The sequence below is a fragment of the Novispirillum itersonii subsp. itersonii ATCC 12639 genome (assembly GCF_000381985.1).
Lineage (GTDB): Bacteria > Pseudomonadota > Alphaproteobacteria > Rhodospirillales > Rhodospirillaceae > Novispirillum > Novispirillum itersonii.
Genome location: NZ_KB907338.1, coordinates 1 through 55,663, shown reverse-complemented (window position 1 = coordinate 55,663; position 55,663 = coordinate 1). Strand labels below are relative to the sequence as shown.

Sequence of the window (55,663 nt, the reverse complement as noted above, 5' to 3'; positions counted from 1 at the left end):
CCTGTGCGACATCGTCATACAGGCGGCGGGCGGTGGCGTTATCCTGCGCCGTCACCCAGCTCAGCAGCGGCCAGCCCTGCGCCCGGCCAATGTCTGCCAGCGCGGCGATCAGCCGCCGCCCGACCCCCTGCCCCCGTACCGACGGGTCGACAAACAGGTCATCCAGAAACCCGGCATCCCGCCCCAGCAGGGGCCTCGGCTGCGGCCAGTAATGGGCAAAGCCGACCACCCGCCCGCCGCTGACCGCCACCAGACCCGACAGCGGGTGCGCGGTATCGTGCAGCCAGCCCCAGGTGCGGCCCAGAATGTCATCGGTCATCGGCACGGCATAAAAGGCGGCATAGGCGCGGTACAGATCCCGCCAGACCGCCGCATCCGCCGGGGCCAGAGCGCGGATCTCAACCGCACCGGATTCGGGCATAACAGGATCAGCAGAGACAGGATCAGTAGAAACAGGATCAGGCGAAATCAGGGCAGCCATCGGGCGGTCTCCTCTGTCAGCGCGGCGGACAGCCCGCCGCAGCGCGCCGACAGTAGCCGGATTGGCCGGATTGAGCCCCGCCAATTCCCGACACCGGACCAGACCATTTGCCCCGCGCTACAGCGGCAGGGTCCGCCGGTACAGGCGGTCGATCCGCTCGGCAAAGGCCCCGAAGCGGTCAGACAAAATCCCCTGCATCGCCAGATTGGCCCCGTGGGTGCCATAGGCGGTGACGGTGTCCGGCCCGGCCAGATCAGCCTGACGGCGGGACACGTCAATCATGGCCATCACCAGCCAGCCCTGCCGGGCCAGATCCGGCCGGACCCAGCCGGTATGATAATACACCACCGTCGGCGGCTGCCCGTCCGGCGCGGGCTCCCACCGGGCCTTGACCCAGCCGCAGACATCCGGCCCCCGGTACAGCAGCACCGACAGGGCCGGGTCGTCCTGCTCCGCTGTGGTAAAGGGGTCAAACACCGCACCGTCCGGGGCAAGGGCCTGCGGCATCAGGGCGCGGGCCTGCGCCAGATCCCCCTCTGCCGCCGCATCCCAGCCGGTGACCGCATAGCCCCGGCGCACCAGCCGGGCATGGTGGCGGGCATAGGTCTGTGCCGCGTCATAGGCCCAGCGCGCCGGGGCCTGTTCGCGCACCAGCATCAGCTCCACCGGGGGCCAGCCGCAGGCATCCAGACAGGCGCTATAGGCAGCCAGCGTTTTCAGGCGGCTGTTGTGCTGGGCGGTCAGGGTGGCGGCCCCGGCGGCGCGGGCCTGATCCGCCGCCGCCGTCAGCAGCGCCCGGCCAAGGCCCTGCCGCCGCAGGCGGGCGGGCACCATCACCGACAGCAGCCGGGCCTGACCGTCCTGCCACACCACCAGCGCCAGCCCGGCGGGCTGACCATCCTGCCACGCGCAGACGGCGCAGCCGGTCACGTCAGGATCAGACTGCGTCAGCAGCGCCTGAAAGCGAGGATAGGTCAGCCCCTGAAAAGCCAGAAGCCGCCCCACCCCATCCGGGGGGAGCGGCAGCGGCACAACGGTCAGCGCGGGCAGGATCAAGTAAAGGGCTTCCGGCTGCCCGACTTGATGGTCGGCGGAATCATCATGCCCGCCGCCACCATCTCCAGCTCGTCATCAGACAGCACATCGTCATTGTCGGCGGTGGAAACCGGGGCCTGCGGCAGCACCAGCGTCAGAGACTGCGCGGTTTCCTCAACCACCGAGACCGAAACCCCGGCGGGCAGATCAATCTCAAAGGCATCCTTCAGGGCGGCCCTGGGGTCGGCCAGCAGCGCCGCCCGGAACACCGGATCGGTCTGGGCCTTCAGCACAATGGCACGGTACTGGGCAAAACGCTCATCAAGGGCGGCGTCAAGAACGGCGGTCATCGGACTCTCCTGCGGGATAGGGTGACAAGGATGCCACGCTTTTCTGACGCCGACTATACCAGCCCCCGCCCCCCGCCGGGGTGCGATGACCATCACACCTCAACGGGGGTTGAGGTCAGCCCCGGGCCACCGCCGCAACGGCCCGCACCAGCGCCTCACACTCCTCTTCCGTCGTCAGCACGCTGACCGAGGCGCGCACCACCTCCGGCAGGCCCCGGGCCGCCATGTCCAGCGGGGCATAGGCGGCGGCAATCGCCCCGACGGTGATGCGGTCCGCCGCCAGCGCATCACGCACCGCCCCGGCACTGTGCCCGGCGACGGTAAAGGCGACCAGACCGGAGCGCTCGGTCCCCGCGTCATGCACCCGCACCCCCGGCAGGGCCGCCAGATCCGCCCGGATCTGCTCCGCCAGCGCAGTGATCCGCGCCCGGATCGCCGGAAGCCCCAGCGACAGCGCCAGCCGGATCCCTTCCCCCAGCCCCAGTTGCAGGGCCACCGCCGCCTCTGACATCTCAAACCGGCGGGCATCGGCGCGCAGGCGCGGCAGGCCGTTCTGCCACGGTGCGGCCTGCACATCGACATAGGGCGGGTCAAGCTGATCCAGAAAGCCGCGCCGCACATACATCACCGCCGTCCCGCGCGGGCCGCGCAGGGCCTTGCGCCCCGCCCCCTTCAGCATGTCACAGTGCAGGGCCCGCACATCCACCGGCATCTGGCCCAGCGCCTGCCCGGCATCAATAAAATACGGCACCCCGGCGGCACGGGTGATCCGCCCGATCGCCGCCGCCGGGTTGACCACCCCGTTGGTGGCCGGGCACCACGTCAGCGACACCAGCTTCACCCGGTCATCCAGCATTGCCGCCAGCGCATCGGGCGACACCGCGCCGCTGCTGTCACAGGGGATCACCTCGATCACCGCCCCGGTGCGGGCCGCCACCCGGTGCAGCACCGACAGGTTGCCGCCCCATTCGTGCCGCCCGACCAGCACCCGGTCCCCGGCCCGCAGCGGCGGCAGAGAGGCAAAGGCCATGCCCCACAGCTGCGACCCGCCGGTGCCCAGGGCGATTTCGTCAACATCGGCATTCAGCAGGGTGGCTGCCGCGCGGCGGGTGTCCTGCACCGCCTCCGCCGCCGCCACACCGGCCTCTGACGGGCCATCCAGCGCCTCGCGGTCGTGGTGGGCCCGCACCGCCGCCAGCACCTGCCGGGGCGGCAGGGTGCAGCTGGCATTGTTAAAATGGATCAGCCCGGCGGTGCCGGGGGTTTCCGCCCGCAGCGCCGCCACATCCAGCGGGCGGAACGGCACTGTCACCGTCATTGCCCGGCCTCCAGCTCAAACACCGCATCGACCTCAACCGCCACCCCGCGCGGCAGGGCCGCCACCCCGACAGCCGCCCGCGTATGCCGCCCGGCATCCCCGAACACCGCCACCATCAGGTCAGACGCCCCGTTGGCCACCTGCGGCTGGCCGGTAAAGTCCGGCGTGCAGGCGACAAACACCCCCAGCTTCACCACCTGCCGCACCGACGCCACCCGGCCATCGGTGGCCGCCGCCACCTGCGCCAGCACCCCCAGCGCCGCCGCCTGTGCCGCCCGCAGCCCGTCCGCCGCGCTCAGGCCATCGCCGATCCGGCCCAGACAGGCCGGTTGCCCGTCCGCCATCGGGATCTGGCCGGACACATACAGCAGGGCACCGCTGCGCACCGTCGATACATAGGTCGCCACCGGGGCCGAAGCCGGGGGCAGGGTCAGGCCAAGGGCGGCCACCGCATCCGCAATCAGGGTCATCACAACGCCATCCGTGTGCAGGAAAAGAGGCCCCGATCCTGCCCCCGGCCCCCCGGCTGCCGCCAATTCAAATCCGGCGGGCAGTGATCTATCTGGCTCATGTCCGTGCCCCCATGTTAGCCTGCCCTGTGCCCTGATCCCCTCCCCCCCCCTCTTGGCCGGAGGCCCGCCGATGCGCCACAGCCCGACCCTGCCGCCGCTGCCCGCCCTGCGCGCGTTCGAGGCGGTGGGCCGCACCCTCAGCTTCCGCCGGGCTGGAGAGGATCTGCTGATAAGCCAGAGCGCGGTCAGCCACCACATCGCCCGGCTGGAAGCCGACCTCGGGCTGCCGCTGTTTCTCCGCCATGCCCGGGGGGTCAGCTTTACCCCCGACGGCGAACGCTATTACCATGCGGTGCGCGCTGCCTTTGCCGGGCTGGCCGCCGCCACCGCCGCCCTGCGCCCGGCGGCGGTCCGCCCGCTGCGCCTGAGCGTCCTGCCGTCCTTCGCCCAGATCTGGCTGGTGCCCCGGCTGCCGGACTGGACCCGCCGCGCCCCCGGGGTACAGCTTGAGGTCAATTCCACGCTGGCGGTCGCCGATGTGGCGGCGGGGGATGCCGATATCGCCATCCGCTACGGCGACGGGCCGTGGCCGGGCAGCACGGCGCGGCTGCTGCTGCGGGAGCGGCTGGCCCCGGTGATCAGCCCGGCGCTGGCCGCCCGTGGCCCGGCCCTGCACACCCCGCAGGACCTGTTGCGCCACACCCTGCTGACCAACATGCGCCCAAGCGACTGGCAGGCATGGGCCGGGGCCTGCGGGCTGGATCTGTCCGGCGCCCGCTGGCTGCAACTGACCGATTACACGCTGGTGATGCAGGCGGCGCAGGACGGGCTGGGGGTGGCGATGGGGCGGCAGGCGCTGCTATCGGCCCTGCTGGCCGCCGGGGCGCTGCGCCCGGCCCTGCCGGAGACCCCGGCGGTGGCCGGGGCCGGGTACTGGCTGGTCACCGCCCGCAGCGGCAGCCCGCATCCGGCGCGGTCCCGGTTTCTGCGCTGGATCAGCAGCCAGCCGCCGGTTCTGCGGGAAGAGGGCGGCTGGCCGCCCCGGCCGCCTCACGGGGGCCGGGGGCCCCGTGGCACTGCACCTGATCCCGCCCGTTCTCCTTGGCGCAGTACAGCGCCTCATCGGCAAAGCCGAACAGATCGCGGATGACGCCACCGGCAATCCGGTCAGAGCCACAGACCCCGAAACTGGCCGTGACCCGTAGCGTATGCCCCCCGGCCAGCATCGGGGTGCCCCCCACCGCCTGCCGCAGGCGCTCGGCAACCGCCGCCACCGCCACCGTGCCCTGCCCCGGCAGCAGCAGCACAAATTCCTCCCCGCCGATGCGGAACAGCTGCCCGCTTTCCTCAGCCCGCAGGGCAGACCGCACCCGGCCCGCCACGGTCTTCAGCACCTCATCGCCCACCGCATGGCCATAGGTATCGTTAACCGCCTTAAAGTGGTCGATATCAAACACGATCATGCCCGCCGGGGCCCCCGGCCCGCACGGGGCGGCACAGGCCGCGTCAAAGACCTTGCGGTTGAGCAGCCCCAGCAGCGGATCATGGGTGGCTTCATAGGCCAGCGATTCCTCGCGGCCTTTTTCGGTACTGATATCATGCAGCACCCCGATCATCCGCACCGGGGTGCCGTCGGCCCGGCGCTCGGCGATGCGGCCATCGACCCGGTACCAGATCCAGCGCCCGTCAGCGGCCCGCAGCCGGATATCATCATGACAGCGGGAAGTCTCGCCGTCGCGCATCTGCCGCCAGCTCCGGCGCAGGATCTGCCGGTCATCACGGTGAATCCGCCGCAGCACCGCGCGGACCGTATCGCGCCACTGACCCCGGCGATACCCCAGGGCGGCCACCGCGCGGTCAATCACCTCCAGACGGCCGGTATCGCACCACAGTTCCCACAGGCCCAGACCACCGGCAAACAGGGCAAACTGAAGCCGGTCTTCGGCGTCATGCAGTTTCTGTTCGGCCCGGCGCTGCCAGACGCGGTCCCGCACGATCAGGGTCAGAATCAGCGCGGTCAGCACCGTCATGACGCCGACCACCGCCAGAGCGGTCTGTTCCGCCCGGACCACATCCTGCAGAAAGACCTCATTCCGGGATCTGTACCGAGATGATCAGCGGCAGGCCCGGCACCCGCTGCGAGGCGAGAAACAGCCCGAACTGCCGCCCGGCAACCACCGCTGCCGGACTGTCGGGCGCCATCAGGTCAAGAAAAGCCTTCTGACGCGGGCCGGAGACCCAGACATCCCGGGCATCCCCCTCACCGCTGCGGCTTTCAAACAGCAAAGCCCCCTCCAGCGTCTGAAGACGGATCAGCGCATTGTCGAACAGCCGCCCGACCACCGCCTCCCGCAGCGCTGATTCCAGCGACAGAAAGGCCACCCCGGCACCGTTAAAGGCCCCCTCTTCCGTCCAGGTCCCGCGCTCCACCGCCAGAAACCACGCCTGCCGTCCGATCGGTCTGGCAATCCGCACCACCGGGCCGGACCAGTGATCCCGCGTGCGGGCCACCACCGCCGGACCGGAAAAGGCCCGCATGTCGGTCCGCCCTTTCAGGAACTGATCCAGAATCTCCCCGGACGGGGACACCGCGACATAGCCATCAAGCGCCCCACTCCAGCGCGCATCCCGCTGTAAGGTCTCGCGCAGCAGGGCATAGCCTTCCCCCGGCCCGGAAACCTCGCCCAGCCGCGCCGCCGATATCGCCAGCTGGTCGGCCCGGCCCAGCAGCGAGGCGACCCGCTCGGCATAGCCTGCCGCCGCCAGCCCCGTCCGCTCGGTGCCCAAAGCCACCGCCCGGCGGTGTTCCAGCACCGTCGGCACAAACAGGGCGGCAATCACCCCCAGCATCAGCAGCGTCGACAGCGCCACGCTTAACACCACGATGCGGTTGCCGTTGCCTTTCCTGCGGAGCGGTCCCATCCCTTACTCTCCCCCCGGCACGGCGGCCTGCACATCGGCCGAAATCCCCACCGCGGCGATAAGGGCGGGCTGCTGCACCACCAGCATCGCCCGCGTGGCGGCCAGATCCCCGGCAGAGGGGCTCTGCAGGCTCATCCCGGCCCCCTGCAACCGCTGCTGCGCCTGATCCTGACTGGCGCGGGCCTCTTCGCGCCCGGCCTCAACCGCATCATCCCACCCGGCACGGACCGCCGCCTGCTGGGCCGGGGTCAGGCGGGTCCAGACACTGCGCGAGGCCATCGGGATGAAAAACGAATAGCTGACCCCGGCCAGAAAACCGTGCCGCAGCCCTGATTGCCACAGGCGCCCGCTGACCACCGTGGTCGGCGTCGTCAGGATGCCATCCACCCGGCCTGAGCGCAGGGCCTCCGGCACATCCGGCCACGGCACCAGCACCGGCACCGCCCCCAGCGCCTTCAGCAGCATCTCATTCATCGCCCCGCCAGCGTAGCGGATGCGCAGGCCCTGCAGATCGGCAAAGCGGCTGACCGGCCTGCTGACCGTAAAGACGTGAACCGGCCCCAGATCCAGCCACCGCCCGATCACCACCACATCCAGCGACTGCATCAGCTTTCTGCTCAGCAGTGCCCCCAGCGGCCCGTCAACCAGCCCGGCCAGCGTATGGGGGTCACGCCCCATCAGGGACGGCAGCAGCAGCGCATTCAGATCCGGCTGATGGGCATCAAGGTTCCAGAGTCCGGGGGCCGCGAACGCAATGCGGGCGGTTGTCAGCGCTTCCGCCTCATCACGGCCCCGCACGGCCTCGGCAGAATGCTTCAGGGTCAGACTGTGGGGCATCAGGGCCGGGCCGACGGTCTGGACAAAGCGGTCCAGAAACTGCGTCTGCGGATGATCCGGCGTGTTTTCGGTTGAGACCATCAGCTCCGCCGCGCGGACAGGCAGCGAGAGGACGCACAGAACCGTAAGTATAGAAATAAAAAAACCCATCCCCGGCACCCTGTCACCCGCTCATATCGGGGATACCACGCTTACTGCCCCCCTGACAACATAGCCATCGTAATCATGATGGCTCATATAGTTTTATTATAATACTTATATAATATAAAGTTATCTTATTGATTTTACTAATTTTTTATTAGACGAAGCCTAACCCGCTCCCCTGTCGCCTACGCCCGGTCCCCTTGACCCCCTGCACCCCAGAAAAAATCGCGAAACGGATGAAAATTATTTCGCGAATGCCCTTGCGCCCGGAGACGCGCCTCTTACATCCATGGCATAGACACACCTTATCGGGATCACATTCTCGCCATGGACCACAACGACAAAGCCGCCATTGACGGACTCTTCGACCGCCTGCGTCAGGCCGAAGCCGGAAGCCCGCCGCGCGACACCGCCGCCGAGGCCCATATCCGTGATACCCTGACCCGCCAGCCCGCAGCCCCGTATTACATGGCGCAGGCCCTGCTGGTGCAGGAAAACGCCCTTCAGTCCCTGTCCGCCCGGGTTGAGGAGCTGGAACGCGAACTGGCCAGCCGCCCCGCTGCCGGTGGCGGCTTCCTCGGCAGCCTGTTCGGCGGCCCGCGCCCGCAGACCCCGGCCTACGGCCCCGGCGCGCAGCGCCCCGGCGCGGCGCTGTCGCAGGGGATGCAGCCGTTCCAGCAGGCCCCGCGCGGCAGCTTTATGGCCGGTGCCCTGCAGACCGCCATGGGCGTCGCCGGGGGTCTGATCCTTGGCAATATGCTGGCTGATATGATCACCGGCGGCAACGATGCGCAGGCGGCGGAAGAGCCCGCCCCTGCCCCTGAACCGGCCCCGGAAGAAGACGCCTTTGCCGATTTCGGCGGGGATGAAGAGTTCTTTTAAGATCTCTTCCCCGGCACCACCGCCCCCACCGGCCCCGCCGGAGGGGGAGGGGGGAGACCCCGATCCGGCACCGCCTTCCCTGTCATTCCGGCGGTGCTGACTCCCTCCTTCAGGCCCGGTGCCGGGTTTCTTCCGTGACCCGGTCCGGCTCCCCCGCCCCACGCGGGAGCCGGTTCCTTCCCACACCCTGCCCCTTCCCGTTCCGGCAGGGTGGGCCCTTGCTTTTTCCTGCTCCTTACTCCGCCTTGGCCCTGCCCCCTCACCGGGGCGGGGCTTTTTTTGCTGTCAGGGGGCTGCCGCCCGCACCAGCGCCGCGACATCGGGCCGCCCGTCCTGCCGCAGGCCCGCCGCCACCCCGGCGCGGTCGGGGGCCGGGCGGTTCTGGCTCATCTTGCGTTTGCCTTCAATCCGGGTCAGCGGCATCCGGACGCCGATGATTCCCTTCAGCATCGCCGCCAGAAACGGGGCCGGGGCATCATCAACCGACCACGGGGCGGCGCGGCCCTGCTCATGGCGGTCGGTCAGGCCGCTGACCACCGCCCGCAGCCGGTCCGGGTCGTCAAAAAACTCCGGGGTGCCCCACGCCTGCACGGTGACATAGTTCCAGGTCGGCACCGCCTGCCCGTGCTCAGCCTTTGACGGATACCACGACGGCGTGACATAGGCATCCGGCCCCATAAACACCGCCAGCGCCCCGGTGCCCGGCGCGATCCGCGCCTGCCGGTTGTTGCGGGCGACGTGGCCGTACAGGGTGCCGAACGGCCCTTCCTCCGCCGCCAGCAGCAGCGGCAGCGGGGTCGCCAGCAGGCCATCGTCCCCATGGGTGATAAAGGTGGCCAGACCGGTTGCCGCCATCAGGGCGTGCTGGTCGGCCAGAGCATCAAAACGGAAGGCGGCAGGACATTCCATGGCCGGGTGTTCCCCCAAAGCGGTCGCGGTCAGCAGGCCGGATCCGCCGGGACAGAACAGACATGCCCGGCAGCCGGATCCTGACGGGTCTATACCCCGGAACCGGACTGCCGGACATGGCCGGTTTCACAGTTTCTGACCAGTCCACTAAACCCGCCGGAAGGCTTTTGGGGGGACATTCCACCGGGTGTTCTGTGGGGCGCGGACGGTCAGCGTGATCCGGCCCGGCCCATGGGCTGCCTGTCGGGGGGCAGACCACAGACCGGATGCGGAAGGGCATCGGGGCGGTCTCCGGCGCGGGCAGGGCAACCGGAGAGAGACGCCTTCCGAAGTCTGATACGCGGCAGCGGACAAAACCCGGCGAAAAAAACAGCCTGCCCCTGAAGTCTTCTCAGAGGGTCATTCTCAGAGGGTCATTTTGGCAGGACTATTCTGGCAGGGGGCCGGATGATCCGTGATTGCTGCTGTCCTGCCACGCCAGAAACTCGGCGGTTTCCAGCCCCCGGGTCAGCACAAAGCTGTAGTCCAGCCGCTGACGCTCCGCCTCCGCCACCGAGGCGGGCCAGGTGTGCAGCAGCCGTTCCAGCCGGGGCAGGTCAATCAGGCGGCTGGCAGCGGGCGATGCCTTCAGCCGTTCCAGCGCGGCCAGCATCGCCGGTCTCTCGGCACTGAGAATGGTGTACCAGTCGCCAAGCTGGCGCCCGGTCCTGCGGTCCCGCTGCATATCTTCCGGCAGATGCGGGGCCAGAATCGACCGGGCAATCGCCCGCGTCACTCCGTTGTGAACAAAAGCTTCCTGCGGTAGGGCCGCAAAAAACTCCGTGCTCCAGCGGCTGCCCAGCGGGTCGCGCCAGTCCATGCCATGCAGGGCCCGGTACTCAACCATCCACTGGCCGATCGCCTCATCGCCATGAAACCAACACCGCGAGGCGTGGGCGGAGGGGACCTGTACCCCGGTCCGGATCCGGTAACGGTCCAGATCCAGACGGTCCCGCATCTTCACCTCAGCCGCAAAAGACGGATTAAGGGCGGAGAAGAACCCCCACGGCAGGCCCGGCCAGCCCCGGCGCCAGCTGCGCAGCCTCCACGGCTCGCAGGGGGCGAAAAACCGGTTGCGGATCAGCGGAAGAAGCCCGAGCGGTGCGTGTTTCTCGCGCTGATACAGGTGCCGCAGCAGCGCCCAGATCCGCCCCTGCCGCAGCAGCGACAGCTCCACCGCGCCGCCATGATAGCTGTACAGAAAATTGCCGCCGCCACCGCCCAGAATCACCCGCCCGCCCCGCTCCGCCATAAAGCGGAACAGCGGCAGGAACCAGGCCCCGTTGACGCGGTTGTCGGCGGGCATCCCCGAAGACAGATGCCACCGCGCCCGGTTCCTCTCGCCCCAGTCCTGCCCGTCGTCGCCGACCGTGTGCCACAGCAGGCCCGGCTGCCGGGCGGCAAAGGCAGCGGCCCGCCCGGATTCGTCATAATAATGCCCGTCCTCATCCGGCGGCACCGGGCCACCGGGCACCCGGGTCAGGGCAAACAGCCGGTCAGGATCGACATAGCGGCGGGCGAACAGGGTCACCGTGCTGCTGTCCAGCCCGCCGGTCAGGCAGGTGCCGACCGGCCCCACCGCCCGCACCGAGGCCGCAACCGCGCGGTCAACCACCTCGGTCGCCGCCTCGACCGTTTCCGCATGGCTGGCAAAGCGCAGGGTGCCCGGCCGGGGCATCGACCGTTTCCGCATGGCTGGCAAAGCGCAGGGTGCCCGGCCGGGGCATCGACCACCAGCACCGCTGCACCGCCCGCTCCGGCGTTATCGTCAGGATATGCCCCTGCGGCACCCGGCGGATTGCCGTATACAGGGTCTGCCCGCTGTCGGCGGTGTTCAGGATCAGGCGGTCAGCGACCGCCATCCCGTCGATCTCGCGCGGCACATCGGGCAGGGCAAGCAGGGGCCGCAGCCGGGTGGCAAAGGCGATGACCTTCGGGCCGTGGTGGATAAACAGGGACCGGCCCTGAAGAGGATCGCGCGCCAGCGTCAGCGTGCGGGATCCCGGCTGCCACAGGGCAAAGGCAAAATCGCCGTACAGGCGGGTGACGGCATCACCGCCCCAGCGTTCCAGCGCCTTCAGCACCAATGCCCCGTCGGGCACAGCCGCCGCCGCGCCGGAAAGGCCCAGCCTGTCGGCCAGCTCCCCCCGGTTATCCAGCCTGACATCGGCAGCCAGAATGCCGCCGGACGGCCCTTCCAGCGGCATTTTTTCCTGCGCATCTTCAGGCGTGAAAACGTGCTGGCGGTGGACCAGCGCAAACGCACCCTGTCGCCAGACCCGGGCCGGGGCGATGCCCCGGGCGTCCATCCCCTGCGTCAGCCTGTCAATATCGTATCTGTCAACCGGCTGACCATCCAGCCGCCAGAGACCGGCAAAGTCACTCATCGGGGCTTAAGACACTGCGTCATAGCCGGGTCCGTCACCCCCCGGGGTTCCCCCCGCGGCGGTCTGGTCCACCGGCAGCACCGTCAGCTCCGGCCGGTGCCACGGGCGTCGTCCCTCATCCTCGGCCCCGGCATCCTCACCGGACATCACACAGCTCTGTTCATCGGCCATAAACGGACCCTCCTGTAACAAAATCAACGCGCTCAGAGGACAGAAGGCCCCGGCAGTGCAGCGGAGCCCCTCTGTACGACACACGGTTTAAGGCGTATGTCCAGGATATGCTATATGTTTCTTATCTAATTATTAAGCGGCGCGGGTCTGCATGGCACCACCCCGGCCCTGTCCAGCGGACCTGTCTGCTCAGGACGAGGTGGGCACCCCGCTACCGTCCGATCCCGGGGATTGCGAGGCAGCGGTCTGGTCCACCGGCAGCACCCCCAGTTCTGGCCGGTGCCACGGGCGCAGCCCCTCATGCCGGGCCCCGGCACCGTCGCCGGACATCACACAGCTCTGTTCATCGGCCATAAACGGACCCTCCTGTAACAAAATCAACGCGCTCAGAGGACAGGAGGTCCCGGCAGTGCAGCGGGGCCCGTCTGACGGCCTTTCTAGTCCGCACCACCAAGATATTCTATAAGTTTTTTATCACACTCTAATAATCTACTATAAGGCGATATCCGTCTCCATTACGCGTGGAACCAGCCATGCACGGTCCACCGTCCCTTCAGCGGGTCGGCATCCGCCCCCGCAACCGGCAGGACCTGATGCCAGCAGTCGGCGGGAAAGATCACCAGACTGTTGTGCTCTACGACCAACCGGGTAGCCTGCAACAGGCGCGGCTCCCCGTCCGCCGCCGTATCATGCAGCAGCAGATCGCCCCCGCTGAAACACTGCGGAAGCTGGAAAAAATAGAACACGAAGGTCAGCGCCCGGTCAGGGGCCCCGTCGCCCCGGTCGCGGTGCACCCGCAGGAAGTGACCGTCGCTGTGGCTGGCGATTTCCACCTCCACCCTGTCTGATGTCAGGGGCGACAGGCCAAAACGGCGCAGCAGGTCATGGCGGGCAATCACATCGCGCACAATCGGCAACAGCAAGGCCCGTGCCCCCTGACCCGACATGCGCAGCGACTGCCGGTAGGCGGTGTCCAGCAGCCGGGGCTCGCCGTTTCTCGCCATGCGTGACGGCTCCAGCTCATCCTGCCGGGCCGTGACGATGCCCCACAGCGCCGCCATCTGCGCTGCCGACAGCACCGACCGGCTGAGGAAGAACGGGGCAGGCCGGTCATCCGCCGGATCCGGGTGATCCGCCAGCCCGTGCCCTTGCAGCACGGCAAGGCGGCGCCGGGCGGGCAGACGGTCCGGCGCCAGGGCCAGACAGGCGCGGTACGCTTCTGCCGCGCCGTCAAGATCCCCGGCGGCGCGGGCGGTCTCCGCCCGACGCCATGCCCTGTCGGCGCTGTCCGGCTGCTCCCCCGCCCGTCGGGCCAGATCCTGCTGAAACCGCAGAAGAACCGCGCGGGGGATCCCCTCAGTCTGTAGGGTCCGCTTCATTCCGCCCTCCGTTATCTTACCCCGGCAGCACGTCTGCTGTGGTGCCGTCTGCTGTGGCATAGCCATGACGCGCCATCACCGCACCGTGGTCGGCAACAAGCCGTGCGGCCTGTTCCGCGCTCAGCTCATCGCGCCATCCCTGCGCCCGCCCCTGCCGGAAGAACCGCTTCTGCATCGCTGTTTTCTCAGCAAAGCCGGTCTCGCGTTCCTGACGGCGCAGGCGGCTGAAGGTGCAGGCGGCCACCGCCTTCTCCACCAGAGGCAGATCATCCGGCAGGCCGAGGAAACCGGCGATCCGGGCAACCACCGGGACCGGATCGGCCAGAAGATCCTCATACCGCACCAGCAGCAGGCGCCCCTTAAACGCTTCGGTCCAGGACCGGACATGATCTGACCAGTCGCCGATCTGTTCCGGCATGGCGGGCCTGCCCGGCAGACCGGCCCCGCCCGCCGCCGTGGCAGAGCGCCGCATCCGGGCAATAACCCGGTCAATGGTCACGCCGGAATGATCCGCCCAGGACGGGGCCACCGCCCGGGGATCCCGCACCAGATAGACCGCCCCCGCCGTCACCGCATCGGGGAAGCGGGCCGGATCATAGCAGTCATGCACCTTCAGGCAGCGGGCCTGCCAGCCCGGTGTCACCCAGCCCGGTGCCACCCCGCCTGAAGCCACTCCAACAGGGTCGGTCAGCAGGCGGAAGGCTGACTGGCGCAGGGCCAGCAGCTCCGGCGCGGTCAGGTCGGCGGTCGGCACATCGGTCACCGCTTCCAGCCAGTGGCGGTCAAAAACCGCCGGACAGGACCGGTCAAGCCGGTCAAGCGCCGGGGGCTCCCCCCCATGGGTCAGGCTGTCGATCAGGCAGCGGGTCCAGGTGTTGCCGGATTTGGGGTAAGAGGCGATCCAGAACAGTCCTGTCACCGCTCAGTCCCCCGCCGCCGGGCCGGGCAGCGTCCCGTCCGCCACCGCCTCGACAAGGCGCACCACCTCCTCCATGCGGGAGAAGTCAAAGGGCCGCACCAGCCGGACCATCGGCACCTGCTGCGCAAGGCGGACCGCTGCAGAAAACATCTCGCCCTGCCGCCCCAGCCGCCTGCCGACCGAAGGCCGGGACACATGGCTTAACAGCAGCGGCACCGCCGCCGCCGGGGATACCGCCTCGCAGGTGACACTGTCCCCGGTCTTCAGCAGCACCAGCCTGTCGAGCGGGCGCGGTGCGGTGTCGAAGGTCTGCGGTTGCAGGTCGAACTTATCCAGACCGTCGCGGACGCGCGGCAGCCCGGTCAGCGGCTGCCCCATCGCATCCAGCGAATCGCGCCACAGCTTCAGGCGGGGATAGGCGGGCCGCAGCGTCACCCCTGACGTCAGCACCGACAGATCATCAGACAGCAGGGTATGGCCCCGCCGGGCCAGCGCGAAGGCCAGCGTTGATTTTCCCGCGCCGCTGGCCCCCAGCAGGGCCAGTGTCCTGCCGTTGATGGTCAGCGATGCGGCATGCAGGGGCAAAACCCCGCGCTGGTGGCAGAAGGCGGCCAGACCCACCCCCAGCAGAAAAAGCCGCCATCCGGCGGCCTGCTCCGTGCCCAGCGGCTCAACGGTGATCCGCCGCCCGCCTTCGATCACCATCCGCACCACGTCGGGCACGCAGACCCGCACCGCCCCGTCTGCCGTGACGGTCAGCCACGGCTCCCCGTCCTGCGGCGGGGGCACCGGCCCGGCGACAATCTCAAGATCAACGGCGGTATCGCCCTGTCCATCCCAGACCGGCAGCTCAGGAAGGGGCAGCGCACTGCGCACACGCCAGCCGCAAAAAAGATAGTCGCCTTCCATACACCGATCCCCTATGTTCACAAACCCTTACGCCTGTTTCAATCAGACGTAGATAGCCCATCAGAACGACAGAGCCCTGAGAATGCTGACCCTGCAATCCCATGTCCGCCGCTCCCCGGCACCTCTCGCCGCGCCGATGGACAGCGACCTAGTACTTATGGATGCCGACAATGGCAACTATTACTTCCTTGATGCTATTGGCCGGGACCTGTGGGACCACCTTGCCGGGCCGGTCGAGATCGAGCAGCTGTGCCGCACTTTTGACAGTCGCTATGATGCCCCCGCCGACGTCATCCGCCGGGATGTGATCGACCTGCTGACCACCATGCAGGCGAAAGGCCTGATCGAGGTGACAGATCCGGCAGCCACCGGCCAGACCTGAACAGGCCCTCAGGCCCCCGGCACATCGCCCTTCGACCCGCCCCAGCTGTCCAGCAGCATGGTCTTGAACCGCGCCGCCGCCGGAGACAGCCGGCCATTGCGGCGCTCGACGATGCCGATGGTGCGTTCCACCACCGGGCCGGTGATCGGGCGGGTGACAATCAGCGGGTGATCGGTCTGCGGCGTCGCCAGACGCGGCAGCACCGAGATCCCGATTCCCGCCTCGACCAGCCCCAGCGAGGTGGACAGGTGGTTCACCTCGTAAAACCAGTCCAGCCGCACATCGGCATGGGCCAGCGCATTATCCAGAATCGTCCGGTTGCCGGAATGGCGGCTGACGCCGATCAGCGGATAGCCCGCCAGATCCGGCCACGTCAGGGTTTTGCGCTTTGCCAGCGGGTGATCGCGGTGGCAGGCCAGCACAAACGGGTCTTCCATCAGCGGCGTAAAATGCACATCCGGGTCCGATGATCCCAGCATCGAGATCCCGAATTCGGTCTCGCCGCTGGCGACACTCTGCAATCCTTCCCGCGCCGACAGATCGAGAATCCGGAACCGGATCTGCGGATGCTGGTCGCGGAACTGACGGATCACGCGCGGCAGAAAGTAAAAGGCCGCCGTCGGCACACAGGCAATACTGACCAGCCCCTGCTGCCGGTTGCCGGTCTCATTCATGGCCAGAACCGTACTTTCCAGCTCATCAATCAGGCGGACCAGCAACGGCTGAAGCTGCCGCCCCACCGCCGACGGCGACACCCGCCGCGTGGTGCGTTCCAGCAGCGGTGCCCCCAGACTTTCTTCCAGACTCTTGATCCGGCGGCTCAGTGCGGGCTGCGACAGGTGCAGCACCTCTGCCGCCTTATGGAAACTGCCGGTTTCCAGCACAGCGAGAAAAGCCCGGAGGTCGAGAATCTCGAAATTGATGCGCATTGGTTATCAATCCTGCTTATTTTTGCATTTCACAACGCAATGATTGATGCGTATACAGCAATTAAAGCAGCCACTAAGAACAAAATCAAATCAATCATCAGGAAGTCAGCATGAATGACCTGATCAGAATCCCCTGCGTTCTGATGCGCGGCGGCACGTCCCGGGGGCCGTTTTTTCTGGCCTCTGACCTGCCACAGACCCCGGCGGCCCGCGATGCGGTGCTGCTGTCGGTGATGGGGTCCGGCCATCATCTGGAAATTGACGGCATCGGCGGCGGCAACGCCCTGACCAGCAAGGTTGCCATTGTCGGCCCGTCACGCCGCCCGGGGGCTGATGTCGATTATCTGTTCGCACAGGTCAAAGTGCTGGAGCAGGCGGTCGATACATCCCCCAACTGCGGCAACATGCTGGCCGCCGTCGGCCCCTTTGCCATCGAGGCCGGTCTGGTGCCGGTGCAGGATGGCATCACCACCCTGCGCATCCACAACGTCAACACCGGCAAAGTGATCGAATCCCGCATTCAGACCCCCGGCGGGCGGGTGCTGTATGATGGCAGCGTGGCCATTTCCGGCGTGCCGGGCACCGCGGCCCCGATCACCCTGACCTTCCTTGACAGCGCCGGATCAAAGACCGGGGCGCTGCTGCCGACCGGGGCCGCGCGCAACACCTTTGACGGGGTTGAGGTGACCTGCCTTGACGCCGCCATGCCGGTGGTGATCCTGCGGGCCGCCGATCTGGGCAAGACCGGGCACGAAACCCCGGCGGAGCTGAACGCCGACTCCGGGTTCCTGCGCCGTCTGGAAAGCATCCGCATTCAGGCCGGGGAAGCGATGGGCATCCCCAATGTCCGCGACCGGGTGATCCCCAAACCGGTGCTGATCGCCCCGGCAGCCCCGGGGCAGGATGGCGACAGCCTGACCACCCGCTATTTTATGCCGCACGAATGCCATTCGGCGCTGGCGATCACCGGGGGCGTCGCGCTGGCCAATGCCTGCGCCACCCCCGGCACGCTGGCCGCCGAAATGACCGCCGTCTCTGCCTTTCCGGCAGACCTGACCTTTGCCCACGCCACCGGCCGCCTGCAGGTGACCATCGACCACCCGCCCGGGGCCCCGGCCCCGGTGGTGTCGGTGATCCGCACCGCGCGGCGGCTGTTTGAGGGGGCGGTGTTCGCCAAGCCCGCCGTCTGGGCCCACAGCCCGGAACGGGCCGCCCCCGGCCAGACCGCTGAAAACACCGCCCCGCTTTTGCGTACAATGCCCTAATCTGCACCACGCCCTGATTTTAATAAGTCAAAAGTACAAACAGGAGGAAACAATGAAGCTCTGGGCTCTTGCGGCCACGGTTGCCGCTTTTCTGACCGCCGCCCCGATGACACAGGCCGCCGAGCCGGTGCGGATCGGCGTCGGATCGTTTAATCTGAACAATCTGCCGTTCCCGCTGGCGGTCGGCCTTGGCTATTACGCCGAGGAAGGCCTGGACGTGACGATGGAAAACTTTGCCGCCGGGGGATCAAAGGCCCTGCAGGCGCTGGTTTCCGGCTCGGTCGATGTCGGCGTCGGCTTCTATGACCACACCATTCAGATGCAGTCGGTCCGCAAGGAAGTGGTGTCGGTGGCCCTGCTGGCCCATAATTCCGGGCTGGTGCTGGCCGGGCCGGAAAACACCCGCTTTGACCCCGCCAAACCGGAAACCATCAAAGGGCTGAACGTCGGCATCACCGCCCCGGGGTCGTCGTCTGACTTCTTCATCCGCTATTACCTGAAGCGCCACGGGCTGAACCCGTCAGACATCGGCATCATCGGTGTCGGGTCGGGCCCCACCGCCGTGGTGGCGCTGGAACAGGGCAAGATTGACCTGCTGGTCAATTATGACCCGGCGGCGACGATCCTGACCGAACGCAAGATCGGCAAGATCCTGATCGACGGGCGGTCAGCCGCCGGGGCCACCGAGATTTACGGCGGTCTGTACCCGACCTCGACCCTGTACGTCACCGGGGCAACCCTGAAGGCCAAGCCGGAGATGATCCAGAAGGCGGTCAACGCCACCGTGCGCGCCATGCTGTGGGCCCAGAGCCATTCCGCCGAGGAAATCATGGCCAAGCTGCCGCCCAGCTTTGTGCCGGAAGATAAGGAAGGCTATGCGCAGGCCATCCGCAATGCCATGCCGATCCTGTCGCCCGACGGGCTGTTTGACCCCGCCACCCTGCAGGTGCCGCTGGATGTGCTGTCGGCCTTCAACCCGCAGGTCGCCGGGGCCGCCATTGACCTGAACAAAACCTACACCAATGCCTTCGTCGAAAAGGCCCTGGCCCAGTACCGCAAGTAAAAGCAACGTTCCACAGGGAGAACAGCCGTGAGCGCATACCCCCGCCCCGTGGCGGCCGACGCCACCACGCCCCGCCCGCTCAGCAGCCAGCCGAAAGTCAGGATTGAGAACGTCACCATGTCGTTCGGCGCCTTCACCGCCGTGCGGGATGTCAATCTGACCGTCGCCGACGGGGAGTTTCTTGCCATTGTCGGCCCGACCGGCTGCGGCAAATCCACCATTCTCAACGCCATCGCCGGTCTGCTGAAACCGACGAAGGGGTCGATCACGCTGGCAGGCAAGCCGGTGGACGGGGTCAGCCATGACGTCGGCTACCTGTTCCAGCAGGATGCCCTGCTGCCGTGGAAAACGGTGGAGGAAAACGTCGAGCTGGGGTTGCAGTTCCGCGGCGTCGCCCCGGCGGAGCGGGCCGTACAGTCCCGCGCCTGGCTGGAAAAAGTCGGCCTGAAGGGCTTTGAAAAGCGGTATCCGCACCAGCTTTCCGGCGGACAGAAAAAGCGCGTGCAGCTGGCGCAGGCGCTGATCGTCAACCCGGAAGTGATTTTGATGGACGAGCCGTTCTCGGCGCTGGACATCCACACCCGCCATCTGATGCAAAGCGAACTGCTGCGCCTGTGGCAGGAAAACCGCAAGTCCGTCGTGCTGATCACTCACGACCTTGAGGAAGCGATCTCGCTGGGCGACCGCGTGGTGGTGCTGGCCGCCGGACCGGCCAGCACCGTGGTTGACAGCTTTACCGTTGATCTGCCCCGCCCCCGCAACGTGGCGGAAATCATGATGGACCCGCAGTTCATGGACCTGTACCGCAAGATCTGGTCCAGCCTGAAGACCGAAGTGGAGAAAAGCTATGCTCAACATCCGTGACCGGCTGATCCAGCTGCTTCTGGTGGTGGTCCTGTTCGGCGGCTGGGAACTGGGGGTGACCGCCGGGGTGATTGACCCGTTCTTCTTCCCCTCGCCGCTGGCGATCGGCGGCAAGGTGGTGGAATGGGTCAGCGACACCTCTTTTTACCGTCACCTGAACATCACGGTGCTGGAAACCGTGCTGGGCTATGTCTTCGGCACCCTGCTGGGGGTGGTGATCGGTGTGTGGCTGGGCCTTGCCCGCCGGGCCGCGCGCATTCTTGACCCCTTCATCAAGGCCGTCAACGCCATCCCCCGCGTGGTTCTCGCCCCGGTGTTCGTGCTGTGGCTGGGTCTGGGGCTGTGGTCGAAAGTGGCGCTGGCGGTGACGCTGGTGTTCTTCATCACCTTCTTCAACGCCCTGCAGGGGGTGCGGGAAGTCAACCCGGTGATCCTGTCCAACTCGCGCATTCTGGGGGCCAGCCGGTTTGACATGCTGCGCCATGTCTATCTGCCCGCCGCCGCGACCTGGATTCTGTCATCGCTGCGGACCTCGGTCGGGTTTGCCGTGGTCGGGGCCATCATCGGCGAATACCTTGGGTCCTCCGCCGGGCTGGGGCATCTGATTGCCCAGTCGGAAGGCAACTTCGACGCCGTCGGCGTGTTTGCCGGGATTGTGGTGCTGGCGATGTTCGTGCTGATCATCGACACCCTGCTGACCTGGCTGGAAGGCCGCCTGATCACCTGGAAGCCCAAAGACGGGCAGGAACGGCCGGCCTAAGTTTTTTCTGTAGCTTTTTTGTTTAGTCCCTTATTTGTTTGGTCCCTCAGGCGGCGGGCGCGGGCGTCCGCCCGCTTGCCTCACGCGCGAATGGTCGCGCGGGCCCTCAATGGGCCAGTCAGCCCGGCCCTGCCGGGCTTCCGTTTGTTTGGTCCCTCAGGCGGCGGGCGCGGGCGTCCGCCCGCTTGCCTCACGCGCGAATGGTCGCGCGGGCCCTCAATGGGCCAGTCAGCCCGGCCCTGCCGGGCTTCCGTTTGCTTATTCCCTCACACGCCGGGCGCGGGCGTCCGCCCGCTTGCCTCACGCGCCACAATATAAAACGCAGCGGTCCACCCGGGCCGCTGCGTTTTTGTGTTCCCTTCCCCTTGACCAGCCCCCCCGTCTGCCCCCGGTCAGGTGTCATCGCTGAAATCAAGCGCCCGCCCGATCCGGGGCCGGGGGGTCAGCCGGGTCAGCGGGCCGACCGGCGCGGTGCCGGGGCGGACGCGCCGCACCTCACGCTCCAGCACCTCAGCGGGCATGTCTTCCGCCAGACCCCGCCCCCAGCGGACAAAGTCACGCGGGCTGACGCGCTGGCGCGTCCGTGACGCCGGTTCCGGCACCCCACGCGGATCGCGGTGAAACTGGGTAAACACCGTCTGCGTCGAGCAGCCGATGGTCCGGGCCAGCACCGCGACCGGAATCCCGTCAATCCGGCAGGCATACAGCCAGTCAACCAGATCCTGCGACCAGTCGATGGTATTGCGGACCGGATCACGGCGGACCGGCGGCGGCGGCGGTGGCACAGCCGAGGACGCCGGACGCCCGGCACGGGCCCGCGCCCCCTGTTCCGGATCACCGGCCACCGCCCCTCCCGACCGGTCAGCCCGGCAGGGCGGAACCGCAGGCAAAGGCGGCGGCCCGACCCGCGGGCTGCGCCGGAAAGCCCGGCCCCCCGGGCTATGGACAGACGTTGGCAGTCGCAGCCGGTCCCCCCCGGCGGCGGTGTTAAAAGCAGTCATGGTAGATCTTCCTGTTCGGCGTGCCTCCGCCGCCGGGTCGGTCTCAGGTCATGACCCCCGGGCAGCAAGGCTGTCTTGTGCTGGTACGCAGTCGGAGAGAGCATCCGTCTCCGCCGTTCGCGTTGTTGGATAGTTGCGTTTTTTGCATCGACATGTCAATGCTAAAAGCGCAATATCGCATCAGTGATAAAACACCAATAATGCAACCATGACTTTGATCGACACTCTCAAAAAAGCCCTGCAGGCCCCGGGTAAAAGCCAGCGCGGTCTGGCCAGAGCCATGGGGCTGGACCCCGCCGCGATCAACCGTATGCTGAAAGGCGAACGGCAGATCAAAGCCCATGAGCTGGCCGCAATCCGGGATTACCTCGGCCTGCCGGCAAGCGATGACCTGTCCCCTGCCCCCCCCGGGGAACAGGGCGGGGAACAGGCCGGACCACCGCCGCATCGTCAGGGGGCCGCCACCCTTTCCGGCTTTGCTGCACCGCACGGCCTGCCGCCGTGGCGCCAGCCCCCCTCACTGACCGATGAATTCGCCATGGTGCCGGTCTACGAGGCCCGGGCCGCCGCCGGGGACGGGGCCGTCAACCCCGAGACGGCCCCGGTCTGCTTCAGCGCCTTCCGCTGGGAATGGCTGCGCCGGGTCACACAGGCCCCGACCGAGCAGCTGGCCGTGATCCAGGTTTCCGGCGACAGTATGGAGCCAACCCTGCACCACGGCGACCATGTGCTGATCGACCGCACCGTCACCCGCTGGACCCGCGACGGGCTGTATGTGATCCGCTATGCCATCTCTGACGAACTGATGGTCAAACGCCTGATCTGGGCCCCCAGCAGCCGCACCTTCTCCATCCGCAGTGACAACCCCGCCTACGGCAACACCGACGGAGTCGGACCGGAAGATCTGGCGGTCATTGGCCGGGTGCTGTGGCTGGGGCGCAATATCGGCTGAGGGCCGCCCCGGCAGCCGGGCTTGACGGCACCCCCCGGAACGTTGCGAAAAATTGCGATAGGCGCAATTATTTCCCTCTTTCCCTGCCGGAGCCCCGCTATGTATCTGGACTGGACCGTCACCCTGCGCACCGATGACGGAACGCTGATCCAGCAGATCGACGTCACCGCTGAAATCTGTCGCTATCACGATGCCGGGACCCCGACCGGCGATGCGATGGTGCTGGCGGTTTATGCCGAAAAGCGGCGGCACCCGCTGGCCCCGCCACGCCTGAGCCGGATCACCGGCCCCCTTGCCGATGTGCTGATCGCGTCCCTCGAGGCGGACCGTCGCTTCCGGGACCAGGCGCAGGCAATGCTGCCCCGCCCCCTCCGGCGCAGGCGGACCGGACCGGACACCCCCTGACCCGCAACAGCAACGCGGTCTGCAACGGGTCCGCCATGATGACTACGACCCAACCGCTTTTTTATGGAGACAGGCCGGGACTCGGGACCCACCCTCCCTCTCCCGGCGGGCGGATCAGCCCCGGTATACTGCCCTGCAGACAGCAAACGGCCAAAATGTTGCTGCATCGTCACAGCTTTATAGTCTTAAATCTTTAAGACTATCTCTCATCTGATAAAAGGGGCACGCACCGCCGGAAGCCCTCGCAAAAACCCACCCTGCCGAGGTTCCGGCAACACGCTTTAAAAGTGTATTCAATATTTTACAACCATGAGGACCGTGCCCGGCCTCCCGGAACAGGCGGGGGACCGTAAGGGCAGCGACACGGAGAAATTGCGGTTGTCTGACAGGATGTTAAAGTACCGGTCCAACAGGCATCCGGCAGAAACCGGGGCATGAACCGATATCATCTCAGGGAGCGCTGATCTGATGGCGACTTTTGGCTTAAGGGCCAAATCCCTGCTCCTGATGGGGCTGGTCAGCCTGCTGGTCCTGCTGGTTGCCACGGCGGTCAGCTGGCAGGTGGTCGGCGGCGTTCAGGCCTTTTTTGTCGAACAGTACGCCCAGACCACCACCGCGCTAGCGCGGGAACGTCTGGTCGCGCCGGTCAGCCGCCAGCTGGCGCTGGCCCGCCGCTTTGCCAGCCTGACATCGACCCGCGACTGGCTGGCCGACGAAACCGACCCCGGCAAGGTCCGCCGCTTCTTCACCGAGGCCCGCAGCTACAGCCAGTCCTTCGAGGACGGCCTGTATTTTGTCGGCAGCGCCAGCACCCTGAACTATTACCTCAATGACCGCAGCGGCCCGGAATCATCGCAGGCGCGCTACCGGATGCGCAGCGGCAATCCGGCGAATGACTGGTTCTTCACCTCGATGGCCGCCCGTGCGGCCTATAACATCAACGTTGATACCGATCCGGCGGTGAAGGGGGTCAAGGTCTGGTTTAACGTGGCCGTCACCGACAGCGATGATCCGGCGGTCGCGCGGCGGCTGGGCGTTGCCGGGACCGGCATCGACCTGACCGGCCTGTTACAGGATTACCGGGACAGCCTTGGCAGCGGCATCACACCGATGGCCATCAACCGCAACGGGGCCATCCAGATGCATCCCGACTGGTCACGGGTGGCCATGAATTCCGGCGCCGGGGGCATCGAGGACCGCCAGACCAATCTGCTCGCCGGGCTGAGCCCGCAGGATGCCGACGCCCTGCGCGCCGCCATGGTCCGCACCACCGCCATCGACAAATCAATTGAGCTGCTCAGCGTCCAGATGGATGGCGCCCCCCGCCTGCTGGCGATCACCTATCTGGAAGAAATCCAGTGGTATGTGGTCAACGCCTTTGACCCCGCCGCCGTGCAGCCGGCCCGGATGCAGACCCTGATCGTCGGCGCGGTGGTCACTGCCCTGCTGCTGCTGGCGGCGGTGCTGGGCATCGGGCTGGTGGTGTCGCGGATGGTGCTGCGCCCGCTGCATCAGCTGCAACGCGGTGTGCTGGCGGTGGGTCAGGGCCGGTATGACATGCCACTGCCGGAAAACCGCCGCGATGAATTCGGTGATCTCAGCCGGATGTTCCGCTTTATGGCGCAGGAGGTGCAGCGCACCACCCAGACGCTGGAACAGCGGGTGGAGGAACGGACCCGCGATCTGGCCGAGGCCAACCGGGTGATGACCGTCGCCCAGCGGCAGATCAGCGATTCCCTTGATTACGCCCGCCTGATCCAGCGCGGCCTGCTGGCCAAAGACGTGGCCTGCACCGATGCCGCCGTTGATATCGGCTGGCTGTGGCAGCCCAAGGACGTGGTCGGCGGGGATTTTCATTTCTCCCGCCGGATCGGGGATACCCTGATCCTTGGCCTGTTTGACTGTGCCGGCCATGGGGTGCCGGGGGCGCTGATGACCATGCGCACCCATGCGGCGCTGGAACAGGCGCTGGCGGACACGCCCCCCGGGGATCCGGCGGCGGTGCTGACCCGGCTGGATGCCCTGCTGCGCGACAGCCCGCTGATCGGCCCGGCCGGAGACAGCCGGTTTTTCGCCACCGGGGTCGATGCCGGGCTGCTGATGATTGACACCGCCCGCCGCCGCGCTGTCTTCTCCGGGGCGCGGATTGACCTGTACAGCCGCCCGCCCGGCGCGGTGACCCGCGCCGACGTGATTGACTGCGCCACCGGCAGCCGCCGCTCTCTGGGGGATGGCAAACCGGCCACCTTCAGCACCGCCGAAATTCCACTGATCGCCGGACAGTGCCTGTATATGGTCAGCGATGGCATCCTTGACCAGTCGGGCGGGCCGGAAGGGTTCGGCTTCGGGCGGCACCGCCTGCTGGATGTGGTGCTGACGCACGGCACGGGCGGCGCCGCCGCGCAGATCGCCGCGCTGGCCGCCGCCGTCACCGACTATCAGGGCCCGCTGCCCCAGCGGGATGACATGACCGCCCTGTGCGTCCGCCTGAAGTAGTATGCGAAGCGTTTTGTCTGCGTTATCATGTGCCTATTCCCCTCCGCCCATCCCCCCCGACTGCCGCCGCAGGACATCCCGATGGACCCGATTGACCTGTTTTCACTGCGAGAGCGCTTTAACCAGACCCGGATCATGCTGTGCTTCAACGGGCCGATGTCCCGCAGCCTGATCGAGGAAATCGGCAACGCCCTGAAGAATTATCTGACCGCCGATCAGGCCCACCCTTCCGCTGCCATGGATGTGTTCGGGGTTTATATCGAGCTGACGCAGAACATCCGCCATTACACCCACGCCCGGGCCTGGTCGGAGCAGGACGCCGGGGCAACCGTGGTGATCTCCCGCGAGGCCGATGGCCGGTATGTGATCTGTGCCGGTAATCTGATCGAGCCGCAGGACGGGGCCGCCGTCTGTACGCTGGTTGATCAGCTGGCCGGGCTGGACAAAGCCGCCCTGAAGGCCCTGTATAAGGAACAGCTGCGCAAACCCCGGCCAGACTCCAGCAGCGGCGCCGGTCTGGGGCTGATCCATGTCGCCCGCACCGCCAGCGCCCCCCTGCAGGCCAGCCTGCACACGCTGCCGGACGGGCGGGCTTTCTTCAGCCTGCGCGCCGTGATCTGATCCCCTTTTCCCCCCGCGTTCCGCCCATCCGATAACGCTGACAGTTCCCCCCCGAGGCCCCCCGATGCAGAGTTTTGAAACCCCCGGCAGCCAGTCCACCCCCACGATCCGCGCCAACTGGGAAGAAGGCACGCTGTTCATGGAGGGGGATTCCTACCCCGAAAATTCCTACGAACAGTTCCGTCCGGTGTTTGACTGGATCGAAGCGTTTTTATCCACCACCGGCCGCCCGCTGACCCTTGATCTGCACCTGCTGTACCTTAATACCAGCAGCATCAAGGCGATGATGGATATCTTCGACCGGCTGGAAACCGCCCACGCCAACGGGCAGCAGGTTGCCGTGCGCTGGTGCTACGACCGCCGCAACGAACGGGTCGGGGAGCTGGCGGAAGAATTCCGTGAGGACTGCACTTTCCCGTTCCGTATCGAACCCTCGGCCTGAGGACCGGCCCCCATGACCTCTGCCTTTCCGCCGCCGCCGTCCCCCCTTGAAGACCGGATTGAGCAGCTGCTTGCCGCGCCGGAGCATGACGGCCACCCCCTGCGGCAGGCGCTGGCGGACCTGTGGGAAACCCACCGCGATCTGGAACGGCGGCTGGACCGCATCGCCCGCGTGTCCGACGCATTCCAGAGCATGGCCCGCCAGCGGGAACTGGGCCTGCAGGAACGGATGGAACGCGACCTGCGGCGGCTGGAAAAGCTGGCCCGGATCTCTGACCGCTATCAGTCGATGATGCGCGATCTGAACGTGGCACTGACCGAGGCATCGACCCACGACAGCCTGACCCGCCTGCCCAACCGCCGCCTGCTGACCGAACGCCTGAAGTCAGAGGCCGAGCGCGCCGACCGCTATGGCCGCAGCTTTACCGTGGTGATGATCGACATCGACCACTTCAAGCGCATCAACGACACCTGCGGCCATGATGTCGGGGATTCCGTGCTGATCGAGCTGGCCCACGCCATGGGGGCGGAACTGCGGGAGCAGGACTGCGCCGGGCGCTGGGGCGGTGAAGAGTTTGTGCTGCTGCTGCCGGAAACCTCGCTGGAAACCGCCGTGCAGGTGGTGGAACGGGTGTGCGGACGGCTGAGCGGGGTCCATGTGCCGGAGCCACACCCAACCGGATCCGTCACCGCCAGCGCCGGGCTGGCCGAACATGTGCCGGGCACCCCGGTCACCGCCACCCTCAGCCGGGCCGACAGTGCCCTGCTGACCGCCAAACGCAATGGCCGCAACCGGATTGAACGCGCCCCGGCCCCCACCCCTGAAACCACACATGCCTGAAACCAGACACGCCTGAGCGGGCCGGTTCAGGGGGGTTCCGCCGGGGCCAGCAGGCCGTCGATCACCAGACTCAGCAATTCCCCCCGCCCGGTGGTGCCGGATTTGCGGTAGATGGCGTTCAGGTGCGATTTGACCGTGCCCTCGGCATTGCCCCGCGCCTGTGCGATTTCAGCAATCGACAGCCCTTTTACCAGAAACAGGGCGATGTCCCGCTCCGCCGGGGTCAGCTTCCAGCGGTCGAAGTGGGCTTCGATCACCTCATGCAGGGCCTGTGTGGCAACGCTGGCCGCCTGTTCCAGATGGGCCTTGCGCCGCAACAGCCACACCAGCAGCCGGGCTTCCACCACAATGGCGGCAAACAGCGACACCGCCGCCGCCGTCTCGACATACAGATGCAGACGGGATGCGGCGGCGGCGCTGTCTTCAAGATAATCAGACACCACATCGCTGAAGAAAAATCCGGCGCAGGCCACCTGTAGACCGACAAGGCACAGCAGCAGCAGCGGCAAAGAGCGGTGCGACACCAGAGAGGACGGCATCGGCCCTCCTAATCAGTTCAGGCGTGGGGGACATCCTTGTACCCGGTGACCATCGCCTTGGGAAGGTTGATGCCGGTGCGGCGGCTTTCCCACAGCACGGCGGCGACATGCAGCCCGACGCAGATCTGCACCCACAGCACGGCGGCCTCATGCACCTGCTCCGGCCACTCAACGCCCCAGAAGGCATCGGTGGTCATCAGCCAGCCGGACCCGCCGATCACCAGCAGGAACAGCAGCAGATTATAAATCATCAGCGCCCCCAGCGGCGTATGGCCGACATGCAGGGGGGTGCGCCCGCTGGCCAGATCAGACACCTGCTCCAGCGAGGCAGAGACACTGGGCGGAAAATCAGAGAACCGCGCATGGCGGCTGCCGGTCAGCCCCCACACCAGCCGGACCGCCACCAGCCCGACAACGGTATAGCCGACCCAGTGATGCAGACGGCTTTCTTCATCAACAAACAGGCTGTTGGCGGCAAACAGGCCAACCAGAGACCAGTGAAACAGACGGACCAGCGGGTCCCACACCCGGATACGGCGCATTGCGGCGTCCTTTCCTGACCGGATCACAGCCCCCCGCCCCCGGCCCCGGACGAAACCGGGGCCGGAGCCGGGGGGCACAGACCCTCAGCCTCAGTTCTGGGTCTTGGTGCGGACCACGGTCAGGCTCTGATCCAGAAACAGTTCCTGCTTCTTGCCGTCTTTGGTGCGGACATAGGCTTCATACAGGCCGTCTTCGGTCTTGATCTTACCGACTTCATAGCCTTCGGCGGTCAGCTTGGTGCGGATCGCGGTTTCCGCTTCCGGGGTCAGGGTGACACCCGAGGCAAAGGCCAGCGGGGCGGTGGTCAGGGTGACGGCGGCAACGACGGCAGCGGCGAACAGGATACGCATGGACAGTCTCCGAAGAGTGAGGAGGGGGGAGTGTTTGACACCCCGGACCCTGCCCCGTCCGCCGCCGCCCGTCTATCCGACCGCAGTCTCAATCCGTTGATCTGTAACGCCGGTTTACCGCCTATAACCGGGGTTCAGGGGGGCTGAGGGTCTGCGGGGGCTGGTCAGGCACTCAGCCACACCAGCGCCAGCGCCAGCGCCGCCGGGACGGTCTGGATGAACAGGATCTTCCGCGCCGCCGTCACCGCCCCGAAAATCCCGGCCACCGCCACACACAGCAGAAAGAACGTCTCCACCCCGCGATAGGGCTCGCCCTGCCCCGCCAGCCACAGCCCCCACAGCAGCCCGGCGGCCAGAAAGCCGTTATACAGCCCCTGATTGGCAGCCAGAACTCTGGTGCTGGCGGCAAAAGCGGCCTCCAGCCGAAACGCCCGCCGCCCACGCGGGGTATCCCACCACAGCATTTCCAGCAGCATGATATAAAGATGCAGCACCGCCACCAGCAGCACCGCCCCCTGCGCAGCATAAACCATCGGCTGTTCACTCCCTGTCAGTTCTTCTCTTCAGAGTGACAATCCCGGATGAAAAAGGCGAGTCCTGAACTGCTGCCCGGAGAGGATGCAGGCGCGCCTCTTGCGCCCCTGCTGTTTCAGGGGGGCTGCGCAAAAAGACCCGGAAAAGAACAAAGCCCCGACGCGGTGACGTCGGAGCTTTGATGGTGCCCGGGGCCGGAATCGAACCAGCGACACTGCGATTTTCAGTCGCATGCTCTACCAACTGAGCTACCCGGGCATTCAGCCTGTCGGCGCGGGGTTCACCTTTGGTGCGGTGCGCGCGGACGGCGGTTTTTCGGCCCACCGGGTCAGGGCAAAGCCCTTTGCGGCGGGAAAGGACAAGGCCCCGACGCGGTAACGTCGAGGCCTTGATGGTGCCCGGGGCCGGAATCGAACCAGCGACACTGCGATTTTCAGTCGCATGCTCTACCAACTGAGCTACCCGGGCATCTGGCCGTACACTGCGTTGATCACCCTTGGTGCGGTGCGCTGGCGCGGCTCTCATCCCCTTCAGCTTTCAGCGCTTTTTGATCAGCACCTCAGCGTCGGGAGCAGCTTTTTATGACACTCCCCCGCTGCTGTCCAGATCTTTTTTCACTTTTTTTGCGGGTTTCCGCGAAAGATCTGAAAAAGGCCCTGCCAATCCCGCAGCCCATCCCCGAAAACACCGGCCTGAAACGCCGGGTTACTCGGCCTCTTGCCCCGGCGGAAGGTCCGGCTCATTGGTGGGGACGCGGTAGACTTCGCCCAGCCAGCGGTGCAGGTCAACATCGCCGCAGCGGCGGGAACAGAACGGGCGGTAGCGGGCCACCACCGGGCCGCCGCAGGTCGGGCAGACCGGGCCGCCGACGCGCACCGGCTCCGGCCGGGATGGGGTTTCATCGCTCATCGTGTCAGTCTCCCTGCTGTCATCACGCCCAGCCAATCTCAAACCATCCGGGGGCGGCACCGGCCACCACCTCCACCCCCAGCGGGCCGCCGAGGGTGGTTTCCGCCTCCTGCCGGGCCGGGCGCAGCGGGCCATCCAGCAGACCTGCCATCGCCGCCGACAGCCGCAGGCGCGGCCAGCGCCCCGGCATCGCCAGACCGGCCCGCACCGCCCCATGCAGGGCCGCCAGCGCCGCCGCCTCGGGCAGCGGGGCCGGGGCCGCCGGGGCCAGCAGCAGATCCGCCAGCGGCGGGCGCTGGCGGTCACGCCGCAGCTCCACCAGCCCCAGCGCTGACACCCCCAGCACCTGCACCGGCACCGGATCAGCGCTGAGGGCCTGCCGCAGATCCTGCGCCAGCATCTTCTTGGCGGTAAACACATCGCGGCGCGGCGCGACAAAATCAATCACAATCATGCCCGCCAATGCCCGCAGGCGGATCTGGCGGGCGATTTCCGCCACCGCCAGCCGGTTGGCCTCCTCCGGCTTCAGCGGCCCGGAGTCGACATCAATGGCGGTCAGCGCCGCCGTCGCCTGAATATGCACCGCCGCCCCGCCCGGCAACGGCACCGTCGGGGCCAGCAGGGTTTCCAGCGCCTCATCCACCCCCGCCCCGGCGAACAGGTCGCCCCCTTTGGCGGCGGCGATCACCGGGGCCAGATCAGGGCGGGCCGCACGGGCCTGCACCACCGCGTCGCGGCCTTCACACAGCACACGGTCCACCCGGCGGCCCTGAAGGGCCTGCGCCAGCGGCAGCGGGCGTTCGCCCTGCGTCTGGATCACGTCCCACCGCTGGCGGGCGGCGGCAAGCTCTGCCGCCAGCGCCGCCTCGGGCGCAGTCGCTGCCCCGGTGCGCAGCACCGCGCCCTCATCCGGGGCCAGTGCCCGCCGTCCCCAGTCCTGCAGGCGGCTTCGGGTGGCCTTATCGACGATCTTCGCCGACAGGCTGACGCCGCTGCGCATCGGCGTATAGGCCAGCAACGGCCCGGTGACGGAAATACGGCCACTGACCTTTGCCCCTTTTCCGTGCCGGGGCTCCTGCATCACCTGCACCAGAACGCGCTGGCCGGGCGGCGGAATGGCATTGCCGGGCATATCCTCGCTGGGCAGAAACGCCGGGTCGGCAGCACCGATATCAACCAGCGCCGCGCCCGGCAGGCGCGACAGCACCCGCCCCCACAGGCAATCGCCCACCCCCGGACGGCAATCGCGGAACAGGTGCAGCTCCAGCAGGTCATCGCCGCGCAGCAGGGCCACCCGTGTTTCCCCCGGGCTGCGGCTGAGCAGGGCATGGTCTGGCACAAAAGCGGTGGCGGCAGAGGGGGGCATCAGGAATACTCCGGCTTCACGGACAGCAACGCGCCCCACCATAGCGCACTCAGCCCCGGAGACCAGCATGACCACGCTCGGCCTGTACCTGATCGCCGCCGCTGCCGAAATCGGCGGCTGCTTTGCCGTGTGGGCATGGCTGCGGCTGGACCGAAGCGCCCTGTGGCTGATCCCCGGCGCGGCCTGTCTGGCGCTGTTTGCGTGGGTGCTGACCCGGGTGGATGCCGACTTCGCCGGACGGGCCTATGCGGCCTATGGCGGGATTTATATTCTGGCGTCACTGCTGTGGATGTGGGTCATCGAAGGCAGCCGCCCGGACCGCTGGGATCTGGCCGGAGCCGCCCTGTGCCTGACCGGCGCGGCGGTGATCCTGTGGGGCCCCCGCAACGCATAACACCCCACCCGTCACCTGAGGGACTAAAAAAAAGCGGAAGCCCGGCACTGCCGGGCTGACTGGCCCATTGAGGGCCCGCGCGATCCTTCGCGCGTGAGGCAAGCGGGCGGACGCCCGCGCCCGCCGATTGAGGGACTAAAGAAAAAGCGGAAGCCCGGCCCCGCCGGGCTGACTGGGCCATTGAGGCCCCGTGCCCACGTGGGCACGTAAGCCAAGGGCGCGGACGCGCCCGCCCGGCGCTTGAGGGACAGGCAACGGAAGCCCGGCCCTGCCGGGCTGATTGGCCCATTGAGGGCCCGCGCGATCCTTCGCGCGTGAGGCAAGCGGGCGGACGCCCGCGCCCGCCGATTGAGGGACTAAAGAAAAAGCGGAAGCCCGGCCCCGCCGGGCTGACTGGGCCATTGAGGCCCCGTGCCCGCGTGGGCACGTAAGCCAAGGGCGCGGACGCGCCCGCCCGGCGTGTGAGGGGCTAAACAAACGAAGGTACGGCCCCGCCGTACCGACTGGCCCATTGAGGGCCCGCGCGACCATTCGCGCGTGAGGCAAGCGGGCGGACGCCCGCGCCCGCCGCCTGAGGGACTAAACATACAAGGGGCTAATAGCCCAGACCGGCCAGAAGGTTGGCGGTCTCGTGCAGCGGCAGGCCGACCACGTTGGAGTAAGAGCCGTTGAGGCTGCTGACAAAGGCAGCGGCCATGCCCTGAATGGCATAGCCCCCGGCCTTGCCGTGCCAGTCCCCGGCGGCCAGAAAGGCCTGCTGCTGCTGCTGCGACAGCGGGGCGAAGGTGACGATGGTCTGCACCACGCGGGTGGCCTGCCGCCCGTCGGGGGCAATCAGGCAGACACCGCCGTAAACGCGGTGCCGCCGCCCCTGCAGGCGGGTCAGGCACCGGCGGGCGGTGTCTTCATCTTCCGCCTTCGGCAGAATACGGGTGCCACAGGCGACCACGGTATCCGCCGCCAGCACAAAAGCCCCGGGCTGACGGTCTGCCACCAGCCGGGCTTTGGCACAGGCGAGACGCAGCGCGTGGGCGCGCGGCACCTCGTCCTTCAGCGGGGTTTCGTCGATATCGGCGGGATCGACCCGCGCCGGAATGATGCCGATCTGCGCCAGCAGATCAAGACGACGCGGCGAGGCCGAAGCCAGCACCAAATCAGCCGACGCGGTCATGGCGCCCCTAATCTTCCCGTAAACCGGCTTACTTGAAGCGGAAGGTGATACGGCCCTTGGTCAGGTCGTAGGGGGTCATTTCGACGGTCACCCGGTCACCGGCCAGCACGCGGATGCGGTTCTTGCGCATCTTGCCGGAGGTGTGGGCGAGGATTTCGTGATCATTATCAAGCTTGACGCGGAACATGGCATTGGGCAGCAGTTCCGTCACAGTGCCCTGAAACTCGATCACATCTTCTTTGGACATTACAGCTCCGAGATAAAACAAAGACTCGCGCGAGGATAAATCGCGGGAATTCATGGTGTAGTCATGCGGCGCGGTCAAGACACTTTCCGGTCTTAGACCGACTTTTCCGGTTTTTTACGCCGATTGTTGCGGCAAATCCGCCTCAATCAAGCCTGATCGTTCATGAAGGCCAGATCAAGCCCCCGGCCCCCGTCATCTTCAGCAACAGGGCCGTTCCACTGTGGGCCCATCCGTTTTACAGTGGCAGCCATGATGACAGATCTGGCCTCCTCCCCTTTCCGGCCCAGCACCACCCTCCGGCGGCTTCTGCCACTGGCGCTGACGCTGGGTGCAGCAGCCTGCACCACAGCGGAGCCACCCTCGCCGCCACCGGTCCAGCCCCTTCCGGGGCGCGACCGGGCCGTAGAAGCCCTGCGTCCGTTCGGCACCCCGGATCTGTATGTGGTCTATGACCGTGATGCCGCCGGACTGCCACAGCGGATTCGCCTGACAACACCGGATGCCGGAACCGCACTGGCACCATTCCTGACGGAAGCGCCAGCCTCCCGTGACCTTGACTGCCTGCGGCTGATTTCCTCCACCGACGGCGTTCAGGCCACAGTCTGCCACGCCGCGCTGTGGCAGGACCGGGCGGAACAGGGCCTGTCTTACCTTGCCGCACCGACCGCCCCCCTGACACTGACCCGGCTGGCCGATGGCACGTGGGCGCAGATGCGGCAGGCTGTTTCCGGCCTGAACGGCATAGCAGACACAGCCACCGAAAACAGTCAGGCACCGGAGATGGGGGCGGCACCACCCTCACCCCTCCTGCAGGCGGCCTGCGGGGTTATCCGCCTGCTGCACCATGAGTATGCCGGAAACCGGAGTGCCGCCCTTAGCGGTGATCTCCGGCAGGCCATGGCATTCCTGCAGGCTTACCCCGGCCTTGACGCTGCCGACCGCGAGGCCGTCGCCGGGGCCACCCTGCTGCACACCGTGACCCGCCCGACTCAGTCTGCCGGAGAAATCCGCCGGGTTCTGCGGGTTCTGCCCCTGACGGCGGCTCAGAAAGCACAGGGCCTTGATGCCCTGCGTCGCCTGCTTACGGTTGATGGCTGGCTGTCTGCCCTGCGGCTGGGGGGCACCCCGGCCGATCTACAGCAGGCCCGCACCGCCGCCGCCGGAACACCAGGCCGCCACGATGACCGGGCAGTGGAAGAAAGCGAAGCTCTGGAACAGGCACTGCACGCCCCCGGGGCCACGGAAAACCTGTTTGTGCTGACCGCCCCGGATGACTGGGCAACCACGCCCGGGCAGGCCACCGGCCTCGGGCAAGGCACCACGGTCCTGTCCGGGCCGGTCACTGTCGCAGCCCGGCCTGCGGCACGGCTGCAGACGGGAACCTATGCGGTCACGGTGCGCATTGCCGCCTCTGGCCTGTACCGCTACAGCCGCCGCACGGCAAAGGGAGAAGACATACAGGCCACCGTCCGCTCCGGGACGGAAACCGAGGTAGTCTTCACCCTGTCACCGCCCCTGTTCCGCCAGACACAGACTGTCACCCTGCCTGCGCTGGCAGCAGCAGAAAGGCCGGAAGGGCCGGTGCCTGAGGTTCATCTGAACATTCAAGCCATCGATCCGCTGTTTTAATGCCGGCCGTTGTTTTAATGCCGGTCACCCGGCACGGATCCGCCCCGGCCCCTCGGCCCGGGCTTCCTGCAGGGCCTCATCGGCGCGGCGCTGCCAGTGTTCCCACTCCTCACCCGGGGTCAGGGCCGCAACCCCGAAACAGGCACTCAGCGGCAGGGTTTCCTCCCGCTCCGCCATCAGGTCCGCCGCCCCGGTCAGGCCCGCCAGAAACGGCGGCAGGTCGCCATCATGGCGGCCATCCTGCACCGGCAGACGCAGCCCCTGTACCGCCGCCGCCAGCTTGCGGGCCAGCACCAGCGCCCCCTCTTCCGGGGTAGACCGGCAGATCAGGGTAAATTCCCCGGCACTGCTGCGGAACAGCGTATCCGTCCCCCGGCACAGATGCGACAGCGCCCCGGCAACCGCCATCAGCACCCGGTCCCCCGTGACGGCACCATAGCGTTCGTTCAGGCTGCGGAACCGGTCGAGGTTGACCACAATCATCGACAGATCCGGCTCGTCCCCCGCCGGGCGGCGGGCAGCCACCGCCGCCTCGTGCTGCAGGCAATCCTGCAGGGCCCGGCGGTTGCCTAGGCCGGTCAGCAGATCGGTCTGGCCCATCCGTTCCGCCATGGCCAGCGCCTCGGACAGTTCATGCGTGCGCAGGGCGACGCGGTCAGCCAGAAGCTGGCGTTCCTGATGCATCTGCTCGCAGGCCACCGCCAGCAGCAGCACGGTCAGGGCCAGACAGAGGATGATCCCGTTCAGACTGTCCACCGGCACATCGGCATCCATATCGCCGGGAAAAACCCTGTGCGCCGCCAGAATCATCAGCGCCAGCGACGAAAACCCGACCGCCAGCGCCACCCCCGGCAGGCGGTGGCGCAGCAGGGCCAGCGCGATCACCGGGGCCAGCAGGGTCAGCGCCTCCGGCACCTGCAGGGCCAGCCCGACCGGGGCCAGAGCCAGCAGACCGAAGCCCAGCGCCGCCCCGGCATCCTCACCCAGACCGCCATCGGTCCGGCGGGACATCACCGCCCGGATCAGGCCGGTCAGCGCCGGAGTCACCAGCACAATCCCCAGCGCGTCGGCAAGCGACACCTGCAGGGTATCCCACAGCAGCTGTGGCAGGCCCGTCAGCGGGACATACCCGCCGCTGCGGGCCAGCAGCACGAAAATCCAGCAGGTTGCCGCCGGGGCCACCAGTGCGGCCAGCACAAAGCGGCCGTAAACCGGCAGAGACCAGATCAGGGCAGGCTTATCGCCCCCCGGCCCCGCATCCCGCAGGGCGGTGGCAGAACCGCCCATCAGGCCATGCGGCCCGCACTGCCCCCACAGACGGGCGGCCAGCGCGGTCTGCACCATATCCACCGCCGCCACGGCCAGCAGCAGCAGCGTCGCGGCCGGTACCGGCAGATCAGACGGACGGGCGGCAAAAATACCGCTGACATTCACCAGCAGGGACCCCAACATCACCAGCGGCAGCCCCAGCCGGGTCCCCAGCATCCAGACAGCGGTCAGCCCCAGACCCGACGGCAGCCAGATCAGGGCCAGCCATGTCCCCGGCAGGGTGGTCAGGGCCAGCCCGGCATACCCGGCAGCCGTATAGCCTGCCAGCCAGAGGATGGCAGCGACAAGAGATGTCCCTGAAAACACAACCGATCGAGGCATCATACATCCTTTGCGGCCCGGCACCCGGCGGATCTGATCCGCCCGTCACCGTACCGTGGCGGCATCGCCGGCATCTGCATGCCTGCCGCCCATGGCCCCCGCCCGGGTGCATTGATCCGGCCCCGACAACCGCGCATCTGCCCGGGCACAGGATCAGATGCACTCTAGCATTTTCCCGAGGGCGGTAAAAACCAAATCTCCTCAAGGCTCTTGTTCAGACTCTTTTTATATTCGCGATAAAAAATAGTCCGGCGGAGAGATCCGCAGGGGCAGAGAGTGGACATCCCTCAGAATTGTTCCAATATACAGACTGTCCCTGTCTGTCCGGATTGCTCCGATGCCTGTTGCCCCTGCCGCCAGCCCCCCCACCCGCCAGCCCGGCGGCTGGTGCTTTGACACCACCTATCTCAGTCTGCCCGGACGGCTGTATGTGCGGCAGGCCCCGGTGCCGGTACGCGACCCGCAGATGGCGCTGTTCAACCGGCCTCTGGCCGCCGCCCTCGGGCTGAGCCTTGAAGACCTGCCGGAAGAGGATCTGGCCCGTCTGCTGTCGGGCACCACCGTCCCCGCCGGGGCCACCCCGCTGGCACAGGCCTATGCCGGGCATCAGTTCGGCCATTTTGCCCTGCTGGGGGATGGCCGGGCGATTCTGCTGGGCGAACACCTGACCCCGGACGGGCAGCGGGTGGACATCCAGCTGAAAGGGTCGGGGCGCACGCCGTTTTCCCGCCGGGGCGATGGCCGGGCCGCGCTGGGGCCGATGCTGCGGGAATTCATTCTGTCAGAAGCGATGCATGCCCTTGGCATCCCCACCACCCGCAGTCTGGCGGTCACCACCACCGGCGAGGCGGTGCTGCGCGACCATGTGCTGCCGGGCGCGGTGCTGGTGCGCACCGCCGCCAGCCACATCCGGGTCGGCACCTTTGAGTTTGCCGCCGCCCATACCGATCCTGCCACGCTGGAAGCCCTGATCCGCCACACGCTGGGCCGCCATTACCCCGGCCTTGTCCCCGACGGGGCCCCCGCCACAGAGGCAGCCGCCGCCCTGCTGACGGCGGCGATTGACCGCCAGTGCAGCCTGATCACCCACTGGCTGCGGGTCGGCTTCATTCACGGGGTGATGAACACCGACAACATGACCCTGTCGGGGGAAACCATTGATTACGGCCCCTGCGCTTTTCTTGATTCCTATGACCCGGCGACGGTGTTCAGCTCGATTGATCACGGGGGCCGCTATGCCTTTGGCAATCAGCCCGCCATTGCCCGCTGGAATCTGGCGCGGCTGGCCGAAACGCTGCTGCCGGTTCTGGCCCCCGGCGGCGACCTAACGTGGGTGCAGACCCTGTTTGACCGCCTGCCGGAGCAGTTTGACCGCCAGTGGCAGCAGTGCCTGACCGACAAATTCGGCCTGTCCGCCGATGCCCCGCGTGACCTGATCACCGCCGGGCTGGCGGCCATGCAGGCCGATGAGGCTGATTATACCAACACCTTCGCCGCCCTGACCGATGCCCGGCAGAAGCAGGAGCAGACGGGAACCGCCCCCTGCCCGTTCCACACCCCGGCCCTGCGCCGCTGGTATCAGGACTGGGCCGCCGCCGCCGCGCCGCCGGGCAGCGCCACCCGGATGGCCGCCGCCAACCCACGCCGCATTCCGCGCAACCATCAGGTCGAGGCCGTCCTGACCGCCGCCACCGAAACCGGCGACCTGCGGCCCTTACACCGCCTGCTGGAGGCCCTGACCGAGCCATACCGGGATGACCCGGACCACATCGCCTACACACTGCCCCCGGCCCCGCAGGAACGGGTGTACCAGACCTTCTGTGGTACCTGAGGGGGGGGGGGGCACCTGAGGGGGGGCCTGAGAAGGACGCCCCCGGACAGGGAGAACCCCTGATTGAAAGGATCTGTGCGTATGAAAAACAAAGCGCGTAATGCGCGATGAACCATGCGCACAACACATATGTGAATAGTGCTTTCGGGGGATACAGATACCCATATGATAAATATTACAATACCGGCATACCGCTCCGGGGTCCGGCCCTGCCGCATGGCAGGACCGCTTCCTTCGGGCAGGGAAGCCGGAACGGTTTCTTTTTAAAAAGGGGAAGGGTTCACACTGTGGATACGTCTGTCTACTCATCGTCCGCGCATCAGGCTGTAAACGTTCTCATGGGGGGAATTGACAGCACCGGAAGAGCGGAAGCCCTGTCCCTGTGCCGTATGGCCGGGGACAAAGTGGTCGCGCAGGTCCTGCACACGCTGGAGCCGGTGACCGCGCTGCGCCCGCTGCTGGACAATCCCCGCCTGCGGGACCTGCTGACCGGCCGGATTGCCCACTGGCAGGATCTGCTGTCCGGCACCGCGCCGGAAGCCTGTGCCGACGCCTCTGCCGCGCTGGGCACCCTGCAGGCCGACATCGGGCTGGAACCCTGCTGGAACCAGCTGATTCAGGGCCTGACCCTTGATTATCTGTCAGAGACCGCCGCCGCAGGCATTCACCTGATGCCGGGCCGGGTCGGGCGGGTTCTGGCCGCCCTGCACCGGGTGGCAACCGCCGATGCCATCTGCGCCCAGCAGGTCTACGCCTCCACCGTCGCCAGCGGCAAGGACGCGCTGGCGCGGCGGGAAAAATCGATCCAGATGCTGCGGATGATGGCCGAGGTGACGGCACAGGTGAACGACGCCACCGCCGTTCTGGCGGCGCTGATCCGCAACTCCTCAATCACCCGTCATTCGGGCGAGACCATCGCCTCTGCCGCGCAGGAGCTGGTCAGCAGCGCCGAGGAAATCGCCCGCAACAGCGATCAGGCCTCCAGCGAGGCCGGGCTGGCCGACCGGACCGTCGCCGACGCCGTGGTCAGCACCCAGAGCGCCCTGACCGCGATCGAAGATATCTCCCGCGCGGTCGCGGTGACGGCGGAATCGGTCGCTGATCTGGCCAACGCCGCTGAACAGATCGGTCAGATCCTCGGCACCATCGAGTCCATCGCCAGCAAGACCAACCTGCTGGCCCTGAATGCCACCATCGAGGCCGCCCGGGCCGGAGACGCGGGCAAAGGCTTCGCCGTGGTCGCCAACGAGGTCAAGACGCTGGCCAACCAGACCGCCCGCGCCACCGAAGACATTACCCAGAAGGTCCACGCCCTGCATTCCGGCATGAGCGATATCCGCGAGGCCATGACCCGCTCCACCAGTGCGGTGACCAGCGGCCAGTCGGCGATTGACACCATCCGCGATACCATGGGCGGCATCTCGCAGCAGGTGACGACCGTTAACCAGAAGGTCGGCGATATTTCCGCCATCCTCGGGCAGCAGCAGGTGGCCACCGGCGAAATTGCCGAAAACATCGCCGCCGTTGCCGACTTTGCCCGCCGCAATGCCGAAATGGTCGGCGATGTGTCAAAAAGCATTCAGGCCAGCAATGATCTGGTGGCCAGCAGTGCCAAAGACTGGTTTGTCGAAGGGTCGTCGCGCGGGCTGTGCGAAATCGCCAAGATCGACCACATCCTGTTCAAAAAGCGGGTGATCGACGTGCTGATGGGCCATGGCGACTGGCACAGCCACGCCGTGCCGGACCATCACCAGTGCCGTCTGGGCAAATGGTACGACACGGTGCAGGACCCCCGCATTGTCGGCACCCCGCTGTTCAGGGCGCTGGAAGACCCGCACAGCCGGGTCCATGCCGCCGCCAAAACCGCGCTGGATGCCCATCATGCCGGTGACCCCGAAGGGGCGCTGGCCGCGCTGGAAACCATGAACGCCGCCAGCCGCGACGTCCTGAACGGTCTGGACCGTCTGTCGCGGTCGATGGACTGAGGCCCCGGTCTGCCGCCGCCGCCCCCTTGTCACAGGGGCGGCGGGGCACGCAGGACCGGCAGAGACCCCTTGGTGAAACACCAGAAACCCCGTATTAAAGGGGGATGTTGTTTTCAGACACATAGCCTGACGGGATGCCGCGACCGTGACCGCCTTCCATCGCCATCTCGGGCGCAGTGTCAGGGGCCTTGCCCTGCTGCTGCTTGCCACTCTGGCCGGGGCCGTGGTCTTTCTGCTGGCAGACCGCCTGCGCCCGCTGCCACCGCCGCTGAAGCTCGCCAGTAACCAGTGGCTGGGCTACGAGCCGCTGTTTCTGGCACAGGATGCCGGGTCCCTGAACCCGAAGCTGGTGCGGCTGGCATCGCTGCCCTCCACCACCGAGGTGATCCGCGCCCTGCAACACGGGGTCGCCGATGCCGCCACCCTGACCCTGGATGAAACCCTGAGCCTTGCCGCCGCCGGGCTGCCCCTGACCGTGGTGGCGGTTGCCGATGTCTCCGCCGGGGCCGACGCGGTGCTGCTGCGCAGCGACCTGCCCGACGGGGCCCCCCTGCGCGGGCTGCGGATCGGATATGAAGGAACTGCTGTCGGGGCCTATGTCCTCAGCCGGTTTCTCCAGCACAACGGGATTGACCTGTCCTCCGTCAGCCTGTCGGTGGTCTCCCCCGATAATCACGCCGAGGCCCTGCGCACCCACACGCTGGATGCGGTGGTCACTTATGAACCGTTCATCACCCAGATGACCGGGCTGGCGCGGCCGGTGTTCACCTCCGCCGCGATCCCGGGGGAGGTGGTGGATGTGCTGGTTGTCCGCACCGATCTGCTGCGCCCCGAGGTCACCGCCCATCTGCGGCAGGTCTGGCTGGACGGGGTCAGCCGCCTGCTGTCCGGCGACCCGGCCCGGCTGGACGGCACCGGCCGCCGCCACGGCCTGACCCCGGCCATGCTGCGGCAGGCGCTGGAAGGGATCCGCTTTCCGGCCGCCACCGATCAGGCGGCGTACCTGAACGGCACGGTTCCGGCGCTGGGGCGGCAGGCCTCGGCCCTGTGGGCGGCGATGGAAAACACCCGGCTGATCCCCGCCGGGGCGCGGTTTCCGGCCCTGCCGTTTGCCCCGTGGCCGCTGCCCCCGGCCCCCACGCCACAGACGGGGGCCGCGCAATGACCGCAGTGAAACCGAAGCGGTCCCTGACCCTGTCGATCCGGGCCCGGATCGTGCTGATCCTGCTGGTGCTGGGGCTGGGGGGAGAACTGATCAAGTCAGGCTTTGACGGCCTGCGGATCACCCCGGAAGTCTCGGGGGAAGCAGAACGCACCATGCGGATTGCCCTGTACCGGGTTGACGGCCTTCTTGAACGCTTTCTGTCAGAAGGGCGGCACGATGACGCCCAGTGGATGGTGTCGATGCTGGCGGTGCGGGATGAAGACGTGCAGGCGGCGATCATCGACCAAGCGGGCATCCTGATCGCCGCCACCCGGCGCGAACAGATCGGGCTGCGCTGGCCGGATGTACAGGCCGGGTACGGCCTGTCCGGCTGGACTTCGACCGGTAATGTCCTGCAACCGCCGCCGGGGCTGGCGGCCCCGGCCACCACCCCGTCGGGCACGGTGCAGATTGTTGCCGGTCAGGGCAGCATCACCGGCATCACCCCGGTCTGTGTGCTGACCCGGCAGGGGATCCGGACGCCGCAATGCTTCACGTATGTCCAGTACGAAACCACCAGCGGGCGGCATGATGCGCTACTGACTGACCTGATCCGCGAGGCCATGGTGCGGGTGACGGTGGTGGTGGCGCTGGCGGTGCTGCTGTGGATGACACTGGGGATCTCGGTGGTGCGCCGGGCCCGGCTGATCGTCGATGCCGCCCGCGCTTTCCGGCAGGGCGACCTGCTGGCCCGCAGCAACGTGCGCGGCGAGGATGAACCGGGCCGGATCGGCGAGGCACTGGACGGCGCACTGGAACAGCTGGGCGCGATGACCCATCAGATCATCAATGCCTTCAGCACCAATACCCAGCACACCGACCCCTATACCGCCGGGCACGAATCCCGGGTGGCGGATCTGTGCGTGGCGCTGGGCCGGGCAATGGGGCTGGGCCGGCCCCGTCTGGAAGGGCTGGAGATCGCCGCCCGCACCCATGATATCGGGCAGGCCCGGATTCCGTCTGAAATTCTGCTCAATCCCCGTAAACTCGGGCCGCTGGAGTTTGCCTTCATCCGCCAGCACCCCGATGTGGGGGCCGACATTCTCGGCGGCATTGATTTTCCGTGGCCGGTGGCGGAAATCGTCCGCCAGCATCATGAAAATTACGACGGCACCGGCTATCCCCGGGGCCTGCGCGGGACCGGAATCCTGCTGGAAGCGCGGATCCTGCGGGTCGCCGACATGATGGAATCCCTGACCTCGCACCGCCCGTTCCGCCCGGCGCTGCCGTGGGTGGAAGCGCTGGAGATCATCCGGTCTCAGGCCGGAAAGGCACTTGACCCCGATGTTGCCAGCGCCTGCATCCGGCTGGTCACCGCCGGCGGCTACCGCTTTCCGCAGCTGTCCGACGCCCCGTCCCCGGCGGGACAGCCGCAGCCGGTGCCGCTGCCGGACCTGCTGCCCCAGACCATGGCCCCGCCCCGGCTGACACCGGTGGCGCAGACCACCGAACCGGCGGTCCACAGTGCCATGCGCCAGACCATCGAAGCCCTGTCGGCAGCGCTGGAATCCCGCGACCCCTACACCGCCGGGCATGAACGGCAGGTGGCGGCGATTGCGGTGGCGATTGCCGGACGGATGGGGCTGGACCCCTTCCGGATCGAGGGGCTGGGGCTGGCCGCCACGGTGCATGACATCGGCAAGATCCAGATTCCGCTGCGGATTCTGTCCAAACCGGGGCGGCTGTCGGATATCGAGTTCAACCTGATCAAGACCCACCCGGCCGTCGGCTATGACATCCTGCGCACGCTGAACCTGCCGTGGCCGGTGGCCGATATGGTGTATCAGCACCACGAATACCTCGACGGCTCCGGCTATCCCTGCGGCCTCAGCGGTGACGAAATCATGCTGGAAGCCCGGATCCTGACCGTTGCCGACATTGTGGAATCCATGTCCTCCCCCCGGCCATACCGCCCGGCGCTGGGCCTGAACGCGGCCCTGCAGGAGCTGCGCCGCCTGCGCGGCACCAGACTGGATGCCACCGTGGTTGACGCCTGCCTGTCGCTGTACGAAGACGCCGGGCCCCCGCTGCGCTGACGGCGGTTTCCGTCAAAACGTATCCATCCGGCGTGGATCTGTTTATTCCCCCACATCCAAAGTCACCGCACACTCTGAGACATCTGTGGAAATCCCTTCGGGCCGTGATGGCCCTGTGGCGACGAGGCACTCCCCCATGTCCAGACTTACCCTGTCGGTCAACGGCAAACCCCAGACCGTTGACGTTGACCCCGAAACCCCGCTGCTGTGGGTTCTGCGCGATACCCTGATGATGACCGGCACCAAGTTCGGCTGCGGCGTCGCCGCCTGCGGGGCCTGTACCGTCCATCTCGACGGGGTGCCCGCCCGCGCCTGCCAGACCCCGGTCGGCGATGTCGGCACCGCCGCCATCACCACCATTGAAGGGGCCGCCGCCAGCGTCAGGACCGATAAGGTCGCCGCCGCCGTACAGTCGGCCTGGCAGGATTCTGACGTGGTGCAGTGCGGCTACTGTCAGTCCGGCCAGATCATGGCCGCCATCGGCCTGCTGCGCGAAACCCCGAAACCGACCGACGCCGACATTGATGCCGCGCTGAACGGCAACCTCTGCCGCTGCGCCACCTATGTCCGCATCCGTGCCGCCGTGCACCTTGCCGCCACCCGGCTGGAGGCGTAACACCATGACTCATCAGCCGACCGACACCGAAACCCTCTCCGCCACCGGCCTGTCGCGCCGGGGCTTTCTGAAAGGCGCCGCCACCGCCGGGGCCGCCGCCCTGACGCTGGGGATCACCGCCCGGGGGGTGCTGGCCGCCGCCCCGGCAGTGCGCGATGCCGCCTTCAACCCCTTCGTCAGCATCGGCAGTGACGGCACCGTCACCGTCATCGCCAAACACTTCGAGATGGGTCAGGGCACCACCACCGGCCTGACCACTCTGGTGGCGGAAGAGCTGGACGCCGACTGGGCGCAGATGAAATCGGCCTTCGCCCCGGCGGATAACAGCCGCTATGCCAACAGCCTGCTCGGGGCGCAGGGCACCGGCGGATCGACGGCCATCGCCAATTCCTACCTGCAATACCGTCAGGCCGGGGCCGCTGCCCGCGACATGCTGGTCCGCGCCGCCGCCGCCCGCTGGAAGGTCAGGCCAGAGGCGATCACCATCCGCGACGGCATCCTGACCGCCGGGAAAAAGCGCGGCACCTTCGCCGATTTCGTCAAAGATGCCGCCGCGCTGACCCCGCCGCAGACCCCGGCGCTGAAAACCCCGGATCAGTTCCGCCTGATCGGTGTTGACCACGCCGCCGCCCGCAAGGGCCACACCGGCCCGGGCCGGAAAGACGGCACCGGCAAGACCGACGGCAGCGCCCGGTTTGCCATGGATGTGCATCTGCCCGGCATGGTCTATGCCGTGCTGGTCCGCCCGCCGCAGTTCGGGGCCACCCTGACCGGCTTCGATGACAGTGCCGCCAAAGCCCTGTCCGGCTTTGTCGCCGCCCATGCCCTGCCCAACAAGGCCGGGGTGGCGGTGTTCGCCCGCTCCACCTGGCAGGCGTTCAAGGCACGGGATGCCATCACCGCCCAGTGGGATCTCAGCAAGGCCGAGGGCCGCAGCAGCGCCGATATCACCGAAGCCCTGCGTCAGGCCGCCGCCCGGGCAGAGCTGCCGGTGCAGAACGGCCCGCGCCGGGCCGACATCACCGCCGCCGTCAGTGGCGCGGCACGGAAGATCGAGGCGGAATTCTCCGTCCCCTTCCTCGCCCACGCCCCGATGGAACCGCTGAACTGCGTGATCGAGCCGACCGCCACCGGCGTGCGGGTGCATGACGGCTGCCAGTTCCCCGCCATCACCCTGCCGACGGTTGCCGCCATCCTCGGCCTGAAGCCGGAGCAGGTCGAGATCACCACCCTGTTCGCCGGGGGCTCGTTCGGGCGGCGGGCGACCCCGACCTCGGATTATCATGCCGAAGCGGCGATGGCCTTCGCCCTGATGGGCGGCAAGACCCCGGTCAAACTGGTCTGGAGCCGCGAAGATGACATCAAGGGCGGCTATTACCGCTCCGCCGCCCTGCACAGCGCCAGCATCGGCCTGACCGCTGACGGCAGCATCGCCGGCTGGGATCACCGCATCGCCACCAAGTCGATCCTGAAGGGCAGCCCGTTCGAGGCGGTGATGGTCCATAACGGTATCGACGAAACATCGGTCGAAGGGGTGAAGGGCAGCCTTTACACCCTGCCGGACATGGCCATCGCCCTGACGGACTTCGTCACCCCGGTGCCGGTGCTGTGGTGGCGGTCGGTGGGCCACACCCATACCGCCTTTGTGATGGAAAGCCTGATCGACATGGTCGCCGCCGCCACCGGGAAAGACCCGGTGGAAACCCGGCTGGCCCTGCTGACCCCGGCGGCACCGACACCCCAGCAGGCCCGCATGGCTGCCGTGGTGCGAGCCGCCCGCGATCTGGCAGGCTGGGGGCAGCCGGTGGCCGCCGGTAAGGCCCGGGGCTTTGCCAGCCATCTGTCGTTTAACACCTATGTCGCGATGGTGGTCGATATCACTGTTGACGGCACCAAGGTGCATGTCGATCACGTCCACGCCGCCGTTGACTGCGGGGTGGCGGTCAACCCCGACGTGATCCGCGCCCAGATCGAAGGCGGGGTCGGCTACGCCCTGTCCGCCGCCCTGCGCGGCGAGATCACGCTGGACAAAGGGCAGGTCGCACAGTCCAATTTCCCGGACTATGAACCGCTGCGCCTGAGCGAAATGCCGGAAATCTCGGTGCGGATCGTCGCCTCGGCCGAGGCACCGTCCGGCATCGGGGAACCCGGTGTGCCGCCGGTGGCCCCGGCCCTGGCCAACGCCCTGTTTGCCGCCACCGGCAAGCGGGTCACCACCCTGCCGTTCAGCGCTGCCGGGTTCAGTTTCGTTTAAGATCACCGTTCGTTTAAGATCACCGTTCGTTTAAGATCACCGGTGAAGGAGACGCCCATGGTACCCCGGAAAGTGCATTTCAGCTCACTGGCGGAAATGGCGGAAACCATGGGCTTTCCCCCGCCGGAACACCCGATGGTGGCGGTGGTGCGGCTGGATGGCCCCACCACCGACAACCCCGCCTACCGCGCCTGCGCCGAGCAGGGCGTCACGTTTTCCAACGACTTCTATTCAATCGCCATCAAGCGGATCGTCTCGGGCGAGATGCACTACGGGCGCACCCGCTACGACTTCAGTAACGGCTCGATGATGTTCACCGCCCCGCGTCAGGAAATCACCTGTACCGATGTGGTGATGTCCGCCGATGCCATCATGATCCACATCCACGAAGACTTCCTGCTGGGCAGCGAACTGCGCGAAACGGTGCGCCGCTACGGCTTTTTCTCCTACGCTGTTAACGAGGCCCTGCACCTGTCCCCGAAGGAAGAGGCGACGGTGCGCGGCCTGATGGCCTCAATCCATACCGAATACAGCAGCAACCCCGACGAATTCACCCGCGACCTGCTGCTGGGGCAGATCAGCACCCTGCTGAAATACGCTGACCGCTTCTATAAACGGCAGTTCCTCAACCGCTCCATCGCCCCGGGCAGCCTGCTGACCCGCTTCACCAGCGCCCTGCAGGAGTATTTTTCCAGTGGCCGTCTGGAGTCGGACGGTGCCCCCCGCGTTGAGGCCATTGCCGCCCTGCTCGGCGTCTCCGCCCGTTATCTCAGCGATGCCCTGCGGGCGGAAACCGGGCGCGGGGCCACCGACCACATCCATCAGTTCCTGCTCGACGAAGCCCGCGACCTGCTGCTGCGGCCGGAACTGTCGGTCGCCGAGGTGTCTTACCGGCTCGGTTTTGAATATCCGCAGTATTTCTCCCGCCTGTTCCGCAAGAAAGTCGGGATGAGCCCCAGCGAATACCGCGAACGCACCCCACGGCACTGACAGAACAGTCCGGGAAAATATGGCTGTTCATACAGTTTTGCGGGTATTTCCGACTATGGCGCTTGACCATTCAGTCAAACGGCGGTTCCCTTGAGGAAGAGAGGCCGCCAAGGCCTTATCCCCTGCGGGAGGGCCGCCGATGACGGAAACACCCGTTCACCCCGTAACACTGCCACAGGTCCGCACAGTTCTGGATCATGCCCCGGTCGGTGTCCTGATCGCGGATGTGAACTCGCGGATCCTTTACGCCAATCATACCCTGCACCGGATGCTGGGGCACCCACCGGGCAGCCTTTCCGGCCAGCCGCTGACTGACCTGCTGCCCGACGGCCTTGGCCAGCCCCACGCCGGGCTGGTGCGGATGTTTCTCGACGCGCCGCGCCAGCGCCAGATGGGGGCCGGTAAGCCGCTGTATGCCCGCCATGCCGACGGCCACCCGGTCACGGTGGAAATCGCCCTGTGCCCGGTTGATTACGACGGGCAGGCCGCCGCCATGGCCTATGTCTCTGACGTGTCGGTGATGCGTCTGGCGCAGATGCAGTTCGGGCAGGTGGTGGCGGCCATGCCGCAGGGGGTGTTGCTGATCGATACCGACGGGATGATCCGCCTGACCAATCCGGTGGCCGAGCAGCTGTTCGGTTATGACAGCGGCGCGCTGATCGGTCAGCCTCTGGACACCCTGATTCCCACCCGCTACCGCTCCGGCCACCGGGGCCTGATGACCGCCTACGCCGCCGATGCCACCCCGCGCATGATGGGGCAGGGCCGCGACCTGACAGGTCTGCACCGTTCGGGAGAGGAGTTTCCGGTTGAGATTGCCCTCAGCCGTCTTGATACCCCGGCAGGCATGCGGCTGCTGGCGATTGTCAGCGACATTTCCGCCCGCAAGCGCGCCGAATCCGCCCTGCGCCAGACCAACGCGCAGCTGGAAGAGTTCACCTATGTCGCCTCGCACGATCTGCGGTCGCCGCTGCGGGGCATTGCCGATCTTCTGGGCTGGATCCGCGAGGATCTGGGGGATCTGCCCCTGCCGGAAGCGGTCACCACCAACTTTGACCGGATCGCGGTCCGGGTGGAGCGGGCGGAACGGATGATCGACGACCTGCTGGAGTACGCCCGCGCCGGGCAACGTACCCTGCGGCAGGAAGAAATAGACCCTGCCCAGCTGATTGATGACGTGCTGGCACTGGCATCAGTCCCCGATGACTTCCGGGTGGAGCTGGATCTGACCGCAACGCCCCTGACCACCTGGCGCACCCCGCTGGCGGCCAGCCTGCATAATCTGGTCACCAATGCGGTCAAGCACCGGGGGGAAGGTCAGGGCCATATCCGCATCACCGCCCGCGATGAGGGGCGCTACGTGGTGTTCAGCGTTGAAGATGATGGTCCCGGCGTCCCCGATTCGGCGCGGGAACGGATCTTCCGGCTGTTTCACCGGGCGACCTCAACCGTGCCGGGGCATGGGGTCGGTCTGGCAGTGACCCGCCGGATGATCAATGCCCATGACGGTATGATCTCTGTCACCGGCCATGGCGCGCTGGGCGGGGCCTGCTTCACCGTCCACTGGCCCCGCATCGCCCTGCGGGATACTCCGGAAGGGGGACTATCATGACGGCTGCCCCGCTCAATCCCTGCTCTGTCCTTCTGGTCGATGATGATGATGTCGCGGTGGAAGGGGTGCTGCGCAGTTTCCGCAGTCACGGCATCACCTGCCCGACCGTGATTGCGGTTGATGGCATGGAGGCGCTGGAAATCCTGCAGCACCGCCATCCGTCAAAAGACATTACCGAACCGTTGGTGGTGCTGCTGGATCTGAACATGCCGCGTATGGACGGCTTTGAGTTTCTTGAGGCCCTGCGCGCCGACCCGGTGCTGAAGCGTACCGTGGTGTTTGTGCTGACTACGTCCGGGCGGGAAGCCGACCGGACCCGCGCCTACAACGGCCATATTGCCGGATACATGATCAAATCTGCCGTGGGTCCGCAATTTTCGCTGCTGGCTGAGTTTCTGCAGAAATACACCCGCTCTGTCACCCTGCCCTGAAATCCCCCCAACCGGGAGGTCTGCCGTTGGAAACAGCTCTGATACGGGATCCGGAGATCCACGCCCTGCTGATTGAGGACGACGATGTGGACCGCGAACGGCTGGTCCGTATGCTGCGGCGTACGGCCCATTCCATCCGGGTGCAGGAAGCCCCATCGAAGTCTGAGGCCCTGACCGAGCTGCATGAGAAGAAGGTTCTGTTTTCCTTCGTATTTCTCGATTTTCAACTGGAAGACGGCGATGGCCGCGACCTGCTGCCCGACATCTGGGAAAGCATCGGCCCCGACTGCGTGGTGGTGGCGGTCACCGGCAACGGCAGCGACACCAGCGCCGCCGAGGCAATCAAGCTCGGCATCCACGAATATCTGTCAAAACTGGACCTGACCAGCGACCGCGTCGCCCAGACCATCGACGAAGGGCTGAAGTGGCGGCAGATGCGCGAGGATGTGCGCCGGACGGAGGAAACACTGCGCCACCGCAGCCTGCATGACCCGCTGACCGACCTGCACAACCGCCATGTTTTCCTCGACCGGCTCGACCACAACTGTATGCAGGTCAGGCGCGATCATCATCCGTTCGCGGTGCTGATGATCGACCTTGACCGCTTTAAGGAGGTCAACGACCAGTTCGGCCATGCCGCCGGGGACCGTCTGCTGATTGACGTCGCCGGTCGCCTGCGGGCCAATGTGCGGGAGGTCGATACCGTCGCCCGGCTGGGCGGTGACGAATTTGCCATCCTGCTGGAAGATGTCCACAGCGCCGACGCCGCCCTGATGCTGGGCCGCAAGCTGGTCGGCCTGCTGGAACGCCCCTATGCCGGGGATCAGGGGGTGATGCGCATCGGCGCTTCGGTCGGGGTCGCCCTGTGTCCGGTTCATGGCACCGATCCGTCGCTGCTGCTGCGCCGGGCTGACAACGCCATGTACCGGGCCAAGCGTGGGATCGAAAAAGTACAGATCCATGACCATCTTGGCTCAGACAACGACAACCAGCCCGACAGTATCCTGCTGCTGGGGGAAATTGAACAGGCGCTGGAAACCCGGCAGTTTACCTGGTTCTGGCAGCCAAAAGTCCATCTGCGGGACGGGCGGCTTCTGGGGTTCGAGGCACTGGCCCGCTGGCCGCATCCGGTGCATGGCATGATCCCGCCGGACCGCTTTATCGGCGCGCTGGAGCAATCGCCGCTGCTGCCGCGCTTTACCGCCGTCAGTATTGACTGCGTTCTGGCGCAGCTTGCCGAGGTCGCTCCGCTGATCGGCGACGCGACCGTCTCGATCAACATTTCCGCCCGCATGCTGGAATCGCCGCCGTTTGTCGATGATCTGCTGGCGGCGGTAAAGCGCCACGGGGTTGCCCCGGCCAGAGTCATGCTGGAGCTGACCGAAACGGCCCTGCTGGGCAACCCGGTACAGGCGGCCCGGGTGGTCGAACGGCTGGCGGAAGCCGGTATTGCGCTGGCAATTGATGATTTCGGGGCCGGGTTTACCTCGTTCAGCACCCTGCGGGATTTCCGGGTCAAGGAAATCAAGATTGATAAAAGCTACATCCTGACTCTGGGCGACAGCCGTTTCGACCGCTCGCTGGTGCGCAGTCTGGTGGTGTTCTGCGACTCCCTCGACATCAATCTTCTGGCAGAAGGGGTGGAAACCGAGACCTGCCGGCAGACCCTGATCGAACTGGGGTGCAACCACGGGCAGGGGTTCGGCCTGTGCCGCCCCCTGCCCTTTGAGGCCGTTCCGGGCTGGGTCCGCGACCGGGGGCCGCTTACGCCGTGACCGTGACCACCGTCATCATCCCCGCCGCCATATGCAGCAGATTATGGCAGTGCAGCGGCCAGTCGCCCGGCTGACCGGCGGTAAATGCCACCGTCACCCGCCGCCCCGGCGGCACCAGCACGGTATCGCGCACCGCCCCGGCCAATGCCTTGCCATCAAGGGCGATGACCTGAAAATGATGGCCGTGCAGATGCATGGGGTGCGACATGCCGCTGACATTGTCAAACGTCAGCTCCACCCGCTGCCCGGCCTTCAGGGCCAGCGGCGCATGCTGGCCCCAGCTACGGTCATCAAGGGACCAGACATAGGGCATCATCGACCCGGTCAGCCGCAGTGACAGGCGGGTTGCCGCCGCAGCGGCGGGCAGCGGTGTCAGCGCCTTCAGGCGGCTTTCCAGCACCAGATCCAGCGGCGGGGCCGCCGGGCCGTCCTGCCCGGCCAGACGGGCGATTTTTGCGCCTTTCGGGGCCAGAATCACCCCGGTGCGGTGGTTGCTGCCTTCCCGCCGGGCCAGCACCGGCACCACGCCGGACCCCGCCTTCGGGATGGTCAGCAGCAGGTCAAGGCGCTGCCCCCCGGCCAGCGGAAACCGGCTGCCCGGCAGCGGCTGGACCGGGGTACCGTCCACCGCCACCACCTCGGCGGAAACCGCTCCGGTCTCGATCCAGAACGCGGTGGAAGTCGCCCCGTTGATGATCCGCAGCCGCACCCGCTGCCCGCGTTCCACCGTCACCACCTGCGGGTCATCCAGCGTGCGGTCATTGGCCAGATAGGCGTCATACTCGACGTCGTTCAGGTCCGGCCCGGCCCCCCCGCCATGATCCATGCCGGGCATGCTCATTCCTGACTGGCCCATTCCGGGCATCGCCCCGTGCCCCATGGCGGCGTGATCCATACCCGCCATCGGGGCTGATGACTGTGACGGGGCTGACGGGCTGCCGTGGCTCATCGCCCCGTGATCCATGCCTTTCATCAGGCCGGACAGGATCTCCTGCGGATCGCGGAAGGTAAAATCGTGCAGCAGCACCGTCACCTCCTGCACATCGGCGCGCAGGTCATCGGCGGTCCGGACCACCAGCGGGGCCGCCATCAGCTGCTGCTCCTGCAGGCCGAAGTGGGAATGCATCCAGTGGGTGCCCGGCTGCAGGGCATACTCATAGGGCGCGGTGGCGGCATCGGCCAGCGGAGTGACCCCGTTCAGGCCCGGCACCCCATCCTGATCCGGCGGCGGGATCTGGCCATGCCAGTGCAGGCTGGCGGCCTCTCCCGCCCGGTTGGTCAGGCGCACGGCAAAGCGGTCTTCCGGCCCGAAGGTCAGGCCGGACGCCCCGGCCCCGTCAACGATGCCGAAAACAGATGCCGCCCGGCCCCCGACCTCCAGCGTGCGGCGGGTGATCGTCAGATCCCGCAGCGGCGCGGCGGCACGGGCGGGGATGGGGGACAGCACAGACAGAACAGCGGACGGGGCAGCCGCAGCGGCAAGCGCCCCGGAACCGGCCAGCAGAATCTGGCGGCGGGAAAATGTCATGGGAAAAACCCTCTGGATCAGAAAAACCGGTACGACAGGCCCGGACCCCCGTCACGGACGGCAGGCCACAGGCCGCTGGGTCTGTTCAGATCCGGGCAATCGGCGGGCGCTGACCGGGGGAAACGGTCAGTCCCTGCGGCGGGCGGGACGGCAACGGCCCCAGCCGCTGCGCCTGCGCTGCCGGAGCGGGCAGTTGCAGCAGGGCGACCGGCCAGCCGCCGCAGGCCTGCGGGCAGCTCATCAGGCCACCTTTCAGACTGGCTGTCTTCCCCCCGGCAGCATGGTCGCAGCAGGGCATATCCCCGGCCCCGGCCATAACAGCCACCGGCCCCGATACCAGAACCGGCGGGGCTGCCGCTGCCATCATCCCGCCGTTCAGCAGCACGGCACACAGGCCCAGCAGCACCAACAGCAGACGAATCCCGCGCGGCTGCATAGCACGCAGGAAAAACACGTCTGACGGGAGGCGACGGAAGGGCATTGTGACATCCGGCAACGGGAAACCTGCTTTCATATTATGTCTGTACGGTCTGAATGCAATAACCAATCGGGGATTTTATGGCCCCATCACCACCCTATACGGAAAACGATGCGAACAGATCTCATTTTCTCATTCTGCTACAAAGACATAGTCCATCGGACGCATATCGCTGCATCAGACTCTTTTGATAGGATTATGAAATCAGTTGTGCAACCGCTGCGCCTGCCGTCCGGTACGGCAGGGTGCGGTGGCGGCAGCTCAGAAAATCAGAAGGTGGCCCCCGAAGGGCCGCGGCGGTCCGAGGAGAGTCCCCAAATGTCCCATCCCCCTGTCCCCCGGCGCACCACCCTGCTGACGCGGATCCTGACCACCCTGACCCTGTCCGTGCTGACCATCATCCTCGGGCTGGCCGCCTATGTGGACCGGCATCAGAAGGCCGATATCACCCGCAGCATCGACAGCTACATGGCGGGCATCGGCGGCAGTACGGTAACGGGGCTGGAAAACTGGCTGGCCGGCCGTGAACGGCTGGTCGAGATGGCCGCGCAGGCCATGGCGCGGGAGCCGGACTCCTCGGCCTATCTGACCATTCTGAAATCCAAGGCCCTGACCGACACCTTCGACATCTCCTATGTCGGCCTGCCGGACGGTAAGTTCATTTTCTGGCCGGAAGACACCTTCCCCGCCGGGTTCGATCCCCGGACCCGCCCGTGGTACAAGATGGCCAGCGACACCAAAGGCACCATCCTGACCCCGCCGTTCATCCGGCAGGCCACCAAGGCACTGGGCATGACCTTCGGCGCCCCGATCCTGCGCGACGGGCAACTGCTGGGCGTGGTCGGCGGCACCTTCAATATGAAGACCCTGTCGGCCACCATCAGCGCCATCACTCTCGACGGTCTGGGCTATGCCTTCATCATCGACGAAAAGGGCGTCATCCAGCTCCACCCGAAAGCCGAGATGGTCACCAAGGGTCTGGCCGATGAATTCACCGGTCTGACCCCGGCGGTCGGTAAAGAGATGCAGGCGGCACAGGGCAATGGCAAGGACTGGCTGGTCCGCTTTACCCCGCTGCAGATCCCCGGGCGGACCTGGCAGCTGGTGACGGTGATTGATCAGGATCTGGCCTATCAGCCGCTGACCGAGTTCCGCATGGTGGCCCTGTTTGTTGCTCTGGGCGGTCTGGCGGCGCTGCTGCTGATCAACCATCAGGCCCTGACCCGGATGGTCGCCCGCCCGGTGCGGGAAATGACCGCCACCATGGAAGATCTGGCCAACGGCAACCTGAGCGTCACCATCCCCGGGGCCGGGCGCACCGACGAAATCGGCGCGATGGCGGCAACGGTTGAGGTGTTCCGCCGCAATGCGGTCGAACGGACCCGCCTTGAGGCCGAACAGGCCGCGGCCTCTGCCGCCCGCGAAGAACGCGGCAAACGGATTGAGGCCCTGATCTCCGGCTTTGACCGCGATATGGTCGACGTGCTGAACCTCGTCACCTCAGCCGCCACCGAGCTGGAGGCCACCGCACAGGCCCTGACCACCACCGCCGACCGCTCCGCCGGGGATGCGACCACCGCCGCCGCCGCCACCGAACAGGCCTCGGTGAACGTGCAGAGCGTCGCCCAGTCCACCGACCTGCTGGCCGCCTCCATCGACAATATTTCGCGCAGTGCCGGGCAATCGCGGGAAGTGGCGGAGCAGGCGATGGAAGCCGCCCGCAAAACCGACAGCACCGTCCGGTCACTGGTGGAAACCACCGACCGCATCAGCCAGATCGTCAATCTGATCAACGATATCGCCAGCCAGACCAACCTGCTGGCCCTGAATGCCACCATCGAGGCCGCCCGCGCCGGGGAAGCCGGCAAAGGCTTCGCCGTGGTCGCCAACGAGGTGAAAAGCCTTGCCAATCAGACCAGCAAGGCCACCGAGGATATCACGTCCCAGATCTCTGCCATCCAGAAGGTGTCGGATGAGGTCGCCGGGGCAATCCGCGATATCGCGGAGGTCATCACCGACGTCAACACGCTGGCAGGCAATATCTCTGCGGCGGTCGAAGAACAGGGGAACTCCACCCGCGAAATCGCCCGCAACGTGGCGGAAGCCGCGCGCGGCACGCAGGATGTGGCCCAGAGCGTGATCAGCGTGACCGACGGGGCGCGGGAAACCGGGGACAACGCCGGTCAGGTGCTGGCCGCCGCCGCTGAACTGTCCCGCCAGTCTGAACAGATGCGCGAGCAGGTCAGCCACTTCTTCCACCAGATCCGCAGCGCCTGACAAGATTCCCGAAGGCCCGGAACGGGCCTTCGGTCTTTTGTTTGTTTGGTCCCTCAGGCGGCGGGCGCGGGCATCCGCCCGCTTGCCTCACGCGCGAATG

General features: G+C 66.9%; 54 protein-coding genes, 2 tRNA genes and 1 pseudogene (1 of these 57 cut by a window edge). 26 read left to right on the top strand and 31 right to left on the bottom strand.

Annotated features, from left to right (window positions below; genetic code table 11):
* The 5 genes from G365_RS0103660 to G365_RS0103640 all read right to left on the bottom strand — a co-directional run.
* On the bottom strand, positions 1–481 hold the 5' portion of the coding sequence (locus tag G365_RS0103660) for a GNAT family N-acetyltransferase (protein ID WP_019644148.1). It extends 35 nt beyond the left edge of the window; 481 of the gene's 516 nt are visible here — the first part of the coding sequence; it begins with the start codon at positions 479–481; its stop codon lies beyond the left edge, outside the window.
* A gap of 117 nt (positions 482–598) precedes the next feature.
* Positions 599–1,537, bottom strand: coding sequence for a GNAT family N-acetyltransferase (locus G365_RS20205; RefSeq protein WP_019644147.1), 939 nt, complete (start codon positions 1,535–1,537; stop codon positions 599–601).
* Positions 1,534–1,866 (bottom strand): NHLP leader peptide family RiPP precursor, encoded by a 333-nt coding sequence (locus G365_RS20200; protein ID WP_019644146.1) that lies wholly within the window; start codon positions 1,864–1,866, stop codon positions 1,534–1,536. The genes G365_RS20205 and G365_RS20200 overlap by 4 nt, the downstream gene beginning before the upstream one ends.
* A gap of 115 nt (positions 1,867–1,981) precedes the next feature.
* Positions 1,982–3,184, bottom strand: a complete 1,203-nt coding sequence (locus G365_RS0103645; RefSeq protein ID WP_019644145.1) for an aminotransferase class V-fold PLP-dependent enzyme — start codon at positions 3,182–3,184, stop codon at positions 1,982–1,984.
* Positions 3,181–3,654, bottom strand: coding sequence for a RidA family protein (locus G365_RS0103640; RefSeq protein WP_043741452.1), 474 nt, complete (start codon positions 3,652–3,654; stop codon positions 3,181–3,183). Before G365_RS0103640 ends, G365_RS0103645 begins: the two co-directional genes overlap by 4 nt.
* Before the next feature lie 172 nt (positions 3,655–3,826).
* On the opposite strand from G365_RS0103640, the pseudogene G365_RS23375 reads away from it, so the two are divergent.
* Positions 3,827–4,636 (top strand): annotated as a pseudogene (locus G365_RS23375) (LysR substrate-binding domain-containing protein); the annotation flags it as partial.
* 55 nt (positions 4,637–4,691) lie between these two features.
* Here G365_RS23375 and G365_RS24290 read toward each other — a convergent pair.
* From G365_RS24290 to dctP, 3 genes are read right to left on the bottom strand one after another with little or no spacing between them, the layout of a single operon-like run.
* Positions 4,692–5,768, bottom strand: a complete 1,077-nt coding sequence (locus tag G365_RS24290) for a GGDEF domain-containing protein (protein ID WP_019644142.1) — start codon at positions 5,766–5,768, stop codon at positions 4,692–4,694.
* A gap of 16 nt (positions 5,769–5,784) precedes the next feature.
* Entirely contained in the window at positions 5,785–6,618 is an 834-nt protein-coding gene (locus tag G365_RS0103625; protein WP_019644141.1) for a hypothetical protein, read from the bottom strand.
* Between the two features lie 3 nt (positions 6,619–6,621).
* Positions 6,622–7,536, bottom strand: coding sequence for a TRAP transporter substrate-binding protein DctP (gene dctP, locus G365_RS0103620; protein ID WP_169545040.1), 915 nt, complete (start codon positions 7,534–7,536; stop codon positions 6,622–6,624).
* A gap of 390 nt (positions 7,537–7,926) precedes the next feature.
* On the opposite strand from dctP, the gene G365_RS0103615 reads away from it, so the two are divergent.
* On the top strand, positions 7,927–8,481 hold the full coding sequence (locus tag G365_RS0103615; RefSeq protein ID WP_019644139.1) for a DUF2076 domain-containing protein: 555 nt from the start codon (positions 7,927–7,929) through the stop codon (positions 8,479–8,481).
* 285 nt (positions 8,482–8,766) lie between these two features.
* Here the strand turns inward: G365_RS0103615 and G365_RS0103610 are convergent, their stop codons facing one another.
* From G365_RS0103610 to G365_RS20180, 8 genes are all read right to left on the bottom strand, one after another.
* Positions 8,767–9,390: an FMN-binding negative transcriptional regulator gene (locus G365_RS0103610; RefSeq protein WP_019644138.1), complete on the bottom strand. Its 624-nt coding sequence runs from the start codon at positions 9,388–9,390 to the stop codon at positions 8,767–8,769.
* Positions 9,391–9,817: 427 nt separating this feature from the next.
* A complete protein-coding gene (locus tag G365_RS22665; RefSeq protein ID WP_051089835.1) occupies positions 9,818–11,107 on the bottom strand; it encodes an asparagine synthase-related protein in 1,290 nt (429 codons plus the stop codon).
* Positions 11,037–11,816 (bottom strand): class II glutamine amidotransferase domain-containing protein, encoded by a 780-nt coding sequence (locus tag G365_RS22660; protein ID WP_051089834.1) that lies wholly within the window; start codon positions 11,814–11,816, stop codon positions 11,037–11,039. The genes G365_RS22665 and G365_RS22660 overlap by 71 nt, the downstream gene beginning before the upstream one ends.
* 6 nt (positions 11,817–11,822) lie before the next feature.
* Entirely contained in the window at positions 11,823–11,987 is a 165-nt protein-coding gene (locus G365_RS24065) for a hypothetical protein (protein WP_019644137.1), read from the bottom strand.
* Positions 11,988–12,176: 189 nt separating this feature from the next.
* Positions 12,177–12,341, bottom strand: a complete 165-nt coding sequence (locus G365_RS24060; RefSeq protein WP_019644136.1) for a hypothetical protein — start codon at positions 12,339–12,341, stop codon at positions 12,177–12,179.
* A gap of 161 nt (positions 12,342–12,502) precedes the next feature.
* Complete coding sequence (locus tag G365_RS0103590) at positions 12,503–13,366, bottom strand: 2OG-Fe(II) oxygenase (RefSeq protein WP_019644135.1); 864 nt, start codon at positions 13,364–13,366, stop codon at positions 12,503–12,505.
* 16 nt (positions 13,367–13,382) lie between these two features.
* Positions 13,383–14,285, bottom strand: a complete 903-nt coding sequence (locus tag G365_RS20185) for a sulfotransferase domain-containing protein (protein ID WP_019644134.1) — start codon at positions 14,283–14,285, stop codon at positions 13,383–13,385.
* 3 nt (positions 14,286–14,288) lie between these two features.
* Entirely contained in the window at positions 14,289–15,194 is a 906-nt protein-coding gene (locus tag G365_RS20180) for a hypothetical protein (protein WP_019644133.1), read from the bottom strand.
* An 82-nt stretch (positions 15,195–15,276) separates the two neighbouring features.
* Between G365_RS20180 and G365_RS0103575 the strand changes: the two genes are divergently transcribed.
* Positions 15,277–15,576 (top strand): PqqD family protein, encoded by a 300-nt coding sequence (locus G365_RS0103575; RefSeq protein ID WP_026345064.1) that lies wholly within the window; start codon positions 15,277–15,279, stop codon positions 15,574–15,576.
* An 8-nt stretch (positions 15,577–15,584) separates the two neighbouring features.
* Here G365_RS0103575 and G365_RS0103570 read toward each other — a convergent pair whose 3' ends face one another.
* Positions 15,585–16,505, bottom strand: a complete 921-nt coding sequence (locus G365_RS0103570; RefSeq protein ID WP_019644131.1) for a LysR family transcriptional regulator — start codon at positions 16,503–16,505, stop codon at positions 15,585–15,587.
* A gap of 110 nt (positions 16,506–16,615) precedes the next feature.
* On the opposite strand from G365_RS0103570, the gene G365_RS0103565 reads away from it, so the two are divergent.
* From G365_RS0103565 to G365_RS0103550, 4 genes are read left to right on the top strand one after another with little or no spacing between them, the layout of a single operon-like run.
* Positions 16,616–17,770, top strand: coding sequence for a 4-oxalomesaconate tautomerase (locus G365_RS0103565; RefSeq protein WP_019644130.1), 1,155 nt, complete (start codon positions 16,616–16,618; stop codon positions 17,768–17,770).
* Between the two features lie 52 nt (positions 17,771–17,822).
* Positions 17,823–18,833 (top strand): ABC transporter substrate-binding protein, encoded by a 1,011-nt coding sequence (locus G365_RS0103560; protein ID WP_019644129.1) that lies wholly within the window; start codon positions 17,823–17,825, stop codon positions 18,831–18,833.
* A 27-nt stretch (positions 18,834–18,860) separates the two neighbouring features.
* Positions 18,861–19,697 carry an ABC transporter ATP-binding protein gene (locus G365_RS0103555; protein WP_245554687.1) on the top strand — a complete coding sequence of 279 codons (837 nt, stop codon included), beginning with the start codon at positions 18,861–18,863 and terminating at the stop codon, positions 19,695–19,697.
* Positions 19,681–20,457 carry an ABC transporter permease gene (locus G365_RS0103550; protein ID WP_019644127.1) on the top strand — a complete coding sequence of 259 codons (777 nt, stop codon included), beginning with the start codon at positions 19,681–19,683 and terminating at the stop codon, positions 20,455–20,457. The genes G365_RS0103555 and G365_RS0103550 overlap by 17 nt, the downstream gene beginning before the upstream one ends.
* A gap of 392 nt (positions 20,458–20,849) precedes the next feature.
* On the opposite strand, the gene G365_RS0103545 is transcribed toward G365_RS0103550, so the two are convergent.
* Complete coding sequence (locus tag G365_RS0103545) at positions 20,850–21,458, bottom strand: hypothetical protein (protein ID WP_019644126.1); 609 nt, start codon at positions 21,456–21,458, stop codon at positions 20,850–20,852.
* A 208-nt stretch (positions 21,459–21,666) separates the two neighbouring features.
* Here G365_RS0103545 and G365_RS22655 point away from each other — a divergent pair, with 208 nt between their 5' ends.
* From G365_RS22655 to siaD, 6 genes are all read left to right on the top strand, one after another.
* Positions 21,667–22,410 (top strand): LexA family transcriptional regulator, encoded by a 744-nt coding sequence (locus G365_RS22655; protein ID WP_019644125.1) that lies wholly within the window; start codon positions 21,667–21,669, stop codon positions 22,408–22,410.
* A gap of 99 nt (positions 22,411–22,509) precedes the next feature.
* Complete coding sequence (locus tag G365_RS0103535; RefSeq protein WP_019644124.1) at positions 22,510–22,815, top strand: hypothetical protein; 306 nt, start codon at positions 22,510–22,512, stop codon at positions 22,813–22,815.
* 468 nt (positions 22,816–23,283) lie between these two features.
* A complete protein-coding gene (locus G365_RS0103530; protein ID WP_043741448.1) occupies positions 23,284–25,311 on the top strand; it encodes a SpoIIE family protein phosphatase in 2,028 nt (675 codons plus the stop codon).
* 81 nt (positions 25,312–25,392) lie between these two features.
* Entirely contained in the window at positions 25,393–25,932 is a 540-nt protein-coding gene (gene siaB, locus G365_RS0103525; protein WP_019644122.1) for a biofilm regulation protein kinase SiaB, read from the top strand.
* Between the two features lie 64 nt (positions 25,933–25,996).
* Positions 25,997–26,374, top strand: coding sequence for a biofilm regulation phosphoprotein SiaC (gene siaC, locus G365_RS0103520; RefSeq protein ID WP_019644121.1), 378 nt, complete (start codon positions 25,997–25,999; stop codon positions 26,372–26,374).
* Between the two features lie 12 nt (positions 26,375–26,386).
* Positions 26,387–27,214, top strand: coding sequence for a biofilm regulation diguanylate cyclase SiaD (gene siaD / locus G365_RS0103515; RefSeq protein WP_019644120.1), 828 nt, complete (start codon positions 26,387–26,389; stop codon positions 27,212–27,214).
* A 26-nt stretch (positions 27,215–27,240) separates the two neighbouring features.
* Here the strand turns inward: siaD and G365_RS0103510 are convergent, their stop codons facing one another.
* The 8 genes from G365_RS0103510 to G365_RS20165 form a co-directional block, all read right to left on the bottom strand.
* The gene (locus G365_RS0103510; RefSeq protein WP_019644119.1) at positions 27,241–27,753 is read right to left on the bottom strand and encodes a helix-turn-helix transcriptional regulator; all 513 of its coding nucleotides are present in this window, start codon (positions 27,751–27,753) and stop codon (positions 27,241–27,243) included.
* Positions 27,754–27,770: 17 nt separating this feature from the next.
* On the bottom strand, positions 27,771–28,295 hold the full coding sequence (locus tag G365_RS0103505) for a cytochrome b/b6 domain-containing protein (RefSeq protein WP_019644118.1): 525 nt from the start codon (positions 28,293–28,295) through the stop codon (positions 27,771–27,773).
* 90 nt (positions 28,296–28,385) lie between these two features.
* A complete protein-coding gene (locus tag G365_RS0103500) occupies positions 28,386–28,646 on the bottom strand; it encodes a PepSY domain-containing protein (RefSeq protein ID WP_019644117.1) in 261 nt (86 codons plus the stop codon).
* A 164-nt stretch (positions 28,647–28,810) separates the two neighbouring features.
* A complete protein-coding gene (locus tag G365_RS0103495) occupies positions 28,811–29,179 on the bottom strand; it encodes a DUF1304 domain-containing protein (RefSeq protein WP_019644116.1) in 369 nt (122 codons plus the stop codon).
* Between the two features lie 183 nt (positions 29,180–29,362).
* A tRNA-Phe gene (locus G365_RS0103490) sits at positions 29,363–29,438 on the bottom strand.
* 134 nt (positions 29,439–29,572) lie between these two features.
* Positions 29,573–29,648, bottom strand: a tRNA-Phe gene (locus G365_RS0103480).
* Between the two features lie 237 nt (positions 29,649–29,885).
* On the bottom strand, positions 29,886–30,089 hold the full coding sequence (locus G365_RS20170; RefSeq protein WP_019644115.1) for a DNA gyrase inhibitor YacG: 204 nt from the start codon (positions 30,087–30,089) through the stop codon (positions 29,886–29,888).
* Positions 30,090–30,111: 22 nt separating this feature from the next.
* Positions 30,112–31,455, bottom strand: coding sequence for a ribonuclease E/G (locus G365_RS20165; protein WP_019644114.1), 1,344 nt, complete (start codon positions 31,453–31,455; stop codon positions 30,112–30,114).
* A 67-nt stretch (positions 31,456–31,522) separates the two neighbouring features.
* Between G365_RS20165 and G365_RS0103465 the strand changes: the two genes are divergently transcribed.
* Positions 31,523–31,849: a YnfA family protein gene (locus tag G365_RS0103465; RefSeq protein WP_019644113.1), complete on the top strand. Its 327-nt coding sequence runs from the start codon at positions 31,523–31,525 to the stop codon at positions 31,847–31,849.
* Between the two features lie 595 nt (positions 31,850–32,444).
* Here the strand turns inward: G365_RS0103465 and G365_RS0103460 are convergent.
* Together G365_RS0103460 and infA are read right to left on the bottom strand one after the other, a co-directional pair.
* Positions 32,445–33,020: a Maf family protein gene (locus G365_RS0103460; RefSeq protein ID WP_019644112.1), complete on the bottom strand. Its 576-nt coding sequence runs from the start codon at positions 33,018–33,020 to the stop codon at positions 32,445–32,447.
* A 28-nt stretch (positions 33,021–33,048) separates the two neighbouring features.
* Positions 33,049–33,267 (bottom strand): translation initiation factor IF-1, encoded by a 219-nt coding sequence (gene infA / locus G365_RS0103455; protein WP_026345061.1) that lies wholly within the window; start codon positions 33,265–33,267, stop codon positions 33,049–33,051.
* 249 nt (positions 33,268–33,516) lie between these two features.
* Here infA and G365_RS0103445 point away from each other — a divergent pair, with 249 nt between their 5' ends.
* Positions 33,517–34,896 (top strand): hypothetical protein, encoded by a 1,380-nt coding sequence (locus G365_RS0103445; RefSeq protein WP_155976108.1) that lies wholly within the window; start codon positions 33,517–33,519, stop codon positions 34,894–34,896.
* A gap of 24 nt (positions 34,897–34,920) precedes the next feature.
* On the opposite strand, the gene G365_RS24445 is transcribed toward G365_RS0103445, so the two are convergent.
* Complete coding sequence (locus G365_RS24445) at positions 34,921–36,549, bottom strand: GGDEF domain-containing protein (RefSeq protein WP_155976107.1); 1,629 nt, start codon at positions 36,547–36,549, stop codon at positions 34,921–34,923.
* Between the two features lie 334 nt (positions 36,550–36,883).
* Between G365_RS24445 and G365_RS0103435 the strand changes: the two genes are divergently transcribed.
* From G365_RS0103435 to G365_RS0103390, 10 genes are all read left to right on the top strand, one after another.
* The gene (locus G365_RS0103435; RefSeq protein ID WP_019644108.1) at positions 36,884–38,377 is read left to right on the top strand and encodes a protein adenylyltransferase SelO; all 1,494 of its coding nucleotides are present in this window, start codon (positions 36,884–36,886) and stop codon (positions 38,375–38,377) included.
* Positions 38,378–38,715: 338 nt separating this feature from the next.
* Entirely contained in the window at positions 38,716–40,362 is a 1,647-nt protein-coding gene (locus G365_RS20155; protein ID WP_019644107.1) for a methyl-accepting chemotaxis protein, read from the top strand.
* 145 nt (positions 40,363–40,507) lie between these two features.
* On the top strand, positions 40,508–41,527 hold the full coding sequence (locus G365_RS20150) for an ABC transporter substrate-binding protein (protein ID WP_019644106.1): 1,020 nt from the start codon (positions 40,508–40,510) through the stop codon (positions 41,525–41,527).
* Positions 41,524–43,602 carry an HD-GYP domain-containing protein gene (locus G365_RS24055; RefSeq protein ID WP_019644105.1) on the top strand — a complete coding sequence of 693 codons (2,079 nt, stop codon included), beginning with the start codon at positions 41,524–41,526 and terminating at the stop codon, positions 43,600–43,602. The genes G365_RS20150 and G365_RS24055 overlap by 4 nt, the downstream gene beginning before the upstream one ends.
* Positions 43,603–43,738: 136 nt before the next feature.
* Positions 43,739–44,218, top strand: coding sequence for a (2Fe-2S)-binding protein (locus tag G365_RS0103415; protein ID WP_019644104.1), 480 nt, complete (start codon positions 43,739–43,741; stop codon positions 44,216–44,218).
* Positions 44,219–44,222: 4 nt separating this feature from the next.
* Positions 44,223–46,472: a xanthine dehydrogenase family protein molybdopterin-binding subunit gene (locus tag G365_RS0103410; protein ID WP_019644103.1), complete on the top strand. Its 2,250-nt coding sequence runs from the start codon at positions 44,223–44,225 to the stop codon at positions 46,470–46,472.
* 57 nt (positions 46,473–46,529) lie between these two features.
* Positions 46,530–47,462 carry a helix-turn-helix domain-containing protein gene (locus G365_RS0103405; protein WP_019644102.1) on the top strand — a complete coding sequence of 311 codons (933 nt, stop codon included), beginning with the start codon at positions 46,530–46,532 and terminating at the stop codon, positions 47,460–47,462.
* A gap of 139 nt (positions 47,463–47,601) precedes the next feature.
* Complete coding sequence (locus G365_RS0103400) at positions 47,602–49,074, top strand: PAS domain S-box protein (protein WP_019644101.1); 1,473 nt, start codon at positions 47,602–47,604, stop codon at positions 49,072–49,074.
* The gene (locus G365_RS0103395) at positions 49,071–49,505 is read left to right on the top strand and encodes a response regulator (protein ID WP_019644100.1); all 435 of its coding nucleotides are present in this window, start codon (positions 49,071–49,073) and stop codon (positions 49,503–49,505) included. The genes G365_RS0103400 and G365_RS0103395 overlap by 4 nt, the downstream gene beginning before the upstream one ends.
* Before the next feature lie 26 nt (positions 49,506–49,531).
* On the top strand, positions 49,532–51,280 hold the full coding sequence (locus G365_RS0103390) for a putative bifunctional diguanylate cyclase/phosphodiesterase (RefSeq protein WP_019644099.1): 1,749 nt from the start codon (positions 49,532–49,534) through the stop codon (positions 51,278–51,280).
* On the opposite strand, the gene G365_RS0103385 is transcribed toward G365_RS0103390, so the two are convergent.
* Entirely contained in the window at positions 51,270–52,808 is a 1,539-nt protein-coding gene (locus G365_RS0103385) for a multicopper oxidase family protein (protein ID WP_019644098.1), read from the bottom strand. The genes G365_RS0103390 and G365_RS0103385 overlap by 11 nt on opposite strands.
* A gap of 85 nt (positions 52,809–52,893) precedes the next feature.
* Positions 52,894–53,289, bottom strand: coding sequence for a hypothetical protein (locus tag G365_RS0103380; protein ID WP_019644097.1), 396 nt, complete (start codon positions 53,287–53,289; stop codon positions 52,894–52,896).
* 315 nt (positions 53,290–53,604) lie between these two features.
* Between G365_RS0103380 and G365_RS22640 the strand changes: the two genes are divergently transcribed.
* Positions 53,605–55,563 (top strand): methyl-accepting chemotaxis protein, encoded by a 1,959-nt coding sequence (locus G365_RS22640; RefSeq protein WP_019644096.1) that lies wholly within the window; start codon positions 53,605–53,607, stop codon positions 55,561–55,563.
* Positions 55,564–55,663 lie beyond the last annotated feature (100 nt).

What these genes read in the sequence shown, in the direction of transcription:
- G365_RS22640 (WP_019644096.1), top strand. Translation starts at nt 53,605, where the DNA reads ATGTCCCATCCCCCTGTCCCCCGGCGCACCACCCTGCTGACGCGGATC.
- G365_RS0103625 (WP_019644141.1), bottom strand. Translation starts at nt 6,618, where the DNA reads ATGGGACCGCTCCGCAGGAAAGGCAACGGCAACCGCATCGTGGTGTTA.
- G365_RS0103615 (WP_019644139.1), top strand. Translation starts at nt 7,927, where the DNA reads ATGGACCACAACGACAAAGCCGCCATTGACGGACTCTTCGACCGCCTG.
- G365_RS20180 (WP_019644133.1), bottom strand. Translation starts at nt 15,194, where the DNA reads ATGGAAGGCGACTATCTTTTTTGCGGCTGGCGTGTGCGCAGTGCGCTG.
- G365_RS0103645 (WP_019644145.1), bottom strand. Translation starts at nt 3,184, where the DNA reads ATGACGGTGACAGTGCCGTTCCGCCCGCTGGATGTGGCGGCGCTGCGG.
- G365_RS0103500 (WP_019644117.1), bottom strand. Translation starts at nt 28,646, where the DNA reads ATGCGTATCCTGTTCGCCGCTGCCGTCGTTGCCGCCGTCACCCTGACC.
- G365_RS0103640 (WP_043741452.1), bottom strand. Translation starts at nt 3,654, where the DNA reads ATGACCCTGATTGCGGATGCGGTGGCCGCCCTTGGCCTGACCCTGCCC.
- dctP (WP_169545040.1), bottom strand. Translation starts at nt 7,536, where the DNA reads ATGGTCTCAACCGAAAACACGCCGGATCATCCGCAGACGCAGTTTCTG.
- G365_RS0103415 (WP_019644104.1), top strand. Translation starts at nt 43,739, where the DNA reads ATGTCCAGACTTACCCTGTCGGTCAACGGCAAACCCCAGACCGTTGAC.
- G365_RS0103445 (WP_155976108.1), top strand. Translation starts at nt 33,517, where the DNA reads ATGATGACAGATCTGGCCTCCTCCCCTTTCCGGCCCAGCACCACCCTC.
- G365_RS0103385 (WP_019644098.1), bottom strand. Translation starts at nt 52,808, where the DNA reads ATGACATTTTCCCGCCGCCAGATTCTGCTGGCCGGTTCCGGGGCGCTT.
- G365_RS0103505 (WP_019644118.1), bottom strand. Translation starts at nt 28,295, where the DNA reads ATGCGCCGTATCCGGGTGTGGGACCCGCTGGTCCGTCTGTTTCACTGG.
- siaD (WP_019644120.1), top strand. Translation starts at nt 26,387, where the DNA reads ATGACCTCTGCCTTTCCGCCGCCGCCGTCCCCCCTTGAAGACCGGATT.
- infA (WP_026345061.1), bottom strand. Translation starts at nt 33,267, where the DNA reads ATGTCCAAAGAAGATGTGATCGAGTTTCAGGGCACTGTGACGGAACTG.
- G365_RS0103405 (WP_019644102.1), top strand. Translation starts at nt 46,530, where the DNA reads ATGGTACCCCGGAAAGTGCATTTCAGCTCACTGGCGGAAATGGCGGAA.
- G365_RS0103465 (WP_019644113.1), top strand. Translation starts at nt 31,523, where the DNA reads ATGACCACGCTCGGCCTGTACCTGATCGCCGCCGCTGCCGAAATCGGC.
- G365_RS0103460 (WP_019644112.1), bottom strand. Translation starts at nt 33,020, where the DNA reads ATGACCGCGTCGGCTGATTTGGTGCTGGCTTCGGCCTCGCCGCGTCGT.
- siaB (WP_019644122.1), top strand. Translation starts at nt 25,393, where the DNA reads ATGGACCCGATTGACCTGTTTTCACTGCGAGAGCGCTTTAACCAGACC.
- G365_RS0103590 (WP_019644135.1), bottom strand. Translation starts at nt 13,366, where the DNA reads ATGAAGCGGACCCTACAGACTGAGGGGATCCCCCGCGCGGTTCTTCTG.
- G365_RS24060 (WP_019644136.1), bottom strand. Translation starts at nt 12,341, where the DNA reads ATGGCCGATGAACAGAGCTGTGTGATGTCCGGCGACGGTGCCGGGGCC.
- G365_RS24055 (WP_019644105.1), top strand. Translation starts at nt 41,524, where the DNA reads ATGACCGCAGTGAAACCGAAGCGGTCCCTGACCCTGTCGATCCGGGCC.
- G365_RS0103530 (WP_043741448.1), top strand. Translation starts at nt 23,284, where the DNA reads ATGGCGACTTTTGGCTTAAGGGCCAAATCCCTGCTCCTGATGGGGCTG.
- G365_RS20170 (WP_019644115.1), bottom strand. Translation starts at nt 30,089, where the DNA reads ATGAGCGATGAAACCCCATCCCGGCCGGAGCCGGTGCGCGTCGGCGGC.
- G365_RS0103575 (WP_026345064.1), top strand. Translation starts at nt 15,277, where the DNA reads ATGCTGACCCTGCAATCCCATGTCCGCCGCTCCCCGGCACCTCTCGCC.
- G365_RS0103400 (WP_019644101.1), top strand. Translation starts at nt 47,602, where the DNA reads ATGACGGAAACACCCGTTCACCCCGTAACACTGCCACAGGTCCGCACA.
- G365_RS24445 (WP_155976107.1), bottom strand. Translation starts at nt 36,549, where the DNA reads ATGATGCCTCGATCGGTTGTGTTTTCAGGGACATCTCTTGTCGCTGCC.
- G365_RS24065 (WP_019644137.1), bottom strand. Translation starts at nt 11,987, where the DNA reads ATGGCCGATGAACAGAGCTGTGTGATGTCCGGTGAGGATGCCGGGGCC.
- G365_RS20155 (WP_019644107.1), top strand. Translation starts at nt 38,716, where the DNA reads ATGGGGGGAATTGACAGCACCGGAAGAGCGGAAGCCCTGTCCCTGTGC.
- G365_RS20200 (WP_019644146.1), bottom strand. Translation starts at nt 1,866, where the DNA reads ATGACCGCCGTTCTTGACGCCGCCCTTGATGAGCGTTTTGCCCAGTAC.
- G365_RS20165 (WP_019644114.1), bottom strand. Translation starts at nt 31,455, where the DNA reads ATGCCCCCCTCTGCCGCCACCGCTTTTGTGCCAGACCATGCCCTGCTC.
- G365_RS0103610 (WP_019644138.1), bottom strand. Translation starts at nt 9,390, where the DNA reads ATGGAATGTCCTGCCGCCTTCCGTTTTGATGCTCTGGCCGACCAGCAC.
- siaC (WP_019644121.1), top strand. Translation starts at nt 25,997, where the DNA reads ATGCAGAGTTTTGAAACCCCCGGCAGCCAGTCCACCCCCACGATCCGC.
- G365_RS0103565 (WP_019644130.1), top strand. Translation starts at nt 16,616, where the DNA reads ATGAATGACCTGATCAGAATCCCCTGCGTTCTGATGCGCGGCGGCACG.
- G365_RS22665 (WP_051089835.1), bottom strand. Translation starts at nt 11,107, where the DNA reads ATGCCCCGGCCGGGCACCCTGCGCTTTGCCAGCCATGCGGAAACGGTC.
- G365_RS0103510 (WP_019644119.1), bottom strand. Translation starts at nt 27,753, where the DNA reads ATGCCGTCCTCTCTGGTGTCGCACCGCTCTTTGCCGCTGCTGCTGCTG.
- G365_RS0103380 (WP_019644097.1), bottom strand. Translation starts at nt 53,289, where the DNA reads ATGCCCTTCCGTCGCCTCCCGTCAGACGTGTTTTTCCTGCGTGCTATG.
- G365_RS22655 (WP_019644125.1), top strand. Translation starts at nt 21,667, where the DNA reads ATGACTTTGATCGACACTCTCAAAAAAGCCCTGCAGGCCCCGGGTAAA.
- G365_RS22660 (WP_051089834.1), bottom strand. Translation starts at nt 11,816, where the DNA reads ATGAGTGACTTTGCCGGTCTCTGGCGGCTGGATGGTCAGCCGGTTGAC.
- G365_RS0103410 (WP_019644103.1), top strand. Translation starts at nt 44,223, where the DNA reads ATGACTCATCAGCCGACCGACACCGAAACCCTCTCCGCCACCGGCCTG.
- G365_RS0103495 (WP_019644116.1), bottom strand. Translation starts at nt 29,179, where the DNA reads ATGGTTTATGCTGCGCAGGGGGCGGTGCTGCTGGTGGCGGTGCTGCAT.
- G365_RS0103560 (WP_019644129.1), top strand. Translation starts at nt 17,823, where the DNA reads ATGAAGCTCTGGGCTCTTGCGGCCACGGTTGCCGCTTTTCTGACCGCC.
- G365_RS0103550 (WP_019644127.1), top strand. Translation starts at nt 19,681, where the DNA reads ATGCTCAACATCCGTGACCGGCTGATCCAGCTGCTTCTGGTGGTGGTC.
- G365_RS0103570 (WP_019644131.1), bottom strand. Translation starts at nt 16,505, where the DNA reads ATGCGCATCAATTTCGAGATTCTCGACCTCCGGGCTTTTCTCGCTGTG.
- G365_RS0103535 (WP_019644124.1), top strand. Translation starts at nt 22,510, where the DNA reads ATGTATCTGGACTGGACCGTCACCCTGCGCACCGATGACGGAACGCTG.
- G365_RS0103395 (WP_019644100.1), top strand. Translation starts at nt 49,071, where the DNA reads ATGACGGCTGCCCCGCTCAATCCCTGCTCTGTCCTTCTGGTCGATGAT.
- G365_RS0103545 (WP_019644126.1), bottom strand. Translation starts at nt 21,458, where the DNA reads ATGACTGCTTTTAACACCGCCGCCGGGGGGGACCGGCTGCGACTGCCA.
- G365_RS0103435 (WP_019644108.1), top strand. Translation starts at nt 36,884, where the DNA reads ATGCCTGTTGCCCCTGCCGCCAGCCCCCCCACCCGCCAGCCCGGCGGC.